Here is a 57,671-nt window from a genome sequence, read left to right on the forward strand (position 1 = left end):
CTGACTTTGGTTTGACTCTAGTTATTGGCATAGAGGATACACAATTTCTGGCTTTTGTCAAACCTTATGTTAAGAAAGATGTGGGTAATGGATAGGATAAATTGGGGGGTTGGGGGGATCGACTCAAAACCTACGCAGTATTGCACTACAATCGCATCCAAAGCGGTAGCGATCGCATAATCTAGTTTTATCAACAAATCTCTTCTGTCCTGGGGAACCGTCTGTAAAAGTTTGAATGCTGTTGTCTCGCCTCTGTTCTTGAAATTTTGATCGTTGTTCACGAGTATCAAAGGCTTGTTAACGGAGTTCAAAGGCTCATTAACGGAGTTCAAAGGCTCGTTAACGGAGTTCAAAGCCTCGTTAACGGAGTTCAAAGCCTCGTTAACGGAGTTCAAAGCCTCATTAACGGAGTTCAAAGCCTCATTAACGGAGTTCAAAGCCTCATTAACGGAGTTCAAAGCCTCATTAATGGAGTTCAAAGCCTCATTCATTGGTATCAACTTAAGCCAAAACCCTTTTAAAACCTCGTTTCCAGCCAGAGGCTGGAAATGCATCTCATTGGGCTGCTGCCGCAAGTCTTGAGGCGGCAGCCCCCTCGGAATGCATTAAGAGTCGGAGACTCTTAACGAGACAATCTCTAAATGCTGCTTCTAAACTAACTTTCACCTGAAGTTGACACGTATGAGGATTGCTGTGCTGACAATTCAGGTCATGTGGAAAAGCCGACGAAAGACCTAACCCCCTAGCGCGTGGTCTATTTAAGACGAAAATAGCTGTAAAATCTTACCAAACGATGTAAAGGTTTCAAACTCAGGGATGATGAATAATTAGCAATTAAATTGACAAAATCACACTATAAAAAGTGATATTAAGCGATAGACAGCGATCGCAAAGGACTGAAGGGCATGATTAAATCTTGGATGGTGATTGGAGGTGTGGCTTTCTTAGTTGCCTTGGCAGCTAACGTAATTACGCCTACCGATCGCCAATGGTTCAACCGCTTACAACGACCCAGATGGCTAACTTTTGAGGGTGCGATTCCAATTATCTGGACTGTAATATTTATTTGCGGTGCTTGGTCGGCTTATATTGTCTGGGAAAAAGACCCAGGAAGCACCTCAACCTGGTTAATCATGGGTTTATACTTGCTTTTAGAAATTATTACCATTGCCTATACGCCTGTAATGTTTAAGCTTCGCAGCCTGAAAGTGGGTACAATTCTTGGTGGCACAGGTTTTTTCATTTGTGCTTTATTGATACTTGCAATCTTAACTATTTCTGGTTGGGCAGCATTGTTACTAGTTCCTTATTTGCTTTGGAGTCCCATTGGTACTTATACCACTTGGCAGATGATCAGTCTCAATCCTCAAGATGCCTAAGATTCGTACCAGCGAATGATTCAACCTAAGCCCTAAATTGTCAAACTTGCAATGTATGACTTGACAAAATACACAAAGCTTGAGTGCATTATGATTCCATCTTGGATAATAATTGGGGCTGTAACTTTTTTGATCGCCCTTGGTAGTTTCTTAATTACACCGCGTGATGTTAAATGGTTCGCACAGTTAAGTCGCCCTCGCTGGCTAGTTTTTGAGCCGCTAATTCCAATCATCTGGACTGTGATTTTTATTAGCGGTGCAGCTTCAGCTTATATTGTCTGGCAAAAAAATCCCGGAAGCCTAATTACTTGGCTACTAATGGCTTTGTACCTCTTGGTGGAAATTATCACCGTCGCCTACATACCTCTAATGCTGAGGTTTCGCAGTCTGAAAACTGGGGAAATTCTTGGCTTAATCGGTTTGATTTTAGCCGTTGTCCTGGGAATCTGCGTTTTACCAATTTCTCTAATGGCGGCGCTGTTACTCCTTCCCTATCTAGTTTGGACTCCCATTGGTACTTACACCACTGACGAGTTAAGGGAGTTAAACCCTCAAGATGCCTAACGCATCTATACAAGACGCCCATAACGTGCAGTGACAGGATTGGCTGGATTGGATCGATTATTCAGCCAAGCCCACATTTGATCGCCAGCAGAAAAATGCCACCACTCTCTAGGATTGCGTTGAAAGCCTGCTTTTAACATGACATCCCGCAATAGCTGACGGTGAGCATGATACTTTTGTGATTTTTGGTAATAACTATTGGCATAATAATCGGGATGCGATCGCTCTGACATTTCATCAATCGGCGAACCCATATTCACTATTTGTCCAGCATCATCTACCAGCGTCACATCCACCGCCGCACCAGTACTGTGAGGAGGGGGAGTTTTTTCATCTAAACTTGGTACAGCCCAAATTTCATAAACCGCTTTCCAAATCTCTTGGCGTTGCTTTGGTAATAATTCCACTTCGGTCAGTCCCCTGTCCTGGACTGCTTGGGCGAAGCTGTAATCTACCATAAACTGTTGGACTGCGATCGGGCGATAGGCATCAAAGATTTGGATACGCCAGTTAGGATGCAAAAGATAAAGGTAATTTTGGGCTTGGAGCAAATTTTCAATCACGCTTTCACGGAGATAATAAGGGGAGTATTCGCCATAAATAGCACCTAATTTTTCATAAGGATGGGGAGATTCCACCGCAAATAGTTCTAAAGGAATCTCTATTAGGGGTTCACCACACTCGAAAATTGGGATTTGATGATAAGCCCTCATTTAGTCAGCAACACAAAAATTACAGATTTTAACGAAAGCATAGCATTCTGTGTAAGGAACTTTCAAATCAAAAAAGACTCAAATTAGAAATAAAGTATATGCCGAGAAATATGAATGCGATCGCATATCATCTATGCTGATTACGGTTTTTACAGTAACTAGACGGCAAATAATCACAAGATGGTTTTCGGTGTGTTACGGCTTCCCCAACGCACCGAAGATAGAAATTATGGTATCTTCAAAGTGGATACGTACAATAGTTCTAAGTATACGTGTCAAGCTCCGAAAGTTTTATGTTTGGGTGTGTAACTATCTAAGAAAGCATTTTGAGGTAACTATGACTACATCTGTTGCTAAGTGGGGAAACAGTTTAGCTATTCGACTTCCGAAAGCGTTAGCTGATGTATTTTCGATTGTATTGAAAGTAAAGCTGAAGTTGATCGTGACCTCATTTTAGTTCGGGAGGTGAAGCATTGGGGCGAATGGGGGGTAGCTTCTGCGATCGCGGCGATAATGTTTTCCTATGCTTTTTCAGTATACAAGCGTTTGCGCCCAGTATTTGCCGATGTTTTGTAGCAAAGTTTCACTAGTCAACTCACCTGAAATTAGCCCAATAATGTAAACTATGTAATACAGATAGCAATATTATGCAATAAAGCTTAAAAATTTCGATGACCTCGTTGATAATTTGTGATCTGATTGATAAAGTTATACCTCTGGGTATGTCCTATTAGCAAAGTGTTCAGTGGTATGGGTGAGGAAATTGCTATTTCGTTGAAGAATGTCTCAAAGTCCTACAAGCGGTATGCTCATCCAGTAGATCGATTAAAAGAAATTTTGCTACCCGGTAAGAGCCAAGCTGAGGAATTTTGGGCATTGCGGGATATTAACCTAGAGGTTTATAAAGGTGAGACTTTAGGAATTATTGGTCAAAATGGCTCTGGCAAAAGTACATTGCTACAAATTATTGCTGGAACCTTAACACCAACTATAGGGGAGATGTGGGTTAAGGGTAGAGTCTCAGCCTTACTCGAACTAGGTAGCGGATTTAATCCCGAATTTACTGGCAGACAAAATGTATTTTTCAATGGGCAAATTTTAGGATTAAGCCGAGCAGAAATAGAAGCAAAGTTTGACAAAATTGCTTCCTTTGCTGAAATTGGTGATTTCATGGAGCAGCCAGTCAAAACATACTCTAGTGGTATGTTTGTTCGTTTAGCATTTTCAGTAGCAATCAACGTTAAACCAGAAGTTTTAATTGTAGATGAATCTTTAGCAGTAGGCGATGGCATCTTTGTCCATCGTTGTATGGCCAAAATTAGAGATTTTCAAGATGCTGGAGGAACAATATTATTTGTATCTCATGATATAGGATCTATTTCACGCCTGTGTTCAAAAGCTATGTGGATTAATCAAGGGATTATTGTAGACACTGGACAACCTGCTGAAGTATGTAAACACTATCAAGCATGGGTGCATGAAGAAGTAAATAAAAGAACTAGTATAAATTTGGATTCAAATAATAATGAGAATATTCCTGCCAATGAAAAAGAAATTGATTTGGCTAAAATCACCATTAAAGAATTAAATCCGTTTACGAAAAAGCCGTATATGGCTTTTTATGGATTTGAGAGATTTGGTACAGGACGTGCAGAAATTGAGCATATCTCTGTGTTAGATAGTGAGGGGCAATCTATTAAGTTGGTTTATCCTGGAGATATATTAAAAATTAGAATCACTACATTCAGACACGATAAAGTTAGAAAACCAAATGTTGGCATAGCACTACTGGATAGATTGAGAACTGTTTTATCAGGATGGAGTACAGAACTCTTAGATAAAAATTTTGCTAGCTACTGGCTATCTAAATCAGAAATAGGAAGAGCAATAGTCGATTTTGAGTTTATTTGGCCTCACTTAGCTGGTGGAAATTATGCTTTAGATATCGCATTTGGAGATGGAACACACGAAGATTTAGAAATGCTGGACTGGATTCAGAATGCCATAGTTATACAAGCAGCAGTAAATGATTTGGTAGAAGGAGTCTTTCAAGTATCTGGCAGAAAGATCAGACTCTACGAGGAATCACTATGTACACAATAGTTAAAAATTATTTTAAATCTAAGCTCGAAAGCTGGATTAGATTATATTTTGATATTTACCTCAAGCAATCTCTCACGCAAGGCTATTTTGATCAGCGTATCAAAGATGTAAGCTTAAAACAATACTTGGTTTTTGGCGAACCTCAAAGACTAAAATTGTCACAAACATGCGTTGTAAATAATGCATTATTTAACTTATCTTCGGGAAATATAGTAATAGGAGAATATGTTTTTTTTGGGCACAATGTTAGTGTAATAACTGGAACTCACGACTATAGAAATTTTGGGCTAGAGAGGATGAACAATTTTCCAACTGAAGGAAATGATATTGTAGTTGAGGAAGGGGCTTGGATAGCAAGTAATGCCACTATAATTGGCCCTTGTAAAATTGGTAAGAATTCTGTAGTAGCGGCAGGCGCAGTTGTGAAATGCGATGTTCCTAGTTATCAGGTTGTAGCAGGGATTCCAGCAAAAATAGTCAAAGAAATAATCCCGTAAAAGTGAAAGTTTTATATATTTTGAAAATATAAATGATGATTGAAGCAAACAATCCAGAAATTAACGTTGAGGAATTAATACAAAAGATTTGTAACGAAGTGGCTAAACGTCAAGTTAAATCTCAGCCACTAGATTCAAAATCTAATTTCGACACATCAAACATGATGTTAAATATTAGCTATATTGAAGCTTTGCTTAGAAATGCAGAGTCTCGATCATGTATTCGGACAAAGTGGCCTGATAAGCTGAATCGCTTTCCTTTTAAATTTAACACTAAGTTACAAAAGTTTATTTTGAGAGCGATTAATTTTATTTTTAAAGATCAACGAGAAGTCAATTTCAATCTAATTAATTCTCTAAAAGAGTCTGTAGCGCTGAATCGCCAGCTAATAGAGCAAATCACCACTTTAAAGGTGCAAATGGATGAGCGCCTGGATACTCTGGATGGAAGCGTCCAAAGAATAGATAACAGCTTTAACACTATTGATACTTTAGTTAATAGTTTATCAACTAATATTCAACAGCGCTTGGATGCTATGAATATTAGAGTACAAGGAATAGGTGAGCATTTGGGTGTTGTAGATACTCAAATGCAAGGAATAGGTGAGCATTTGGGTGTTGTAGATACTCAAATGCAAGAAATAGGTGAGCATTTGGGTGTTGTAGATACTCAAATGCAAGGAATAAATGAGCGTCTTATTACTACAGACACTCGTATCCAAACAAGAGATGAACTTTACATCAGAAACGATAGCTACCTGAAAAATGACCTAATGCAGCAGAAGCGTCTAGTAACAATGTTTCTGGAAGAGGCAAGAAAACGTTTACCGGAACCTTTTAGTCAAGAGCAATTAAAAACTTTTATTAATGAAGATATACATTTTTTAGATGCTTTTTATGTTGCTTTTGAGGATAAATTTAGAGGTAGCCGTGAAGAGATTTTAAGTAGGTTAAAAGTTTATTTGCCATTGATTGAGCAAGCAAAGGTAGGCACACCTGAATCCCCAATTTTAGATGTGGGTTGTGGGCGGGGTGAATGGCTAGAACTTCTCCAAGATTCAGGATACATTACTAGGGGTTTGGATATTAACAGAGTAATGATAGAGCAGTGCCGAATCAGAGGACTAGAGGTTATAGAAGGAGATGTAATTAGCTATTTGCAATCTTTGCCAGATGCTAGCTTGGGTGCAGTAACTGGTTTCCATATCATTGAACATTTAGCATTTGAGGTATTGCTAAAGTTATTTACTGAGACTATGAGAGTGCTTAAGACAGGAGGATTGGTAATTTTTGAAACACCAAATCCAGATAATATCTTAGTAGGTAGTAACACATTCTATTTAGATCCGACACATCGTAATCCACTGCCAAGTTCTATGATCACATTTGTGGCAGAATCATTTGGTCTATCCAAAGTTAGATGTATTAAGCTTCATCCTGATACTACTCAACCTAGATTAACTCAGTCAGAACTGGCTGAACGTTTCAGTGATTACTTTTATGGGCCACAAGATTATGCACTTGTAGGATTTAAACCATGAGAGTATTGATAGTTACGACTCAAGTTCCCTTTGTTAGAGGAGGTGCAGAGATACTAGCAGAAGGTCTTCTAAAAGCTATATCTGCTGCCGGTCATGACGCCGAGATAGTTGCAATTCCCTTTAAATGGTATCCTCCAGAGCGGATTCTGGATCATATGTTGGCTTGTAGATTATTAGACCTCTCAGAATGTTGTGGTCAAGTAGTAGACAAAATTATAGGTTTAAAGTTTCCTGCATACTTAATACCTCACCCTAATAAGGTTATGTGGCTTTTGCATCAGCATCGCACAGCTTATGATTTATGGGATACAAATTATTGTGATTTAATTACATTTCCCAATGGACTACAGGTTCGTGAAGCAATTATTAATGCTGATAATCAAGCATTAAAAGAATATAAGTCTATTTATACTCTTTCTGGAAATGTTTCTCGAAGATTAAAGAGATTTAATCAAGTAGATTCTATCCCGATTTATCACCCTCCTCAAAATTCCGAGCTTTTCTATTGTGGAGATATAAATGATTATCTGTTTTTTCCCAGTAGGCTTACAACTATCAAACGACATGAACTTGTAATCAAAGCCCTTGCAGAAACAAAGAATCCTGTAAAGGTATTGTTTGCAGGTAAACCAGATACAGAAAGTTATGGTGAATACTTAAAGGATTTAGCTAAAAAATTAAATATTGCCAATAGAGTAGTTTTTTTAGGTCAAATTAGTGAAGAAGAAAAAATTAGAACCTATGCAGAAAGTATAGGAGTTATTTACCCACCTTTGGATGAAGACTATGGTTATGTCACTCTGGAAGCAATGCTAGCGTCTAAACCCGTTATTACTTGTACAGATTCAGGAGGTTCCTTAGAATTTATCCGTCACGAAGAAACGGGTTTATTTGCTGAACCTACTTCTACATCTCTAGCCGCAGCGATGGATCAATTATGGGAAAATCGCTCTTGGGCACAAGCTCTTGGTAAGGCAGGACGAGATTATTATGATAGTCTCAGCATTTCATGGTCTACAGTTGTTCAAAAGCTAGTCTCATGAAAATTAACTGGTTTTCCCCACTATCGCCTACAAAGTCCGGCATTGCTGAGTATACATCTCAATTGATTCCTACGTTGCAAAAATATGCTGAAATTGTGCTGTGGACAGATCAACAGCACTGGAGTTCATCTTTGGAGAAGTACGCCATAGTGCGTCATTATGATTTGGCTAATATTCCTTGGGTTGAAATTAACCAAGCGGATTTAAATGTATATCATATAGGCAATAATCCAGACTTTCACTTCGCAATATGGCAGGTTAGTCGTCAATGCCCAGGTTTAGTTGTTTTACATGATGTTAGATTACAGCACTTTTTTGCTAGTATCTATCTACATCGAGAACAAAAGTCGAATCTAGATGCTTATTTATTTCAGATGAAAAAATACTACGGGATTCAGGGTGAGCAAGCGGTCTTGAAATTCTTGAGTGGTAATATTTCAACTGAGTTCATGAGTGAATTCTATCCGCTAACATTTTTAGCTTTAGAGAATGCAGTTGGAGTTGTCACACATACAAAAGTGGATTTCCAAACTATTAAGCAAGAGAAGCGATGGTTTGTCGGCTATGCGCCACTACCGTACATAAGTGAATGGCAAGCAAATCCACAAAGTAAAAATAATAAAGCACCCTATCGCTTAATTGTATTTGGCTATATTGGTGCTAACCGTGGATTAGATTTTTTGTTCAATGCATTATCTAGCTTACCTGAAAAAAATCAGTTTTTCTTAGATATATATGGGCAAGTTTGGAATAAAAATTATATTGAGGAACAAATTAAACTATTAGGACTTACTAATCTAGTAAAACTACATGATTTTGTTGCGGATGCTGAGTTAGACTTGGCTTTGGCAAATGCTAATTTAGCGATTAATCTACGCCATCCGACTATGGGAGAAGCATCACTGAGTCAACTTCGGATTTGGAGTCACGCACTTCCTAGTCTAGTTACAAAGGTTGGTTGGTATGCAGAACAATCGGAAGACACTGTTGCATTTGTGCGTCCAAATTATGAAATTGAGGATATCCAACAGCACCTCAAAAGTTTTTTGGCGAATCCCCAATTCTTTACAAAAATAGGAGAAAATGGTCAGCAGCTTTTACAAAATAAACATAACCCGGAAATTTATGCTCAGGCGATCGTCAGCTTTGGAGAAAAGATTCAAAGGTTTAGATGTAGTGTATTAGCGTATAAGTTGGTAGACAAGATAGGAGAAGAACTAAGTAATTGGATGGATTACAAAACACTGGATATGCAGATAACAAAAGTTGCAGAAGCTATATACTTTATTAGTAATTAATTCCCTGCTGAACTATCAATTAGAGGATGTTTTAAAAGTATTTTTCGTAACATCAAAGCCTCGCAAACCTAAGAGGATGTTTGAAAAGTCTAATTTGTTACTAGCCCTGGCGACTAGAAGTCGCGGCTACACAAACAAAACCCACCTCCGTGGGTTAAAACCCTTGATTTTGTATTAGTCCACCTCCGTGGACTAAGTTTTGTGTAGTAGCGTTCGCGTCAGCGTGCCGGAGGCTCTATTATATTCGCCCAATACTTTTCAAACATCCTCTAAGGCACTGTGACTCCCTTACCTATGAGGGAATGGGGGTTTCAAAGCCCTCTTTGCTTGCCTAACGGCAGGCTGACGCCAACGGGGAGAGGAATGGAAGCGAGGTTTATAGTATACTTTGTGACTTTTCAAACATCCTCAAAAGCTTTAATAAAACTTAAGTTACCCTGATTAAAATTCGTACTACTTTTAGCCGTGTCATGCCACTATAATTACCCCTGTATCTTAGTACTTAGCTTTCCCAAAGGTTGTTACTGTGACTAAAAAAGCTCTCATTACTGGCTTAACTGGGCAAGATGGCTCTTATCTTGCTGAACTACTACTAGCCAAAGGCTACCAAGTCTTTGGTTTAGTCCGCCGCTCCAGTACCAGCAACCTAGAGCGTATTTCCCACTTTTCAGATGACATTCAAATATTATCAGGCGACCTGTTGGATCAGTCCTCCTTGATGGATGTGATTGCTGAGGCTCAACCTGACGAAATTTATAATCTCGCCTCTCAAAGCTATGTTCCCCTTTCTTGGACACAACCTGCTCTCACTGCCGAATACACAGCCCTTGGTGTCTCCCGTCTCTTAGAATCCATTCGTCGCTGCAAACCTGATGCTAAATTTTATCAAGCATCCAGTAGTGAAGTTTTTGGTCAACCCGACGAATCACCCCAAACCGAACGTACCGCTTTCCGTCCCCGTAATCCCTACGGTGTTGCCAAAGCTTATGCTCACTGGATGACTGTCAACTATCGGCAAAAATATAAGCTCTACGCCTGCTGTGGTATCACTTACACTCACGAATCTCCCCGACGCGGTACAGAATTTGTATTTCGCAAAATCACGCACGCAGCAGCCCAGATCAAACTGGGTTTGGCAAATGAACTAAAATTGGGCAACCTAGATGCTCGTCGTGACTGGTGCTACGCTAAGGATGCTGTTTATGCAATGTGGCTGATGTTGCAGCAGGAAGAAAAGCCCAATGATTACATCATCGCTAGTGGTGAAACTCACTCTGTCAGAGAAGTTGTTGAGTGTTCCTTCAACTGTGTTGGTCTAAATTGGCAAGATTATGTCTCTGTTGATCCTGCATTTTACCGCCCTGATGAACCAGTGCAGTTGATTGGTTCTATTGATAAAATTAAGACCGAGTTAGGATGGCAGCCTCAACATTCATTTGAGCAAATGGTTGAGTTAATGGTTGATTATGACCTGAAAAAGTAATTCGTAGCTAAATATCTAATGCTAAAAGTTGTAGTCGATGCCACTCCAGTAGATTCAAAACCAAGTGGAGTTGGCTTTTATATTACTAATTTAATTTATTCACTTGAGGCTTTACAATCTCAAGAGAATTTTCAACTGGCGATCGCTTATCAACCAAGCTTTAAAAAATGGCTTTTAGGCAACTTAGCTTTACCTGATTGTTTAAATCAAAATTCTTCTATTCATATACTGCCTATACCTGTCAAAATTTCTGATTTATTATTGACATTAACTCCAGTTTCAGATTTATTTCTTGATTATTTTCAGAATTATTTTGAACAATCTTTGGACTACCCAAATATATTACATGGGACAAATTATTCAGTTTATCCCTGTAATAACAGCTTAAAGGTGATGAATATATATGATTTAACTTTTATAAAATATCCTAATTATATAGACTCAGTTGTGAAAACATATACAAAAAGAGTTAAGCGTTGCTTAGAATGGACAGACTTAGTATTAACTATTTCCGAAAGCTCTAAAAAAGATATTATTGAGCATTTGCAAGTAGCTCCAGAAAAAGTATATGTTACTCCTCTAGCTAGTCGTTACCATCCTGATTATTTGTCTAGTCAAAATATTCCAACTTTAGAAAAGCAAGTTAGCTATGATTTTTCTAAACCTTATTTACTTTTTGTCAGTACGATAGAACCGAGGAAAAATATTAATACTATAATTACAGCATTTAATTTCTTAAAGGAAAAGTATAAAATTGAGCATCAGCTAATATTAGTTGGTAGGAAAGGATGGAATTATGAACCAATATTCACGGCGATTGAGACATCTCCTTGGAAACATGAAATTCACCATCTTGACTATTTAGCTGATGAATTAGTAGCATTATTTTACTCAAAAGCCGATGTTTTCGTTTATCCGTCTCACTACGAAGGTTTTGGTTTGCCAGTATTAGAAGCTATGACTCTAGGCGCACCTGTTGTCACTGCTAACACTTCGTCACTCCCGGAAGTGACAGGAGATGCTGCTATCCTAATTGACCCGAATGATTTTATCCAACTAGCTGAAGCTATATTAAAAATAATTAGTGATTCTCAGTTCCGCCAAGAATTAATTAAGAAAGGCAAAGAAAGAGCAAAATTATTTTCTTGGGAAAGAACAGCAAAAGAAACGTTAAAGGCTTATAGAAGTTTTATTTAAAACCTCGTTTACAACTTCTGGCTGTAAACGCATCTCATTGCGGCTCTAACGCAAGTCAACTTAACGAGAGAAGTTTCAATACTGCTCGGTTGAGCCTAAAAAATAAAAATGTGTAGGTTGGATTGAGGCTTTGGGAAACCCAACAAACCCCGCAAAAATGTTGGATTGAGGACAATACGGTTCAGTTAAGGCTAAAACTCTTTGTCAAAGTCAATTTTTTTAACGAACCCCAAAGTATAGGAAGCCAAAAAAAGGACTAACCATAATAGATCAGTCCTTTCTTTTTTCAAACAAGAGTGATGATTAGGAGAATGTAAAGTCCCCAGCAGCCAGCGTCGTAGTAACGCCAGCGAGTTTAATCAGTAAATCCCCTTGATTCAAAGTACCTACAGTGGCATCATTACCCAAGATATAGGTATCACTCCCCAATTTGAAAGCACCAAATTTCCCAGCGCCAATTGCCGTAGCAGCATTTGGAAGTGCGGTGCTCAAGGTGGTTGCACTACCGACGGCTGTCTGTACTGCCGACTCACTAATCAAACTAGTGGCATTGAATACGCCTCCGCTGAGTTCGATTTTATCTGTTCCTTCCGCGAAAGTACTAGCGGTATCATAGGTATCGGTAGTACCTCCCGTAAAGCTTCCGGCATTGGAACCTGCGATCGAGAAGACAAAAGTATTAGTAGTACCAGTACCACCACCTGTTAATAGGTCACTACCAAGACCACCTACTAATCTATTAGTAGTACCAGTACCACCACCTGTTAAGGTGTCATTACCATTACCACCTATTAATATGTCATTACCACTAGTACCACCACCAGTAGCGGTTAAAGCCCCTTGGAAACCAGTAGCATCAATGTTTACATTATTAATGGGGGTAGTGGGCTGTAGAATCGTGAGGGCGCTGTCACCCGTCACTTTGATTGGCACAGTAGTACCAGTGCCTAATGTGATCGAATTACTAGCAGTTGTAGCATCCTTCTTGTTAGATTGGATGTTGAGGCTGGTAGCGCCAGTTAAGTTTAAAGCGTCGATTTTGGCAGTATCTTGAAGGGCGATATTAGCAGCACCAGTCCCGGTGAGATCGAATTTATTAGCTGTAGAACCTGCCAAGGTAAAGGTATTGCTTCCAGTCGCGTTAGTAACTGTGATGTCACCTGCTTGCGTTAGTGTGAATATATCGTTAGCTTGAGTAGGAAGCTGACTGGCATCGACTGTTATAGCAGTACCTGATAAGTTCAGTACTTCAAAACCATTGATAGCCTTGATAGCTGCATATTGGGGGGTGGTGAGAGCAGTATTGATACCCGTAAGTATTAGTGTATCCGTTGTGCCAGTACCACCGTCAAGCTTATCGTTGGCATCGAAGTCGGTTAATGCTGAGGTAAAGGTATCATTTCCACTACCGCCCGTGAAGGTAGCATTCACGGCACCAACTGTGACATCAACACCGCCTGTGTTTGCGCTGGCATCAATCGTTGATACTGTCGTCGGGGTAGTACCTAAATCTAGTGTGCCGGCACCGGTAATTTTCAGGGTTGTCGTGGCCGCTGGTAGTTTTAACCCAATCAAATTCTCCCCTAAACCATCAGCCGCAATGTTAAGGGTAGTGAGTGCAGCGTTGCCTGTGCTTAGATCAGCCGTAGTCACTATGGCATCCTTGATGGACAAGTTTGCACTGGTGGCCGTACCAAAATCAGCCGTGAGCGCCGTGACAGTCGTGGTAGGGGTGGCACCGGCGGTAAGGGTGGCACCTTCAACACCAAAGGTAATACCACTAAGTCCTTTGGCGGTAAAAGCAGCTAGGGTACTAGAGAGATCTTCAATGGTGACTTGTTGAAGACCTGTAGTTTTGCCAGTGAAGTCAATTACGGTACCAGTAGTAGGATTTAAAAGTTCTACTTTTTCAACATTTAATAGAGTTGGCACAGCAGCAGCAGTACCATAAGCACCAATGTATTGGAAGGTATCAATGCCTGCACCACCATTTATCTTGTCACCAGTTTGGACTTGATCTTCTGATGCTGTACCAGTGTTAGCGCCTACGATCGTGTCATTATTCGCTGTAGCTACAAGGCTGTCAGTAGAGGAGGTAGTAAGGTAGCTAGTTAGAGCAATAGTTGTGTAATTAGCGATCTGTGCATCAACCGCCGCATTACCTGCTGTAAGCAAATTACCTGCTATAGTTGAGTCTGAGGTCGAGGTAATCGTATCGAGGATACTTGCTGAATCTGCAACTGTCTGCGGGCTGGTGGAGATATTACTATTACCACTATTGAGCAGTCCTAAAGTAAACCGTAGGGCAAGGGCTTCCTTATTTTGCAAAGCTATTATGTCTGGACCCTGAGCACCTTGGATTAATGTGAGGATAAAGGTCGAAACTTGACCGGGTCCTTCAGTCTTCAACTGATTAACCCAACCCGCCAATCCCGTGGCATCTGGCGCCCGACCGAAAGCATTGAAGTAAATTGAGGTGACGAATGCAGTCGGATCGGCGATATTAGGGAAGTCCAAGTAGGGATATTTCGCTGCAGCCTCTAGTGAATTACCAAAAGCATCGGCTATGGTTTCGAGCGATACGCCCGCTTTGGCTTGGCCTAACCAACCATCCAGACCAGCCACATCAGGGGCACGATCAAAGTAAGCTACATAAAGGCCAGTAATTGAATTAATGTCTGCTGTAGTCATGGTTGTATTTCACTCTTTATTAACGTTAAACCTGTTTTCAGTTTTAGCTGGTTCACTTTTTGAATTAGCTAGTGGATAGTTTCGCAAATCAAAGCATAAAATCATCTAGTGCTTACACTGAAGTATTTTGAGAGCTATTTTAGATAATTAAGTAGTTTTACGGTTGATTTTAGATAATTATTCATATTTGTTTTTTTTTTGTTTTCCCAAAGTGAATTGCTATGCCCTTTTTATACCTTAGCTGGAAAGGTGCGCCTCAGATCACAGTGGAAGCATCATCCCCGTAATTAGGCTAATAAAAAAGACCTCTCCCTGGTTTGGCTACGCAAAACCTGTCCCTCTCCGATGCGGAGAGGGACGGAGGTAAACTTTTAGACTTAAATAAAAATCGTTACATGCAGCATTGCAACGCCGACATCCAACATCCAAAATCCAAAGTTGAGTATGGAGTTAGGGGCTTTTTTTTGATAATATTGAGCTTTGGGGCGATCGCTACTAAATCCTTGTGCTAATTCGCTTTTACTCAGCGACTGGACGAGACTCAATCCAAGAGACTTACTAGAAATGCTTTGGGTGTAGGCGGCGTTGAGGTAAGAGACGTATTTTGGTCTTCTTGCGACGTAAGTTTGGAAGAAAGGTAAACTCAAAATATTCATGTAACGACGCGCTTGGGAAGCATCGCCAATCATATCGGCAGGTAATGCTACTTGTTGATTTGCAGGGTTGCCATTGCCAATAGTGGAAAAGTGCGTGCCACCTACAAGCATGACGAGATACTTTTGTGAATTCCTAAACCAGGAGAAAGGTAAAATTTGCTCGGCTAAAGCTGGTGCAACTGTATCATCACTACTGCTGACAATCATCACTGGAGTTTTTGTTTGACTTAAGCCAACTTTGCCGAAAATAGAACTAGTTATAGGATTAACTGCGATCGCGGCTTTCACTCTCTGATCCCGCAGGTTATAATCCTTGTGAGACTTGCTGATGCTCAGTTCCAAAGCACGACACTGGAGCAGTAAAGACATATTCCAGGTATTTTGCAGTGCTGCTGGTTGACAGTCTTGTTTTAGCTGCTGAAAGTTGATTTTAGCACCTGCCAGGGCTAAGGCTGTGTAGCCTCCCAAAGATTGACCAAATACTCCGACTTGTTGCAGATTTAACCGACCTTTAAATCGTGAATCAGATTGATTATCTTTTTCCAATTGATTCAATATATATGTCACATCCAAAGGTCGGTCTTTAAATTCACCTGGTTCTGCTACTTCAATGGCGCGTCTATTCAACAGCGAACGCAATTGTTTAGCATCACTACCAGGATGATTGGGAACGACGACGGCAAATCCGTAGGAAGCTAGATGAGTGGCTAAATATTGAAAGTTGCTGCTGTCTAAACCCAAGCCGTGAGAAATCACAATTATCGGTGCAGTGTTCTGGAGGTTGGGAATGTAAACATCAGTTAATAAAAGCCGATTGCGCGTTGAGTCAAAAAACTTCAGGGTGTATTTTTGTGACTTCAACTTTCCCGGAATCTGCAAATCGGGTAATTGTGAGAAATTTGGTTGTGAAATGGTAGTAGCTTCTATTTTAGACTTTTGGGAAACTGCTGCGATCGCACGATGAGTTTGATTAACAAGTTTCTCCAATTCCGTAGCTATTTCCAAAGTCTCTACGACATCAAGGCGAATGCTGCTGTTGGGATATTTACGCAACACATTCAAAAGTGTCAAGCCGGACGATTCCGCAGAGGCTAAAATTAGCGCCGAACGCAAAGCATCAAATTCTGGTTCTGACTGAGGATATTTGGCTATAATCGCTTGCGCCAACCGATGCAGTAAAAATTCTCCTTGTGGTGTGTAGAGAAGTTGCGAAACTACTACCGGACTAACTTTCACTCGATTAACTAAAATCCGCCGCAATCCCTGAAGCTTTTCAAGAGGCAGATATTGCTGATACGCTGCCAAATCGTTGTCAATTACACCTGTTTTGGCGTAGTTTTCTAAAGCAGTGACTGAAATGGAAAGTTCTAAAGCTGAATAAGATGCATAAATCCGCTCTGCTGCCAAGACAGAATTACTAATTCCAAAGGTTGGCAGCACCATTGAAAGAGCCAGCAATAAAGAATTTTTTCTAAGGGTGCTAGCCCAATTACCAAACAAACTATTCATCGCTCAACTATTTCGGTGGTCTGGTTTTATCAGGTGTTGGCTTTGGTAGTTATTCGGGCGCCCTGCTTGGTTTATTTAAAGTTATCGAAACAGAATAAAGGCATCAGTCGTCAGAATTCAGCATGAATTCTGGATTTAGCTTGCTTCAAATAAGGGGTATGAATAGGTTTAAAATCCCCATGAAATCTAGGATTTGGTAGTCAAAAAAAAGTAGTGATTCCCAATTAACCAGTAATTGATTATGATACCTCAGAGGAGCGTCTCCGGCTCCGCTCCTTAATTTTGATTTATGAATTATTACTCAAGGATTTTTTTATCGGACATAAGGTCAACAATTAAATCCTACAGAGTTACACAGATGGGTAAAGTATCCATATTGCAAGAGGCTGACTAAATAATTACGAATTACGAATTACGAATTATTTTGACTCCAGTAGGTTGCCTTCACTATTAAATCATAGCAAATAAAAAATACCCTGCCTCAGTATTTATGTTGTAGCTTTGAATCTGGCACGAATTTACTAGATGAAAAACATATAGTTTGGCGCATCTTCATGCAGAATTGATATAAGCATTCTGAATTCTGACGAATGTATTCTTCTTCAAGAATCAGCTTTTCCCAAGGCGATCGCTACTGAACCTGTGACTACTAAACCCGCTCCTAATATTGCGATGAAAGTCAAGTGTTCTGGTGATGTCCAATCAGGTGCAATAACTGATACAACTGCGACTGATCTTAATGTCACAATTGGAGCTAAAGCTAATACTGCACTCACTCGTGATGCTTCCCAATGTTCTAATGATTCGGCAAAAGCACCGTAGGCAATTAAAGTATTCAATGCACAAAAAACCAACATTTCTAAATGGAAACTATCAAGTATAAAAAGTGATTTTACTCTGGCTAGAGGAGTGAATAATAAAGCACAGTCTCCATAAATAAACAGCATAATATGAGGGGAAGATAAAGATTGTAATAACTGCTTTTGTGCCAAAGCATATAATAGCCCATGTTGCTGCTCCTAGCACAATCAAAATACTACCTAGTATATATGTGCCATGCGCTGTAACTAAATTTATTAGTTGTTCACGAAAAAATAAAAGATAACCGCAAGTCATTACACTTACACCAATCCATTGATACAGCCGGTAACGTTCTTTAAAAATCACTAACCCTCCTAAACCTAATAAAAGGGTAGATAATTGAACGAGAACTTCAGCGTTAGCAGGCGATGTAAGTGCTAAACCTTGCATAAAGAAAAAGTAATTAATCCCTAAGAAAAGTGTAGCGATCGCTAATAACTTCCAAGCAGCAGAATACAATTCTTCTAACTTTGGCAATTTACGGCGTATTCCTAAATACGCAGCAAGTAGTAAAAAAGATACCAGGAACCGAAACCAAATGATGGTATAAACATCAAGTACTTGCAGAGTTACCGTCAGAGCGATAGGTAAAATTCCCCACAATAAAACCGTCAATAGCGATAACGCTAGTCCTAAGCGCCACCGACCAGAACTTTGATGTAGCGACATTCAAATATCCTACTCAAAGTAGGGCTGATCATCAGTTAAAACATATCTAATTTGCATATCTGAATTTTATCAAACTCTTGTGGAGTAAGTATATTAACAGCCCAGCTAATCCAACTTAAATATAGAATAGCTTACCTACCTACCCAAGTTTTTGTAGTAATATGGCGTTTTTTGTTCACATAAAATTAGTAAATTACGTAATTACTTTACAAGAATAATAAATTTAAGACTTGCTCACAGATGTATAATTTTTTTCGTTGTTATTTTATGACAAAAAACTATGGGGATTATACCCATAATAAGCTTAGTAGTCTTTATTACTGGCTTATCAATTTATTTGCTACTAACCTCAAAAGGTCGATTTTTACTCAAATCTTTGGTGATAAAAATAAAGCGCCAAGGGCGGAGATTCAGAGATGGCAAGCTTAACTACCTCAGATCAAGATTTTCAAAGACTATAACAATTGCTGCCATTATTCTGGTAGCAGTAATAGCTGGAAATAGTGTATCAGCGCAGGTTACGGGGTCGCCTCGAGTTTCGCTCAAGAGCGTATCGGTTCCAGAGCCTAATAATCTTGGAGACTTTGTAAAAGACAAAGTAGCTGCAATCAAGTTAGGAAAAACTCTTTTTTGGGATATGCAGGTTGGGAGCGACGGACAGACCTCCTGTGCTAGTTGTCACTTCCATGCTGGAGCCGATAATAGATCCAAAAATCAGATCAATCCTGGGCTTTTGCGGGTCAACGCCGATGGTACACCGAATCCAGATACAGCTTTTAATGTCGGTGGCGCACCAAACTACCAGCTCAAGCCGGAAGATTTCCCCTTCCACAAGCTGTCGAACTCCAATGATTCTAAAACTGTTGTCTCTGACCGTAACGATGTCAGTTCCTCTCAGGGGGTCTTCAATACAAAGTTTGTTGATGTCAAACCTGGTAGTGCGGAAGACCAAGTAACAAATGAACGCGATCCCGTATTTAATGTGGGAGGTACGAATGTGCGCCGCGTCCAGGCGCGCAACACGCCAACCGTAATTAATGCAGCATTCAACTTCCGCAACTTCTGGGATGGAAAGGCGCAAAACATCTTTAATGGGGTGAACCCTTTCGGTTTAAGAGATGTTAACGCCTCTGTCGTCAAAGCACAAAACCCAAATCAGCTCCAATTTGTCAAAGTCAGCCTGAATAATTCGTCTTTAGCTTCTCAGGCGCTGGGTCCGCCACTCAGTTCCACCGAGTTGTCTGCTGATGGTCGCACTTTTCAAGAAATTGGTAATAAATTCGGACAAGTTAACAACGGAAAATCTGTCAGCAATCTGATGCCAGATATTTCGCTCGGACCACTACTCAGTTCCATTCAACAAATTGATAATAATCTCTCGCAAATTGGCAACACAAATTCTCTGAGCGAACTGTTGCAAAATGTTCTGTCAATTAGCGGTACAAAGCTCCCCCGAGTACTGGCGCAAAAGTTATCTACCCTCAGACCACTAGGCAAACAAGTTGTGCATCCACAAGACAGCGTTTTAGGTGCAAACAGTAGATGGCCTCAACCCGGACTGAAGGATAAAACCTACGAACAGCTGGTTAAAGATGCCTTTAAGCCGGAGTGGTGGAACTCTAATCGACTCATCCAAGTTGATGCTCAAGGTAGACGGACTTTTGTCAACACGCCTGATAACTCTTCCCAAACCAATGAGTACTCGGTGTTGGAGTATAACTTCTCGCTATTCTTTGGGCTGGCGATTCAGTTATACGAGTCTACACTCATTGCCAATGATACGCCATACGATCGCTTCTTGGAAGGAAACACCAACGCCCTCACTGTGCAGCAGCAACAAGGCAAGAAACTATTCGAGGGCAAGGGGTGCATCGGTTGCCATAGTGGGTTGGAATTAACCGGTGCTTCAGTCAGCAACGTGGCTAAAAGCGGACGAATCATACGTTCGCCGTTTGGTGCAAAATCCCCTGAAGACACTGGCTTCTTCAATATTGGTGTCAGACCTGCCACGGACGATCGCGGTTTGGGTGGTAATGACGGTTTCTCTGCTAACGGCCAAGGTAATCCCTTCTCTGAGGCACGGTTGGCTCAACTGGGGACATTTAATAATCTCCTGGGTCAAAACCCCCCGATTCTGACTCCACCGTTGAATTCAAGTGAGAGCGTAGTTGCAGACGGAGCTTTCAAAGCACCTGGGCTTCGCAATGTGGAACTCACTGCCCCTTACTTTCACAACGGAGGTCAGGGGACTCTAGAGCAAGTGGTTGATTTTTACAGTCGGGGTGGTGACTTTGGAGCTCTTCCCCCTCTGAATCTGTCACCAACGGAAAAACAGCAATTGGTCGCCTTTTTAAAAGGACTCACCGATGAGCGAGTTGTCCATGAGAAAGCACCTTTTGACCACCCGCAACTGTTTGTTCCTAATGGACATCCGGGTAACTCTACCTCTGTTACCAATAATGGCACTGGTAACGCTACAGATAGCTTACTGGAAATTCCTGCTGTTGGTAGAAACGGTGGTAGTGGCACTCGAAATTTCCTGAATTAATCCCATTTCAGGAAATACCTGATACAGATAGATATGTAGGGGTGTACAGCTAGCTGTACGCCCCTACATTTTCGGTAGTTACGATCGCATTGGCTAAGGAGTGCGATCGCCACCAATTATGATATTGCGGTAGTAAGCTGCTGGCTGGTGATAAAATTCATAAGGGCGATCGCAAATGCTCACCTGGTCAACTAGGATTGCCGATTGGACAGTGCCAGGTATGGTCACACCCCGAATTAGCAGAAGTGGTACAGAAATTCGGAAGAAGCAAATCGAGGTTGTAGGTTTGATGTGCGGGTGTGAGGTCTTATGTACTCACCTTTTCCGCCCCCCATTGCTTTACTCTCGGTCATTGTCCAGCTAAGTCAAGTTGTTAAAACCTACCCCCGCCCCCACATATAAGCCACTTATTGGCGGCCCCTCGGTAGCCGAGCCTACCGGAACAGCCCTAAATGCAATATCAAGACCTCCGACTACTTTTGATGCTTGGGAGTCATCTAGTTCCTCGAAAACTAAAGCTTGCAGATTTTCTTCGTTGGCTGTTAAAGCAAAGATTTCATTAGTCATAAATCACCTCCTTCATGTGTAGTTAGTCGATTGATATTAGTTAGCTAGTGACTGTATGCTTAATGTAGCAAACCGGAAATTGAGAAATCAAGGGTTTATACAAAAGATCCTACTAAACCCACTTTTCCTACCTTTTTTACGAAGCGTGACAAAATGGGATCGAGATAAATACGTAGGGGTTGTGAGCTAAAAGTTAATATGACTACGCATTATGGGAGATGGACATCCCTCTCCGTGGTTTGACTACGCAAAACCGTCCCTCTCCAACTAAGATAGGACTTACGCAAAGGGAACGGAAAACGAACCACAGAGGACGCAGAGGTCACGGAGGAATGAGAGTTTGAGAGGGTTTTTGCGTAAGTCCTATAAGAGAGGAACAGACTTGAACTAAAGTTCAACGCAGAGAGAGATTCGTTGACATCTCAGGTTAAAAGAAATCAGCCATCCAAGGAGAGCTACCTGCAAATATTTGCGTAGCTGCTGAAATAGCGGTTTCTGTCCCATGCAGTTTTCCCACTTGTTGCAAATGGTAGGGGGTGAACAAACTTGTATATAGTGGTGCTAGTTCTCGGATATCTAACTGCAACTCACCTTTTCCACCTTTTGTAACTTCACCGCGTCCGTTGGCGACAGAAAGAATAAATTTACCATTATTTCCAGTTAGCAAATTATCTTGAATATCTAAATGCAGTTCAGCTTGAATTCCCGAAGGATAACCCCGCATCTCCAGCGCCTTGACTACATCTACTACCCGCAGTAGCCAACGCATCGTATGCCTGAGCTTGGCAGTTTGCTCTGGTAGCAGTAATGTCAGGGAATCAATCACAGAACTTCTCCATCGCACCCGTTCAATTTGAGAGCGATGAGTGGCTAGAAAAGACCAAAAACTTTGTGCAGCCGCAACTGTAAGAATTACCCAATCTTTGATCCGCAGAATTGCGCCATCCTCTTTTGAATGTTGGCTAAAGAGGATATAGCCTTGGGGTTTCTCTTTGCTACCGATAAAATATGCGTAAAATGTTTCCTTCTCATCTGGCTGGATTAAGCGCTCCCAGATTGCGGGATGTCGGTCTAAATATCCAGGCGTTTGTCTCGCCTGCTGCTGATATAGTTCATAAAAGACTTGATGATTGATACTCACTATTGGTTGCAAAGGTAGGGGTTGCTCCCGCACTTGGATAGTGTTAGTAGCAACTTCCCAATTACACCAGCTACCCCCCTGCTCATACCCGACTTTTCGATACAAAGTTTGCACTGCTGGATAAAGAGCAGAGAGCGGTATACCCCTAGCATAAAGTTCTTTGAGGGTGTGCTGCATGAGTGCGATCGCAGCTCCCGAACCGCGATACTCTGGAGCAATGCCCACTACCGCGATTCCTGTCATTGGTACACGCACACCACCCCACCACTGACCCATATCCAGAGTTGCCAATCCACCAACTAATTGTTCTGACTCACGAATAATGCGGAAATTTTCTACGCCAAGGAGATTGATGTAAGCTTCCTCGCCACCAAGCCCACTGATGAAACATTGCTCAAAAATATACCCCAGATGCTGAATATCCTGGGGATGGGCAAGAGTGCTGTATTCAAATTTAGGTGTCATCTCTTATACGATTAATAATACAAAACCACAATCATACTATCCCAGCCCTTTTCGAGCCAGGACAGACATGATAACTCAGCCCTGCTGCGCCATCCAAGCGAGAAAACCCAAAATTTGCTCAACTGGAGGGAGGGGGTAATCTGTAAGGTCAATGGACGCGCATTGCTCTTCCAGCTTCAGAAACCGCCAAACCGTGCCACTACTCACTGTTCCGTAAATCGTCGAAATCGGCTGTTGCTTTTGTTGGTTAAAGCGTTGAGCTGCAACCATTTCGGCGAGGCATTGACCTAGCGCTGGTTTCAGGTCTTCCTTTTTTGCTTCCACTAGAATCACCGCAGGAGCTTTGATAAATAGCTGTTCTGGGGAACGACTAATGAGAAAGTCAACATAGCCAGTGAGTTCAGCCTCCGGTTCTACATTGAATTCCTCGCCAGAGAAAACGCTAATCTGTCCTTTGAGTTGGCGTTTCACTTCCAGTAAGACAGGATTGATGATGCCCTCAGAACGGGCTTTCTCACTACTCACTGCGATCGCCCAGGGAATTGTTTCTTTAAGAATATCCACTAGCAAAGCGGTAGGGGTGAGTGAGGGAATTTCTGGCAGGAAACGACCCCCTTCAACGATTGTGAGTTGGAAATCCTCTACAGCTTTTTGAAGAGTGAATTTATTATAAGGCATAGATTTATAATTATTAGAAAGTATGAAGATTAACTAAACATTTTACAGGCTTGTCTTCGCAATCGCTCGCTTGTAGAATGACCGTAGAAAGTAGCGAAGGTTAAAGGGCATAGCTGCGGGGGTTGTCTCTTTCATGGGGTGTTACTTCGACGTGAAAGCTATGCTGGTAAAGTATTATACTCTATTTTTTTCAGTCCCGATAACAGCTTTATAGCCCTGAAGTTGGACTTTAAAATCCAAAATTTTGACCTTCTGAGGCTCAACTTTGACCTTCCGAGGCTCAACTTTGACCTTCCGAGGCTCGACTTTGACCTTCTGAGGCTCAACTTTGACCTTCTGAGGCTCAACTTTGACCTTCTGAAGCTCGACGTTGACCTTCTGAGGCTCGACGTTGACCTTCTGAGGCTCGACGTTGACCTTCTGAGGCTCAAAACTTGGACTTCAAAACTGGCTGATATTAAAACAGCATTTACGCAAAACATTTGAGAATAAGTTGCACATTGCGTAAAGTACTTCTCAACGAAAATCGGCGGGAATCCCATCCCTTCAAGGGGTGGGAGGGATAGCCGCCCGCCGATTTAGTCATTAGTTATTAGTCATTGGTCATTGGTACTAATGACTTCGATTTGCCCCCGTCTTCAAGCCGGGGGATGAGTTAAAAACGATTAACTTTATTTAATATTCTAGCGAGACAATTTTGATGGCAATGTCTCAATTAAGTTGTACGATGGGAACAAACTTATCCAAAACATTTCTTCCCGGACTGCTAACGATAGAGTTTATGAATAGACGACACCACGTATTCCCTTAAAATAAGGCTATTTTGTTCCCATTTCTAGCTGGAAAGACCAAAATATTTTCGGGCAGTTGCAATTATAGCAGAATGGGAAAATGAAATGGATAACTGGCTAAACGCAAACCTCTCAACAAGGTTGATAGTGTGGCAGTGGTTGGAATTGTCATCGTTTCTCACAGTAAACAACTAGCTCTGGGTGTGCGGGAACTCGCCGCGCAAATGGTTCAAGGCCAAGTTTCCATCGCTGTTGCAGCAGGTATTGAAGATCCTGAAAATCCACTGGGTACAGATCCTATTCAGGTTTATGAAGCGATCGCTTCTGTTTTTTCTGATGATGGTGTCTTGGTATTAATGGATTTGGGTAGTGCTTTGCTGAGTGCAGAAATGGCAATAGAGTTTCTGTCACAAGCACAGCAGCAAAAAGTGCATTTGTGTGAAGCACCTCTAGTAGAAGGCGCGATCGCTGCTGTAGTAGCGGCGGCGGCTGGTAGAAACATTCACCAAGTCATGGCGGAAGCACGCGGCGCACTCGTAGCAAAAGCAACTCAATTGGGTGTAGTTAGTAGGGCATTGTCAATTGTCACCCCAACAACCCATGTAGAATCAGAATCACCAACGCGAGAAATCCGGCTGATTGTGAGCAATCGCTTAGGATTACACGCCCGTCCCGCAGCGCAGTTTGTGGCCACCGCAGCCCAATTTAAATCCCAAATTCGGGTGCAGAATTTAACGAGAAATACTGAGCTAGTCAGGGGTGACAGTATTAACCAAGTTACAACTTTAGGAGTGCGTCAAGGACACGAACTGGTAATTACTGCTACCGGTTCTGATGCAGATGAGGCACTGGCGTCATTACAGGCATTATTTGCAAATAATTTTGGTGAAGATAATGCTGCCTTGAATTATCCACCAGCATTTCACCATGCAGTTACCCCAGCAACTCCCGGCGAACTTTTGGGAATAGCAGCTTCTGGTGGAATAGCGATCGCACCTGTTGTTCATTATCTGCCTACCCACATTCAGATTACGGAATATCACGTAGATGATGTTGAGGCAGAGTGGCAACGAGTACAAGCAGCAATTCACATCGCCAGACAAGAAATCCAAGCAGTTTTCTCACAAGTATCTCTGCAAATTGGTGACGCTGAAGCCGCCATCTTCGATGCCCAACTACTATTTTTAGAAGATCCAGTACTGCTGGAAGGGGCTAAAGAGCGCATCTTAGAACACCATCTAAATGCTGAAGCAGCTTGGCAAGCTGTTGTAGATGAAGTAATTACTTCCTACCACACACTTGAAGATTCTTACCTGCAAGAGCGAGTTAACGATGTTGTGGATGTCGGCCAAAGAGTGCTGCGATTACTAGCTGGGAATGCCCCCGCTAAACTGCATCTTCAGGAAGCTGCAATTTTAGTGGCGACTGATTTAACCCCCTCTGATACGGCTGGACTAGATCCGACAAAGGTGTTGGGTATTTGTACTACTTCTGGTAGTGCTACTTCCCACAGCGCAATTATCGCCCGAACATTGGGTATTCCCGCAGTTTTGGGAGTGGATGCTCAGGTGTTGCACTTGGCAAATGGTACACTTATGGCACTTGATGGTGAAAGTGGTAAAGCTTGGATAGAACCAGAATCACATATCCTGGATTTGCTGGCAGCAAAGCAGTCAGCTTGGCAAACTACCCAACAACAAGCACGAGCTACAGCCCACCAGCCAGCAATTACTCGTGATGGTCAGCAAGTTAGCGTCTTCGCCAATATCGGTAGTATAAGTGATGTCCAAGTTGCTGTGGCTAACGGTGCAGAAGGTGTGGGGCTACTCCGCACTGAGTTTCTCTATCTAGATCGGACAAGCACCCCCACTGAAGAAGAACAACTAGCAGTGTATCAGGCGATCGCCCAAGTTTTAGATCATCGTCCGTTGATTATTCGTACCTTGGATGTCGGTGGTGATAAGCCACTTCCCTATCTGAGAGTAAGGTTTCCAGAAGCTAACCCTTTTTTAGGCTGGCGGGGAATTCGTTTCTGTTTAGATCATCCAGAACTCTTCAAAACTCAGTTGCGGGCAATTTTGAGAGCTAGTATAGGACACCAAATTAAGATCATGTTGCCAATGATTGCTACTGTCAGCGAGGTACGTGCAGCTAAGGTAATTTTGGGTGAAGTGCAGGCGGAACTAAATCAAGCTGGTATCGCATTTGATGCCGCGATCAAAGTAGGAATTATGGTGGAGGTACCGTCAGCAGTAGCGATCGCTGATCAGTTAGCGGCGGAAGTAGACTTCTTTAGTATCGGCACCAATGACCTGAGTCAGTATATCATGGCTAGCGATCGCACTAATCCCCGCGTGGCAAATTTGGTTGATGCGCTACATCCAGCAGTGTTGCGAATGGTGCAGCAAACTGTCCAAGCTGCCCATGCGGGGGGCATTTCGGTGGGATTATGTGGAGAATTGGCAGCAGATATTTTAGCAACACCAATTTTATTAGGTTTAGGACTGGATGAATTGAGCGTGAATCCCCAAAGTATACCTGCAATCAAACAGGCGATCGCTCGGTTAAGTATAGTTGAAAGTGAAGCGATCGTGGCATCAGCATTACAACAAGATTCCGCAGTTCATGTCAGAGAGCTAATCTCGACTTCAGTTACTCCCCCTGTGTAAATTCGTTGTCCTGAGCAAATATCTTCTCGATATCCCGCGCCCCATGCAAGACACTCATAATTTGAATTTCCGGTTGCAAGCTTTCTAGTTTCAATTGGTTAAACTCCTCTTCAAGCTGTTGCGATCGTTACAATTTGAAGCATTAAATTTTCTGACTGCCTTCTCGTGCTAAATTACTAAAACTTCGAGTTGGGAAACTCCGGTGAAATTCCGGGACTGTGCCGCAGCTGTGATGGGATCACCCAAGTCAGAATGCCAACTCTCAGGACACACTCACCATCTACTCTCCGCGTTGCACGGGGAAGGAGTTCTAAGTTTGGTTTCTGGATTTGCCACTTGTCCTGGCCTGTTTTATGCTACACCCGCCGCAGATGGGATCTTATCTCGCATTAGAATACCAGGTGGGATTATTAGTAGTCAGCAGTGCCGTGCGATCGCAGATATAGCAGAACAGCACGGTGGCGGCTATGTGGATGTGACTAATCGAGCTAACCTACAAATCCGCGAAATTCGCACGGGGATAAATGCTGAGGTTTTGAAGCACCTACAAGATATAGGATTGGGTTCTGGCAATCCTGTTATAGACCACATCCGCAATATTATGACCAGTCCAACTGCTGGTATCGACCCCCAGGAATTAATCGACACTCGCCTTTTCGTCCAAAGTTGGGATGATTATATTGCTGCACATCCGGCGCTTTCGGGACTGTCGGCAAAATTTAGCGTTTGCTTTGATGGTGGTGGGATAATTCGGGTGTGCGATCGCTTGAATGATATCGCCTTTGCTGCTGTCTTAGTTGACGGTAATGTTTACTTTCGTCTCCATCTCAGTGTAGGCGCAAAGGGTCAACCGCCTAGCGATATGGGAATTTTGTTACCACCAGATGAATGTTTGCCCGTCTTGGCAGCTTTGGCGGATGTCTATCTAGTTCATAGTAATACTACGAGTCAGGGTCGGCTACGTCTGTTAGATTTATTAAATACTTTGGGTTGTGAAAATTATCTCCAAGAAGTTCAGCAGCGTCTACCTTTTCCTGTTTTGTGCAGTGAAACAAGAAAAGACCTAACCCCCCAACCCCCTTCCCTTGCAGGGAAGGGGGAGGAAAAATATCAGCATATTGGCATCCATCCACAACGTCAGCAAGGCTTATTTTACCTTGGTGTCGTCTTGACCCTTGGGCGATTGGAGAGTAAACAGATGCGGGGTTTGGCAGATTTAGCAGCAAAATACGGCAGTGGAACTCTTAGGTTAACTCCTTGGCAAAATTTACTCCTTACAGATATTCCTCAGCAATGGGTTGTTGATGTTCAAAGAGAAATTGCTTTCTTAGGATTAGATACCTCTGCAAGCAATATCAAGAGTGCATTAGTTGCCTGTTCTGGGAAAAAAGGTTGTGCTGCTTCTGCAACGGATACCAAGAATCATGCGTTGGCATTAGCAGAGTATCTTGAAACTCGCCTTACTTTGGATTGCCCAGTGAATATCCACTTTAGCGGCTGCGAAAAATCCTGCGCCCAGCATAGCAAGAGTGATATTACTCTCCTCGGTGTCAGCATTGAGGCTGACAATGAAACTGTTGAAGGCTATCACGTTTATGTTGGTGACAGCAAGCACAAATTCGGACGTGAAATATATCAATATGTGATTTTTGCCGAACTACCTGCATTAATAGAGCGGATGCTATATGTATATAAAATTCAACGGATAAATTCTAATGAGTCCTTTGGAGAATTTGCTAATCGATATGCGATCGCCCAATTACAGAAGTTAATAAATACAGATGATTGATTACTCCCTTCACGGTGCAAGATTACCCAATTCCTCTGTTTGTCTTCCTCTGTGTTCTCTGTGCCTCTGCGGTTAATTAAATTAGGTCTTCTTCTAATGAAAAGTGAGTATCTATATTACAGCAGTTTTCATGTATTTGAACCACATCCGTCGTAGGGGCACAGCAGTGCTGTGCCCCTACCCGCGTGGTCTATTTACCTGAAAATAGCTGTAATTAACAAATCAATCCAAAATCCAAAATCCAAAATCCAAAATTGAATGCCCGACTACATCCGAGACGCCAACGAAATTTACCGTAATTCCTTTGCAATCATCCGGTCAGAAGCCAACCTAGATGCGCTGCCACCAGATGTAGCAAAAGTTGCTGTGCGTCTCATTCATGCCTGTGGGATGACGGATATTGTCACTGACTTGGGATATTCACCAACAGCAGTGCAATCTGCAAGGGCAGCACTGGCAGCAGGAGCGCCAATTCTCTGTGATTGCCGGATGGTTGCCGAAGGCGTTACCAGACGGCGGTTGTCTGCAAACAATCAAGTAATCTGTACCTTAAACTATCCAGAAGTGCCAGAAATTGCCCAGCATCTAAATACTACAAGGTCGGCGGCAGCTTTAGAATTATGGCGATCGCATCTTGAAGGAGCAGTGATTGCAATTGGTAATGCGCCCACAGCACTATTCCGGCTGTTAGAAATGCTCGATGAAGTAGCTGACAAACCTGCTATAATCTTAGGCTTTCCAGTGGGGTTTGTCGGTGCAGCCGAATCGAAAGCAGCACTGGCAGCAGACAGCAGAGATGTACCATTTTTGACATTACACGGTCGGCGCGGTGGAAGTGCGATCGCGGCAGCAGCAGTTAACGCCCTGGCAACGGAGGAAGAATGAATATGAAAACCAAAGGTCGTCTCTATGGAATTGGTGTCGGGCCAGGCGATCCCGAACTATTGACTCTGAAGGCGCTGCGGCTATTGCGTGCGGCTCCCGTGGTAGCATATCAATCAGCCACAGATAAAGCAAGTATTGCGAGAGCGATCGTGGCACAGTATCTTCCTGGCAATCAAATCGAAGTGCTATTTCACCTCCCCCGCGCTTTGGAGCCAGAAAAGGCAAAGTCTATTTATGACCAGGAAATTCAACCAATTGCCGACCATTTAGCGGCGGGTCGAGATGTCGTGGTGCTGTGCGAGGGTGATCCATTTTTCTATGGCTCATTCATGTACCTGTTCACACGGTTATCTGACAAGTACGAAACAGAAGTTGTCCCCGGAGTTTCCTCACTGATGGCTTGTCCGGTAGCCTTGGGTGTACCTTTCACCTATTATACTGATATCCTCACCGTCCTACCCGCCCCATTGCCAGCAGAAGAACTGACTACACATTTGCTGATCACCGACGCAGCCGCAATTATGAAGCTCGGTCGTCACTTTACCAAAGTGCGGGATATCCTGCATAAATTAGGGCTAGCATCACGGGCAAGATATATTGAGCGGGCATCAACGTCACAGCAACGCATCGTACCCCTAGATGAAGTTGATCCAGCCGAAGTACCCTATTTCTCGATGATTGTGATTCCAACTAAGAATCGACTATAAGTAGAGAACTATTGGCGCACTTCAGAGAAATTCTTCTGAGTTTCCATTAATTCCACTTCTCCGAAGAGAAGCGACAAAAAATAGCGAAATAGCTGCTTTTAATACTAGTATTCAAAGCAAAGTATCCAATGCTTTGGCAATATCTCCAGATGGGAGTAGAGAATGGAATTAGCGATCGCTATTTGTGCATGGAAAGAAGGCGAGTCTTTTAATTTATTGACAAAAGGCGCTTTATCTTAAACTTTCAGAGATAGGTTAGGGAGTTTAAGATCAAGCGCCATACTCTTATAGACAAAGAATTCAATCCCATTAAAGCTAGCGAAGTCCACCCGCGATGTACAGTGTTTCGCCAGTGATCCAGGCGGAATCGGAGGACGCGAGGAAAACGACAGCAGGTGCAATGTCCTGCGGCTGTCCAATGCGACCAAGTGGGGTTTGCGCTTCAGTCTGTTGGCGGCCTTGACTGTCGGCTGCGGATAGTCCTGCTGTTTGCGTACCCTCCGTTTCCACCATGCCAGGATTGATGGAATTGACGCGGATGTGGTGCGAACCCAATTCCTTAGCCAGGGACTTCGTTACAGCATCGACAGCAGCTTTAGTAGCGCTGTAGACCGAGGCATTTGCAGGCGTGAGGGTACTAACAAGCGAACTGATGTTGATAATGCTGCCACCCTCTGAACCGAAGTGCTTGACGGCTTGTTGTGAGGTGAGAATTAATCCCAGCACATTGAGATCAAACTGCTTGTGGAAGTGTTCTTCGGTGATGCTTTCGAGCGGGGAAAACTCGTAAATGCCAGCGTTATTGACCAAGATATCAAGCCTGCCGAATGTCTCCTGCGTCTTTGCAAACAGACGTTCGATTTCTGTCTTTTGGCTAACATTTGCTTGCACTGCGATCGCTTTGCCGCCATCACTGAGAATCTTGTCAACCAAGCGATCTGCTCCCTCTTTGCTAGAGGCGTAGTTGACAACAACAGCTGCACCTTCATCTGCCAGATCCAAGGCGATCGCAGCACCAATTCCTTTGGAGGCACCTGTGACAACTGCGACTTTTCCTTCTAGTTTTTTCATGGTTATGAGTCTCTTGAGGTTGTTGAGCTTGAAAAGCCGTCGGCGCGAATCATGTCGAATCAGCAAAGATGTTGATGCGATCGTAACAACATCTTCAATCAAGTCAGAGGGGATATTGCCAAGACGCTTGATGTCCCACCCGGCCACCCCGTGCCAGAAATAATCTCGCAGGGGCTGTAAAGGCTCGCAATAGAGCCACGAAACCAAGTGTAAAAGCAGCTGTTAGAGACATGAACATCAGAATGTGTAGTTTAGACGGCTAAATTGAGGATGGAACGAAGCGCTGGACGAAGGCAAGGGATATGTCGGCGACTTCTCGCCAGCCGCTATCGATTGTCAGCGCGTGTCCTCGGTTAGGGATCTCGACAATCTCAGTCACGCCACGATTGTGCTGTTGTTGCTGGAACGATGCGTTTGCGATCTCCCACGGAACCGTATTGTCCTTCTCGCCGGAGACGATCAGCAATGGCCCGCGCTCTGGGTTCTCGGTGTCTACCTTAGCCTCAGTCCACGGGTTGAGGTTGGCGGTTGCCGCCTGAAAGAGTGGCACACCTGATGCTGGCACAGAGAAGGTTTCGTAAAGCTCTTTAGCCTCCTCCTCGCTCACAGCATTGGCGAAACTGAAGCGAAACTGCTCATAGGTGAGCGGGATCGCCCGGTTACGATTCGCTGGATTGCCAAGAACTGGCCATGCGGACTTCAGCGCCGAGAACGGCAGAGGCAGCACACCTCGAAACGGAGCCGGATCGATCGCTACTGTTGCTGAGGACAGCCCCCGTCCGGCGAGGATCTGCACGAGCAGTCCGCCGAAGGAATGACCGATGATAGCAGGTTTTTTGTTCAGCCTACGGATAATCTCATCGAAGTGGTCTGCAACCTGCCCAACGGTCTTGTGTGCGAAAATTTCGGGGTTTGCATTTGCCTCGGCAACAGTCTCCGGGTCGTCGGGCCAACCGGGCGTGAGTACGGTGTAGCCAGCCTCCTCAAACACTACTGCCCACCGATCCCAACTGCTTGGCAGCAGCCAGAGTCCGTGGACAAAGACGATCGGTTGCTTTTTCGTTGCGTTAGCACGCTCAACCTGCTGTGCCTCATGTTCTGCGATCGTCCCCGTGTGGGTTGGCGGGGTTTGGAATGGTAGGCTAGTCATGGTTATCCTCCTCTCCTTGCGACTACGCGTCGCTAATAGTCAGTTTGGCAATCAAATTTTCGGCGGATACTTGCACATTTTTCAGCGAGGGTGCAGTCCAAGGGGGCAAATTTAGCTTGGAGACTGGCAATCGCTTGATAATTGAATTTACCTAAAAATGAAGACCACTTTTTACAAAGTTATTCTGTCGTTACAATACTTTTTCATCTCCTAGCTGTTAAAGGCTTTAAAAATTATCATTATCTTTAAAATTATTTTGAGTATTTTAACTGATTGATAAAAAATACTCCATCTTAAATTTATTGAAAGCGGCGGGAAACTCAATTCCCTTGAGTGGGTGGAGAGGGATAGCCGCCCCGCCTCTTGGCAGAGGAAGCAGCACTGGCAGCAGACAGCAGAGATGTACCATATTTAAGTACAAGAAAGAAAAACGAACCGCAAAGGACACAAAGGACACAAAGAAAGAAAGAAAGAAAGAAGTTAAAAGGGTTTGGCGCAGCTTCACAAAGAAATGGTATGGGGAGCATCTCAGTGAAAGCAAATACACTACACCATAGGAGAAAGAAGATTCCTGCTCCCTCTCCTTAGTAAGGAGAGGGCTGGGGTGAGGTTTAGGCTTTCTACGAAAGTGAGATGCTCCCAATGGTATGAGCTATTTCGATGAAAGTTAGACCTACCTTTCTTTTTGGTAAAGGTATTGTTTAGCATAAAGAAATACTTCAAGAAAATTTGATGGCTCCTAATAGCACCTTCACTCCTGAAACGATCACTGCTGGCTTTCATGCCCTATCTGACCCCCTACGGATTCAGGTATTAGAACTGCTGCGCTCTCAAGAACTATGCGTGTGTGACCTGTGCGACCTCCTGGGAACCACTCAGTCTAAACTGTCTTTTCACCTCAAAACCCTGAAACAAGCTGGTTTAGTTCGCGCTCGTCAAGAAGGGCGCTGGATTTACTACAGTCTCAATCTGCCGCAGTTTGTTGCCCTAGAGCAGTATCTAGCAGAATTCCGCCGCTTTAGCCCAATATTACCTATTCGTTCTCGCTGCGAGACATAAAAATCAATCAATTTTTTTTGTAATGTTTTGTTTCCTTCTACCTCTATAATTATTGACAAATCAATTTTTTTTGAAATGATAGAGATATACTCTTGATATAACTCACAGGGGTGTGTCTATGAAGACAACAGCAAAGGAATTGGCGATGCCTGCGGCACTGGGAATGTTGGTTTTGACGACAAGTTGCACAGCAACATCCAACCCATCCGTTCAAACTCAGCAGTCAGAGAATGTGACTCAGGTAAGAGATTCTGCTAAGGCTGCAACAACAATAATTGAAATTGATGGTTCTAGCACGGTATATCCAATTTCACAGGCGATCGCTAAAAACTATCAAGCTGACTCAAAGAATCAGGTGCAGGTTGCAGTTAATATTTCTGGTACTACTGGCGGGTTTGAAAAATTCTGTGCTGGAAAAACCGATATTAGCAACGCTTCCCGACCGATTTTGAGGGCGGAGATGGAAACTTGCAAGAAAAATGGTGTGGCGTATATGGAATTTCCCATTGCTTTTGATGCGCTTACCGTCGCTGTTAATCCCCAAAACGATTGGGCAAAAGACATCACAATAGCAGAATTGAAAAAGATTTGGGAACCGTCAGCCCAAGGGAAAATCACTCGCTGGAACCAAGTACGCGCATCTTGGCCAGATCGCCCACTTAATTTGTATGGTGCTGGGAAAAAGTCTGGTACTTTTGACTACTTTACAGAAGCGACTGTAGGTAAAACTAGAGCCAGCCGTAATGACTACACAGCGAGTGAGGATGATCAAGTATTGGTGGATGGCATCAGCAAAGATCCAAATGCTTTAGGTTACTTTGGCTATGCCTATTACGAAAAATCCCAAAATAAATTAAAAGCGCTGGCAATAGACAACGGCAAAGGTGCAGTCCTGCCATCACGTCAAACTGTAGAAAAAGTTCAGTATCAGCCCCTTGCTCGACCTTTGTTTATCTACGTTAATTTTCGGGATAACCAAAACAAAAAATTAGTAAACAAATTTGTAGAATTTTACATTTATAAAGCACCAACAATAGCAAGTGCTGTGGGCTATATACCTTTACCAAATGATAGCAAACACCTCAATTATGTTCACTTGTATGAAGGCAAAGTGGGAACAGTATTTGGAGGAAAAACAGAGATGAACTTGACAATTGGGGAGTTGTTACGGAAGGAAGGACAGTTTTAGGTATGGACAATCATCCAAACCAAGAAACTTGTTCATGATCAAACTTTGAATAATGTAATAGGTTGTTTGAAAAGTCTAATTTATTACTCACCGGGCGACTGGAAGTCGCGGCTACACGAGACTTTACCCACACAACGACCGCGCTCAGTGACCGCCGACCTGGGTTAAAAAGCCTTGATTTTGTATTAGTCCAAGTCGGTGGACTTTGCTTGTGTAGTAGCAAATTCTATTCGCCCAATAGTTTCAAACATCCTCTAAGCTGTATGAACTCCGTAATGAACAAAAAGACTTCAAAACGCCTCTCCTTTATTGACCGCTTCCTGACCTTGTGGATTTTTTTAGCAATGGCTATCGGTGTTAGTCTGGGCTATTTCTTTCCGGGAGTAGAAACGTTTATCAATCAGTTCCAGGTGGGAGCAACCAATATACCGATCGCCATCGGGTTAATTCTAATGATGTATCCGCCCCTAGCTAAAGTGCGATATGAAGAATTAGGGGATGTATTTCGCAACGGAAAAATTCTTGGTGTGTCACTAATTCAGAATTGGATCATTGGGCCAATTTTGATGTTTGCTTTAGCGACTATCTTCTTACACGGTTATCCAGAATACATGACGGGATTGATTCTGATTGGATTAGCTCGATGTATTGCAATGGTAGTTGTGTGGAGTGACTTGGCACGAGGCAATACGGAGTACACAGCTGGATTGGTTGCCTTCAACAGTATCTTTCAGGTCATCTTTTATAGTCCTTATGCCTGGTTCTTCATCACTGTACTGCCGCCACTATTTGGGTTACAAGGCAGTGTTGTTAATGTCAGCATTGCCGAGATTGCCAAAAGTGTGTTTATCTATCTTGGTATTCCCTTTTTAGCTGGATTTTTCACTCGTTACTTCTTAGTAAAAGTGAAAAGTAAGCAGTGGTATCACGATGAATTTGTGCCTAAAATCAGCCCGATCACGCTGATTGCTTTGTTATTTACAATTGTGGTTATGTTCAGCTTGAAAGGGAATTTGATTGTTCAAATTCCCTTAGATGTGGTGAAGATTGCAATTCCGATGATCATCTACTTCGTCACCATGTTTCTGGTCAGCTTTTACATGGCTTGGCGGATTAAGACAGACTATTCTAGAGCCGCAAGTGTAGCGTTTACATCGGCCGGAAATAATTTTGAACTAGCGATCGCAGTTGCGATCGCAGTGTTTGGCATTAATTCGGGTGTTGCTTTTGCCGCCGTTGTCGGTCCTCTGGTGGAAGTCCCTGTACTGATTGGTCTTGTTAATGTTGCTTTCTGGTTTGAAAAACGTTATTTTTTGCCATCTGAATCGAGGTCTTAAACCCTTGAATTTACGATAAATTTAGTCAGATTATTTGGAGAAGTTGAACCATGAAACGTGTCATGTTTGTCTGCAAAAAGAATTCTGCGCGTTCCCAAATGGCAGAAGGTTTTGCTAAAACTCTTGGTAAGGGAAAGATTGAAGTGATAAGCTCTGGGTTAGAAGCAAGTATTATCAGACCAGAAGCGATCGCTACCATGAAAGAAATTGGTATCGACATTACCGATCAACACTCCAAACCCCTGAGTGATTTCCAAGCGCAAGACTTTGATGTAGTGATTTCTTTGTGTGGCTGTGGCGTGAATTTGCCGCCGCAGTGGGTGACACAGGAAGTATTTGAAGACTGGCAGTTAGATGATCCAGCAGAACAACCGGAAATTTTTCCGAGAGTCCGCGATGAAATCAAAGAACGGGTGACTCAATTGATCGAGTCTGTCAATAAAGAAATTATACCTGTTCAATAAAGATTACAACGTTAAACCAATGGAGCAAGAAACAATTCAACCAATTTCAGAGAACCTGTGGTGGGTGATTCCAGGGAAACTAGGAGGGGTTCGCAAACCCACGGCTGATGAACTCCCAGCATTGCAAGCGAGTGGAATTGGTGCGATCGTCTCCGTTATGGATGATCCTTCTAACCTAGATTTGTATCAAAAGGCAAATATTCCTCATCTCTGGTTGCCAATCAAAGGTGGCACTGCACCCAGCTTAGAGCAGCTTCAGGAATTACAAAACTTCATTGACAGTCAAAAAGACATTGGTAACGCTGTTGCAGTTCATTGCACCAGTGGGAGGCGGCGGACGGGAACAATGCTGGCTTCTTACCTGATTTATACTGGCTCGTCTTATAACGATGCAATAGAGAAAATCCAACACGCAAATCCTGATGTCGAATTACGAGAAGCCGAAAGCACCTTTTTGCGAGAGTTGGAGGAGAATAAGCAATTACCATGACGACATTTGACCATCCCCCCAGAATTTTATTTTTGTATGGCTCCCTGCGTGAGCGTTCCTATAGCCGCCTCTTGGCAGAGGAAGCAGCACGCATCATTGAAGAATTTGGAGCAGAGGTGAAGTTTTTCGACTCGCGTGAACTGCCAATCTACGGCAGCGTACCTGACACTCACCCAAAGGTGCAGGAGTTGCGCGAATTAAGTCTGTGGTCAGAAGGGCAAGTCTGGTCTAGCCCAGAGCTGCACGGCCAGATTTCTGGCATGATGAAAAACCAGATTGATTGGATTCCCCTGACTATGGGAGCCATGCGTCCGACTCAAGGCAGGACTTTGGCACTCATGCAAGTGAGCGGTGGATCGCAGTCTTTCAACGCCCTCAACACATTAAGAATTCTTGGGCGCTGGATGCGAATGTTCACTATCCCCAATCAATCTTCAGTGGCTAAAGCATATCAGGAGTTTAACGAAGACGGCACTATGAAGGATTCGCCCTACCGCGATCGCGTCGTCGATGTTATGGAAGAACTTTACAAGTTTACTTTGCTATTGCGTGACAAAGTTGATTATCTCACAGACCGCTATAGTGAACGTAAGGAAAAAGCTGCCAAAGAGAAAACCTAATCAGTAATGATTAGAATCCCCGTACCTTTAGGTTAGGGAGAACGTCAAAACACCATAATAGCGATGTCTACGATGGTCCCTGAGCTTTGTCGAAGTGCGGGCTGTTCGGTGACGCACTCATAGGCAGCCCTTTGGTTCAACTCACTGTAATAACTGTTCCCACACTCTCATTCGCCAATCTATCTACTGCACACACGGCATAGGTTCCCGCTAGTTGGACAGTAGCGAAGGTTGTGCCAGCAGATAAAATTCGCCCAATTGTCCAAGTATCGGCACTCAGCCGATAAAGTGTCCAAGAACGAACTGGCTGATTATCTCCGGGCTGCCAACTCAGTTTGCGGTTATTAACTTGTAGTCCAATGGGTGGAGGGAGTGGTGTTGTATCCTGCCAAGACAAAGTTGGCGGTAATGCAGGTTTGTTATAAAGCAGACTTTGGAATTTATCAGCAATGCCTTGACTATTTTCCCTCAAAACACTGAGATTAAAGAAGATATTCCCCAGTGACAACTGTCCAGCTTGGCTACGACTAATTTTTACCTGCTTTTCAATCTCATCACTCTCCCGACTCTTGTTGCTTGGTTCTGTCAGATTGTTCCCAGCGTAAACGTGTCTTTGCTTTGTATTTACCTCTGTCCACCACTTTAGCAACGCCGAATAACTTTGTTGGGTTTGATCTGTGCGCCAGTAAAGTTGAGGAGCAATATAATCAATCCAGCCTTGTTCTAACCATTTCTTCGAGTCAGCATACAGCACATTGTAAGCATCCAACCCAGTAATCCCAGCAGGTTGTCCGGGGCGATAAATCCCAAAAGGACTAATACCAAATTTTACGTCGGGTTTGGTTGTTTTAATCCCCTGCCAGAGGCGCTGTACCATTTTGTTAACGTTGTCCCGTCGCCAGTCGCCAAGGCTGAGTGTACCACCGGTTGCTTTATATGCAGCGTAGGTTTTATCATCGGGGAAAGACTGTCCCTCGATGGGATATGGATAGAAATAATCATCTAAGTGAATCCCATCAACATCGTAGCGCTTCACTACGTCGATAATTACGTTGTAAGCTCTGTCCTGAACTATTTTCAGTCCTGGGTCCATCCAGCGTTGAGTTTTCCACAAATAAACGCTTTCTGGATTGGTAACTGCTATGTGGGGACGGACAGTTTTGGCTGGGTCGGTGGAAGTGCTGGCGCGGTAGGGGTTAAACCAAGCATGAAGTTCAATATTGCGCTTGTGACATTCTGCGATCGCAAACGCTAAAGGATCATAAAATGGTTCTGGTGCTTCACCCTGAGTTCCTGTAATCCAAGCACTCCAAGGCTCTAATTTGGATTCATATAAAGCGTCTCCCTCCGGTCGCACCTGAAAGATCAGGGCATTGAAGTTGAGCGCTTGTAATTTAGTAATAATCTCGCTGAGTTCAGCTTTTTGTTGGGCAACAGAAAGTCCCGGTTTGGAAGGCCAATCACCATTCCACACAGATACTACCCATGCCCCCCGAAACTCCCGGCTATGATTTACCCTAACACTACCGACAGGTGTGGGCGTGGGTGTTGGTATGGGCGTGGGTGTTGGTATCGGTGTTAGTATGGGCGTGGGCGTTGGTGTTGGTGTCGGTATTGGCGGCTGCACTAGGTAACTAGAAGCAATTTTTTCTGCCTGACCTAAAAACACCAAAGCTTGATAAATAATCACTGCCACATCTGCACGCGTGGCTGCGAGATTGGGATTAAGTAATTTCAGATTTGGGAAACTAACCACCAATCCAGCCCTAGTCGCAATAGCTATGTGATTTCTACCATACCCAGGAATCTGAATAGAATCTTCATAAATTTGTGGCAGTGCTGAGAGAAGGTCAGGTTTCACTTTGGTGGCAATTTCTAAGCCTGCTACCAAGGAAACGAAAACTTCTACTCTAGTAATTCGGTTAGCGGAACGGAAGGTATTATCAGGAAACCCGCTAATAAATGCTTTTTCGTAAGCTGCTTGAATGGCCGCTGCTGCCCAATAATTAGTGGGTACATCAACAAAGGGGACATACTGCCGCTTCTTGGCAACTGTGGGAAATGCCTTAGCAATTATGGCGGCAAACTCAGCGCGGGTGAGTGAGTTATCGGGGCGATAAGTCTGATTCGGCAATCCACTGACAATACCACGTTGGGCTAAGGCTGTAATAAATAAGCGTGCCCAATGGTTTTGAACATCCGAGAAGGGAGGAGTAATAGATACCATTGATGAAAAGCAGCTAGCTGGCCTTGATTTTGATTTCCTTAGTTAATTTAGCAATATTCACAGCGATCGCTGCTGCAATGTCTTTTGAAGTTTGGGCATGGGGCATTGGGCATGGGGCATTGGGCATGGGGCATTGGGCATGGGGCATTGGGCATGGGGCATTAGGCATTGGTTATTCTCCTTGTCTCCCTCATCTCCCTCATCCCCACCTCCCCACTCCTATCTACTAAGCAGTTTGGTCAGAAGCATTCGAGGTAGAACGCGCATTCAACGACAGCATCACCCGTGAAATGCCAGTGAAAATAATGCTGACACCAACTAGTGTCCCAAGCAGCCAGGGCGCATTGAAAGGCCACTGGAACCAAATCATTGCACCTAAGACCAGCGTAATAATGCCATCACCTAGTATCCACGTCCAATTCTGTTGCGGACGTAACTGGAATGCCAGAATTAACTCAAATGTGCCTTCAGTTAGCAAAAAAGTGCCAAGCAATAGAGTCAGTGTCAAAACACCCGTATAAGGGTAAACAAACAGCATTATACCGGTTGCAATATAGAGTCCGCTCAAGAGAAGCTTCCAAATAAAACCGCCTCGATCGCGGGTTTGAGTGGCATAAACTAGTTTTGTAAATCCGGCGAAAATCAAAATCGCTGCAATCCAAGTTTCGGCGAATATGGTGCTGAAATTAGGGACTGCGATCGCAGTAATCCCCAAAATACTCAGGAGAACACCAGTTATCAGTGACCCATTAATATTCTTGTTAGGATCTCTAGAAATGTCGGTTGTCATAAAAATCTTTTCCCTATTCTTAAACTCAACTCTACATTTAGGTTAGGGAATTTCTGAGTAACAGGGTATGAACCCTAAGATAGACTCATCAGTATTAACTTAATCCTGATCATAAGAGTTCTGCAAGATTGCTTAGGCGTTCATAAACAGCAATGAGACGATCGCCTTCAAGTTCAACAGAAGTATTTGGATAATTCTGAATGGCTCCAAGCAGTGTAACTTCACCCTTTTGTTTAATAGATGCACTTAAAGCGCTTCGCAACGCCTGCTGATCTAGTTGTCCTGCGGGAGGGTGAACTACTTCACCAATTTGGTTAACTAAAATTGGCCCAGCCCAACTAGACAGTAAGCTATTTAAAAAGGCAGGATCGGCTTTGATTGGGGCTTTCAGTGCCTTACGAGCTAATGCGGGGTCTTGTTGAGCCGCCTGCAAATAAGCCGTTAACGTCGGGGTAGTCTTGCCCGTTTCTGTAAACTGACTTAATTCTTCAACAGATATTTGCCCCTGAAAAGTACCATACTTTAAAACAACTTGCTCGGCAGCATTAGCATTAGTACTTGAGAATAGAACAATAGCGCCTATGCCTAAAGCTACTGTTTGAGTGAGTAACTTAGTGAAGTTCCTATTGTTTAATCGATTGAAAAGTTGATAAATCTGCATTTTGTCTAAGTTGATAATGGTGCGGAGTGTACATAGGCAAAAAACGCCTATGTTTTAGTATTAAGCGCTTTCATTAGGCGAAACAGCATGAGGTAGTATTGATTTATCTTCGTCTAAAGTTGGCGCAGGTAGTCCCAAATGCTTCCTTGCAGATTCTTCAGCTAGCTTTCGATCTTGCTCGTTCTCGAACTGACTCTCATCTAACAAATGAGGGTTTTTTGCCGCTTCATCTCGGCTTGGTCGATAGCCATTTTTCCATCTGTACTTCCAGTCCATAATTTGAAAAGCAGATATACTGCAATTTTATTTCCTAGTTCTTCATCGTAGGCGTTTCATAGAAAATGATACTCCTGCTATAGGTTGAAGAGGCTGATTCAGAGGGTACAAATTTAACATAATCTTAGAGTAAGAATACTCTAGTGGGCAGGATTTGCTAGATTAGCACCCTGAGAACAAGTTATGAGTGGCTCGCAAATATAAAATCCAGCAATACTGTAATTCCCCTTTTCTGGTGAAAAAGCGGGGCTATATCCCCTATTCCTGAGAGTACTTGGGAGGATATTGTCACTAATCTACAAGTATTAATTAATTATTTATAGCGTTTCCTAATCATATAAGGTAGATCATAATCCCCTCCTCGCTTGCGGGGAGGGGGGTGGGGTTCTTGGCCGAGAACCGCTATATTCAATTTAAACGCACCTACTAAAAGTTAGTTGTTGATTAAACCAACAGGTAGAGAGACATTTCCCACAGAGGAATTATTTAGGATAGGCTGGCGAGTGTTCAAGTCAAATTTGAAGCCATGTGGCAAAATATGAAGCTTTGCTCCGCAAATCGCCAAAGGCTCATCCTTCAAAATTTCGCCCATATTGTTATATGTAGCATCTGATTCATCAACAATCGTAACCGCACCTTCACCAATCACTTCAATTTGGTTATTTGTCACTACCATAGCGGTATTTTCGTCAATACCGAATCCCAAAACAGCAGGCTGTAGTATCAAAGCTGATATTAAGCGTCCCAAGCGTCCGCGCTGGGAAAAATGCTGGTCAATTACCACCCCTGGTAGGAAGCCTAGACCGGGGCCCATTTCGACAGCTTCAATCCGCGGATGTGTTTCTGAGTCGCCTTCCACAATCATTACGTCTGGCATCACGGCAGCTCCGGCGCTTGTGCCTGCGATAACTATACCTTCAGAAAACCGTTTGTGCATCGCCGTATCTATTTCGGTGTCTTTGAGGATACTGGTAATGCGAGCCTGGTTTCCCCCAGTAAAAAATGCCCCAGTTGCTTTATTAATTGCTTCCAATGCGGTAGATGAAGATGCATCTTCGCGGGTTTCTGTATCAATAATGCGAACATTCTCGGCTCCCAGCCGTTCAAATACTCTAATATAATTTTCTCCCACTTCTCTTGGTAATTCTGTCGCCGCCGTGATAATTACAATGTGCGCCTTCGTACCCCCAGCGCGTCGCACAAAGTCCCGCAGAATTAGGCAATCTCCATCCTTGTCTTCAGCTCCCCCAATAATTATCAACTGCCCTTTGGTATTACTTTCCACCATGATGCCTCCTGATTTGAGTTAATAAATTTCACTAAACCATGACAATTAAAAGTATCAAACCATCCCTTTGGTAGATTACTTGATAGAAGTAGGATTAAAATTTGCGTAGACGCAAAGCGGCTTGTCGTTAGACATCGCAATCAAACCAAGAGATTTTTCCGAGAAAGTTTACTTCATAAAATTCACAGTGCCAACTGCCTCTAGAGAGATTTTCTTTTCTAGAGGCATTGTTGACTATCTTGCTAATTGATTGGAAATTTATGGTGCGATCGTGAGTGATTGCGATTAACTCTAGCTGAGTGCAATTAGATAATCTGATGGCAAGTCCTAATGAATGCGACTTCTGTAAAGCAAGTTAGTTAAGAAAAAACGTGCTTGTTCTAGTGGGAGATGCCTGGGTTTGCCTTGGTAGACAATTTGATACTCATTTATGTCTGGGCCATCACCATGCCCAGAGATCAGCTTTTGGTGAAAAGCTTCCTCAGCAAGTTCTCGAATTTCATCTCTTAGAGCAGCTTGTGTGCTATTCATAACTTTGCTGTCTTTTTAATACCCCACATTTATTTATACAGATTTTTGGGTTGGTGTTGCACCTTTCAAAGGTTATATATTTGACTAATCATGAGGATGAATTGACTGTTCTTTATTATTTACTGAAGAAAGGGGGTTTAATTATGCCTTGAGATAGTTGAAAATGCTTACTAATAGAGTTACGGTGGATTCTGAATTAGAGCAATGGCTTTGCCATCACTCTCCAAAATTAATCTGAATCAATCTACAATCAATAAGTCTGAGTAACCATAATTCAGCATCTCAATTTCAGGGTGTTTAGCCAAAGGTTCGTAATCAATGGTTCTACAAAAAAGCAGTGATTTAGTCCGCATTAATGCTAGAAGAACGGACGTGTTTGATATTTTCAACTTCAAGCATTATATTGGGCCCAACCCCTATTTAGATACAGGGGCGCTAGTATTTGACTTTGCTTTAGTTGAGTCTAGAGAGCCATTGCCCATTGAAGATTATATTGCCAGAATTGGCACAGACGCAGAACGGCTTGTCGAGAGACATCACTATCGACACTTGTCCAGCCAAAGCTACGAATCTTATGCCCATCTATTTGCCCAAGTTGTGTCCGAAGTCGGAAAGCTGGACATGGATTTGCACCTTAACCGTTGGAGTGTCAAGCCATATCCAAATTGCGCGCGGATTAGTGTGCAATCGCTACATGAACGCACAACTAGGGAGATAGTTTATTTTGTTTGGGATTGGTTTGAAGCCATTACCCAAGACGAAGACTTTAGCTTTGATGAGCAGCTAGTGAAGCTGCAAAATAGATTCCGCGCATCGGTCTATGGTGGCCCCACGGTTTACGCCCTATTGCGAACAGCCTACGAAAAAGGTATTCCCGCCTTTTATTTGCGGGAAGAAGGATTGATGCAATACGGCTTGGGAAAAAAACACGTCCGGGGGGTAGCAACAACATTTAACTGTGATAGCCATCTAGATTCGGAGTTCACCACCCGCAAAGATGACTGCAAGGCATTTTTAAAGACTTTGGGTTTCCCAGTACCTGAAGGTGATATCGTCTTTTCCGAGAAGGAAGCTGTAGTGGCAGCCAGACAAATTGGCTACCCAGTGGCAGTTAAGCCGGTGGTGGGTCACAAAGGAATTGGTGTCACGGCTGACGTGCAGGACTCAAAAGAACTGGAATCTGCTTATAATAGGGCACTGGCAGCGATTCCCGAAGATCAGCTAACCCGGATAATTGTTGAGAAAAGTATCTCAGGATCAGATTTTCGCTTGTTGTGTGTGAATGGTAGATTTGTTGCTGCCACAGAACGCCGTCCAGCATCGGTTGTTGGTGATGGGTATTTAACACTTGCAGAGTTAATCCGCCAAGAGAACCGCAAACCTGCACGTTTAGACACGCCAACCTCGCCGATGAGTAAAATTCAGATAGATGAAGCGATGGAACTCTACCTAGAGGAACAGCGCTTATCATTAGACAGCGTGATTGAGAAGGGACGCACTGTTTACTTGCGTAAAGTCGCCAATCTTTCAGCCGGAGGTATAAGCATCGATGCAACCCAGACAGTTCATGATGACAATATTATTTTGGCGCAAGATATTGCTCAACATTTCCAGCTAACTTGCCTGGGGATTGATGTCATGGCCAAAAGTCTCTCAGAATCTTGGAAGTCCAGTAACTTGGCCATTTTGGAAATCAATGCTGCACCAGGCGTTTTAATGCATCTTAAACCTTCTGTTGGTGAAAGCGTTGATGTGCCTTCTCATATCTTAGAAACCTTTTTTGAGTCGGGTACAGATGCGAGGATACCAATTATTACCTTTAATAAAATCTCAGTTGAAGAACTGCAAGCAACGATTGACCATATCCTTTTGCAACATCCCAACTGGACAATAGGCGCTATTTGTCGTGATGCAGTTTTTGTGAATCGCTCGAAAAAAGTATTAAGCAAAAATTACAACAGCAATGTCCAAACTTTGCTGCGTCATCCCAAACTTGATTTGCTGATTGCTGAGTATGGGGAAGACATCCTCAATGAAGAGGGTATGTTTTACCAGAGTAGTAATATCGTAGTTTTGGATAATCCCACCGAAACTGAGATGATGCTAGTGCGGGATGTTTCCGATGGTTCTACTGTGGTGATTAGAAAAGGCAATGGCATTTCTGTGCGTCGCAAAGGGTTGATTGAAGATTATACTTTGGGTGAAGAAGAACCATTTACACGGGTTTATTTGAAAGAAACTGGAGCGATTTTGTAAGCTATAGTGGTTCTCGCTTGAGTGAGGTACAAGAACCCCACCCCCAACCCCTCCCCGCAAGCGAGGAGGGGAGTATGATGTATCTTGTATGATTAGGAAACGCTATAAGTAAATAAACGCTCAACCAAATATTTCTGAATCCAAGGGTTAGTCAAAGAATCTGGTAATGTGATAGAGATGGCTTTTGATGATCGATAACATTGATTGCTATTTTCAACCAATCAATATAAGTCTGTTCTCTTCGGATCACTAACTCCAGCACGAGCCTTTGCATCATCTGCTCACGGTTGGCAGACTCATCATTGAGTGATGGCAAATCGATGGTTTCACATTCAGCAAGCTTTTTGCTTCGAGCCGCCACTTGTTGCTCCAGTAGTTGAATTATGGTTTCATTCGACAACTGATCTGCAAAATGTAACTGGAGGAGCAAAGGTTCTCGGATAGTCGGTAAGGGCTGATGAGTCCCAAGCCATCGGGCAAATTCGGCTTTCCCTGGCTCCGTCACACTGTAGACTTTGCGGTTGGGGCGATCGCGCCCAATCTCAATCGTACAGGTAATCCAGCCTTGCTCAACTAGCTTATCAAGAGTTCTGTAAATTTGTGCCTGGTCTGCTGGCCACAAATGGGCAATGCATTGATCAAAGCAGCTCGTTTTCAGGTCGTAGCCTGTCATTTCTTGCTGCTGAAGAAGACCTAGAATTACATACGCTAGCGACATGAAGACTGTTTTCCCATAATTGACATTTTCTCGATCGGTTCTACACTATGTACTTCTTATAAGTTTATGCTAATATATGATTAATCCAATATAAGATATAACGGTTATAAAAAGATATGTTGATTATAATGCTTCTTAGCAAGGAAACCAAATACATCAACTGAGGTTGGGCAGATGGCTAATGGTGCTATTTGTACAAGACAGTCAGGAAGTGCCGCTCCTGTACCCCTACGGGGAAGCAAGCTATTTGAAAAGAAGGGAAGGAGGAAGTTCTCACAAGAGCGGCAAGCCTTCTAGCGAGCCTCTATGCCACCATTGGTTATGCTATTCATCGCTAGCGGATCACTCAACAAACTAGTTGTTCGCTACGGTCTATCGTGATGAATACCGAGGCGGAATTTATTTAAGGTATCGAAGATTATTGTAACGAGAGGATGGGTAACATTGACTTCTAACATACTTTCACAAAGAATACGTCAACATCAATATCTGCGTGATTTACGAAACAAATTACTCCACCTTCACAAGATGTTGCTGGAAACAGAACGCATTGCCTACGAACAGGTTAGTGGACGAGTATCAAGCGGAGAACTTCTTCAGCTGGTTATCGCTCATGAACAATTTGCTTGGCTACATCGCATTTCTGAGGTGGTTGTGCAAGTTGATGAAATGCTCGAAGCAGATGAACCGATAGCACTGGACGATTTCCAAAAGTTGATTGCTGATGTCCGCACGCTGATTGTACCGTTAGAAACGGGTAATACCTTCGAGAGAAAGTATTACAATGCTCTCCAGCGCGAACCTGGTGCTGTGTTGGCACATGCGGAGATATCAAGGTTTCTCACGTCTGAGGTTTAACAAACAGAATTCAGTAGTCAGGAGCCAGAATTCAGAATTTAATGGTGTATGAGTGGCGGATGAATAAAGAGGTTTTAATCCCCCACTGATTGATTCCGGCCGGAGGCGGAGCAATCCAAAGCTCCGCTCGTGAATTCTGACGCCTCGGCGGAGCAATCCAAAGCTCCGCTCCTGAATTCTTCTTCAATATGTCAATCTGCGTTTAAAAATTCCAAATACCCATTGCTAAGTTCTTTCACCGCCAAGTCATAAAATTGCTTACCGTGTTCAGGCGTTGCTAAAGCTGGATTTGATCCCATGCGTCCATCTGGATAACGCACTCGAAAGTCTACTGCACTATAAATCCTGTGTCCGCTTGCAACTTCTGGTGAAAGGGGTGCTTGCTTAATCGCCTCTGGATAAACATACTGCGTTAGCGCAACTTCACTTGGGGTTGCATGAGAACCTTCTTGATCCCCATATAATTCTTTGGCTAGTTTATATACAGAACCGCACATAAACCAGTTTGCCACTTGACATTGCACCTGTTGAGCATTAGCAATCTGTAAATCTTCTAAGTGCGCGTAAGTTTCTGAGAAAGCCGCTTTGAGAGTGGCGATGTTACCGCCGTGTCCGTTAAGAAAGTAGAACTTACTAAAACCAGCTTTGGCTAAACAAGTTACATAATCTCGCACTACTTGAATCAAAGTGCTGGGACGCAGACTGATTGTGCCAGGAAAGGAAGTATGATGTAGTGCCATCCCCACATTGATTGTAGGCCCAACGATCGCTTGGGTTGCATCACCTACACCAGATGCGATCGCTTCTGCACAAATAGCATCAGTACCAATTAACCCCGTTGGCCCATGTTGTTCTGTGGAACCAATAGGAAAAATAATACCCTTTGACTGCTGTAAATAAGCTTCGACTTCTTGCCAAGTACTTAAATGCAGTAACATTTTTGATGATTTTCCTCAATAAAATTGCGGTGGGACGAAACCTTTTTCTGCTAAACAGCATCTTCTATAATTAAACTCCCACTAACATGATTATGAACTCTCTGGATTTTCTCTGGCGGGGATCGTTATGAAATCCCATCATCTCTGCCAAACTTTTATCGGTTTAACTGTAGGCTTTTTGTTGATCAATAGTATTTATAGTCCTTCTGCTGTGGCGGGACGCTATGTTTTAAATCAAACGCCTCAAACAATCGAGCGCTATTTTGGTCGTTATATTACCAACAAACCAATAGCGATACCGTTACCTATACCTATGCTCCACAAGGCTTTAGACGGCTATTTCCTCAGTTTACTAAAAGCAATTTCTCTATCATCTTTGTGAACAATCAGGTCAAGTATATCAAATTAAATTTCAACAGTGATTTTTATCAATACTCAGGAAATTATAATTACGATCAAGCTGAATCAGTAAAATTTTACAACTATATTTTTAGTTATCAACCACCAATCTGGCAAGAACTTTCTGCCAAATTTGGGGGAAATGAGACTATCTATTTCGATGAATACTGTTTAGGGGATGGAGTTGCAACGAGTTTCGACAGATATGGATATAAGCAATTTACCGATTCTGCCACTTTATCCTATGACACTCGCTGCGAACCCCCCGATAGTAGAAATCCAAATTAAGTTATGAGATGTTGGTCTTCTGGATCATCAAGAAAACAAAGGGGATCAATGTTGAATCTTGACTAATCAAAGTAATAATGCTTTTTGACGTTAATTGTAATTTCCCATATACAAGACATACCAGCGGGAAAAATCACTAAATCGCCTTCACCCATTTGCACTGGTTGTCCACCATCAGGAGTAACAACTACATCACCTGCCAAAAAGTAGCAAGTTTCTTGAGAATCATAAGTCCAAGGGAATTTGGAAACTTCCTTTTTCCAAATTTCCCATTTATAAACACCCAATTCATTGAGATATTCAAGCCTTAAGTTGATGCTCAATTTTAATTTCCATATTGTGTTTTTTCTAGTTATGTTTAGCAGTAGGATTGAATATCCTCTCCACACTGATCTACTAGATAACACAAAGCGCGAAAACGCAAGTAGACAAGTTCGTTATAAAGCGGATTGAGTTTGCACATTGGTGGAATGTGGCCTATTTTGCGACCAAAAACCGTGATATCACGCTCGAATGGACACTGGGCGGGAATCAGTTTAGCAATAAATTTGGCTAATTTCCGATTCTGAATCTCAATTTTGTCGAGCCGTTGACGTAATGGTTGCAATAAATCTAGCTTATGTTGAGCAAATTGCTTTTTACTACCTGTTTGATTCCTTTCTTCAAAAGGTTTAATAAAAGCAGGCAGAAAAATACGCTGATTATTTATTTTAAGCATAGTTGTAGGCAAGGTTTTCCTTGTGTAGATGAACTATTTGCCGATTAGGAATCTTACCATGTAATATGTCTGGTCAATTTGCATTGTGCTTGTAAACTCAGAAGCAAAGTAAGCAGAATGCAAATAATTTACATGGATCTTTGGGGGGAGAAATGGTTTAACTAATTGTTATTTAAACCCACCAAATGATCAAGAACTGTCCCGTTAAATACAAAATAACAAAGAAAATATAAAAATGGCATTTCTTTAACTTATGAATTTCTAATCTGGAAGATAGTAATCTTATATATTAGATATAAATCCCTGGTTGGGAAACTGCCTAGTATCTAGAGATGTAGTTTATGGCAGATAAACACAGTTTTGTTCTGACCCCATATACATTTTGCTAGGATTAGCTGCTAATATCTCTCCATTTTAGGGTATTGAATATCCATAAATTTGTCTGATATACTACGCAAATTAACCGTGGCAGATTGAGGGTTTAAATTTAAACGTATAGCCGCTTCGCGTGACCGCAGGGTAGGGGCGTAGAGGTACGCAGAGTTTTTTAAGAGTATTCGCTACGAACTTGCAAAATTCTGCACTTAGTCCCTTTGAAGATCGGAATATTTGGCTGGTGAAATCTACAGGTGCAGTTAACTAACGTTTTGTTCTTTTGCCAGAAGTGGTATATTGGCACTTGACCCGACCGAGTATAAACTATGCATAAGCCCACAGAACAGCGAAGTCGAGGTGTTGTACTCAGTACTAGAGGACACTCAGGGGTAGCAGGGAGAGTGGGCAGATGAACAAAAATACTGGGCAAGATGGTCTTTTTTCCCTGTTTAAAGGCGTACCCCTAAGTTGCATCCTCGTAGGATTGTTCGTGCTGCAAATCATCCTAGCTGTGGGATTGACTGCATATTTATCAATCAGCAACGGGCAAAAAGCAGTCAATGAGGTGGCTAGCGAATTGCGCCGTGAAGTTGCCAATGGAGTCGAGCAGAATTTACAAACTTATCTGTCAACCCCGCGTCAGGTACTACGTAGTAATCAAAATATCATTGATATGGGGTTGCTGAAGATAGAGAATCTTGCAACCTGGGAACCATATTTAATCGAGCAGTTAAAGATTTTTCCAGATGCGTTGGCCTTAACGGCAAGCAATGAACAGCAAGAATACTTAGCGGTCCAGAAGCTCAACGATCGCCAATTTTTGCTCAGAAAAGCCTCTAAGTCAACTGGGTACGATCTCTACACTTATAGAATTGACTCTCAAGGTCAACGTACCCAACTACCAGAGGTGATCAAAAACTATGATCCGCGATCGCGTCCTGATTATCAAACGGCAGTTACCGCTAAAAAATTCAGCTTTAGTCAGATTTTTACACCCCTGACTGAACCAACACTCTTCATTAGTGCATCTCAACCCATTTATAACTCGCAAGGTGAGTTACTGGGAGTCAACAGCACTCTAACTCACTTATCACAAATTGGGGATTTGCTGCAAAATATCAAAGTTGGTAAGTCTGGGCAAATTTTTATTATCGAGCGATCGGGGCTATTAGTAGCAAGTTCTACAACGGAAGAACCATTCCGCTTACAAAATGGTAAACCAATTAGGTTCACAGCTTCCCAGAGCGGGAATTCTTTTACTCAAGCAACTGCTAAATATTTAGCAACTAAATTTAGTAACTTTGACCAGATTCAAAGTTTACAGCAACTAGATTTCTCCTTTGAGGGCAAACGACAATTTTTAGAGGTTAGACCGTTACAGGGCGAACCAAATGTCAACTGGTTGATTGTGGTAGCTGTTCCAGAAGCAGACTTTATGGGGCAGATTGATCGCAACATTCAAACGACAATTTTTGTCTGTCTGGGAGCATTGGGACTAGCTACTTTATTGGGGATTCTCATCGCCCGTTGGATAACTCAGCCAATTTTGGACTTCAGCACGGCGACAAAAGATTTAGCTGATTTTACTAATGGCGAAGATTCGGTGGTGAAAGTACAGGGCATTAAAGAACTAGAGGTGCTGGGTGAATCTTTCAACGAGATGGCGCAGCAGTTACGCAAAATTCTTACTACACTGACTACCAAAAATCAAGAGTTAGAATTGCAAGTTAAGCAGCGAACTCAAGAATTACAGCAAGAGATTCAAGAACGCATTAACAGTGAGCGAAGACTAGGACAACATAATCGAGTACTGGCAGAACTGGCAAATCACAAAGCGGTTTTTGAAGGAAATCTGGAAACAGCATTTAAAGTGATCACCGAAAAAGCAGCGAATGCCTTAGAAGTAGAGCGAGTGGGTGTATGGTTATTTAATAGCGATGCCTACGGCGGGCTGCGCCAACGCACCAAACTACAATGTATAAGTCTCTATGAACGTAGTAAACAGAGACATTCGACAGGTCTAGAACGCAACCTTGCAGATTATCCAATCTACTTTAAAGCTCTGGCGGCTGCCCATACCATCACCATCACCGACACTCGCACCGATCCCCGCGTACAAGAATTATGGAATGAACTACTAGAACCAAATAATATTGTATCCCTAATTGATACCGAGCTTTGGGTTGACGGCGAAGTAGTGGGAACAGTATTGTATGAGCAGATTGGTATTAAGAGGACATGGGAACTGAGTGAGCAAAACTTCGTTAGCTCAATCGCGGAATTTGTCGCCCTGACTTTAGAAATATGCGATCGCATACGGGCAGAATCCGCTCTGCGTGAGGCTAAAGAGGTGGCCGAAATGGCAAATCGTGCCAAAAGTACCTTTTTAAAAAACATCAGCGATGAATTGAGAACTCCCTTAAAGTCAATTCTAGAAATCACAGAGTCACTCCAAAATCAAGTGTACGGTCTTGTGAGTGAAGAACAGCGCCAGTCCTTAAATATCCTCGAATCCAGTGGTAAGAACCTACTAGAATTGATTAACCAGATCCTTGACCTTACCGACATCGAATCCAGCAAAATAGAACTGCAACTAGCTACTACTTCGATTCGGGGATTATGTGACTCCAGCCTAAGTTTTGTCAAACATCTGGCGTTCCAGAAAAATATCCACCTGAGTCTACAAATACCGGAAGAACTCGAACCCATCCAAGTTGATGAACGGCGCATCCGCCAAGTATTTATCAACTTGTTGACTAACGCTATCAAGTTTACTAAAGAAGGAGGCAAAGTCTGGATTGAAGTCCAGCCAAATTTCACAAATCAATATATCTTTTTCAGCGTGGTAGATACAGGTATTGGGATGCTTTCCGATGACCTTTTCAAATTATTTCAACCTTTTATGCAAGTTGAAAATGCCTCTACCCGACGTTCAACAGGCAGTGGTTTAGGATTAGTGATGGTGCAAAAAATTGTCGAGTTGCACGGTGGGACTGTCCATGCCGAAAGTCAGTTAGGGAAAGGCAGTCGATTTACAATCAAACTTCCTTGGAAAAAGGTGGGGGAGTAGGGAGTGGGGAGTAGGGAGTGGGGAGTTAGAATTAATTATTAATTTCACATCAAAAAAATGGCAGCAGAATGTTGTTTCTGTTGCCAGTTTTTAAGCGTCCATAATTCAATACGGTTTAGTTAAAAAAAATTTCCTTCTCTCTCTTCTCTCTCTTCTCTCTCTGTGTCCTCTGCGCCTCTGCGGTTCGTAAAAAAATAACTTTGACAAAGAGTGCTAGCCTTAATACCATTTCACACAAACCCTGATACATATAGATTTCTCGTAGGGGCACAGCATTGCTGTGCCCCTACCAACGTATTTGTATCATTATTAAAGTAAAACGGTATAACTGAAGCATATTAGCCTATAACTCTAAATTGTTATCTAGTTTCAGGCAAGTTTACTTGCGGCTGCAAACCGCTTATTAATCTCCTCCCAATTAACCACATTCCACCAAGCATCTAAATAATCGGTGCGGCGATTCTGGTAATTGAGATAATACGCATGTTCCCATACGTCATTACCCAAGATGGGATATTTGCCTTCACTTAAGGGACTATCTTGATTAGCTGTAGTTGCTACTTCCAACTTGCCAACTTTGTTACGCACTAGCCAAACCCAACCACTACCAAAACGACCCGCACCAGCTTCGTTAAACTGTTTTTTGAAAGCTGCAAAAGAGCCAAAATTTTGATTAATCGCGGCGGCTATATCTCCTGTTGGTTCTCCCCCACCTTTCGGCTTCATAATTGTCCAGAACATTGAGTGGTTGACATGACCACCGCCATTATTGCGTACTACTTTGCGAATATCTTCTGGTACATTGTCAAGTTTTTGCAACAGTTCTTCAACAGTTTTGCCTTTGAGTTCTGGATGTTTGTTTAAGGCCGCATTCAGGTTTTTGACATAAGTTGCATGGTGTTTATCGTGGTGAAACTGCATCGTTTTAGCATCGATGTGTGGTTCCAGTGCTTCGTAGGCGTAAGGTAAAGGCGGTAGTTGGATAGCCCCTGTTGTATTTGGTGTTGTGTCGGGAGTTGCAATGTTTGCCTTAGGAGATTTCTCTGCCAATGCACAAGCATCTAATGCAAAAGTACCCGCACCTGCTGTAAGTAAGAACAAGAAATGGCGTCGATTAATAGTCATATAAGTTTTTGCAGCGAATCCATTAACTCTCTATTGCAGTTTTTATTTTCTTAGATTATGGCGACAAAAAATTGGGAATTGGCGATTATTTCACACATCTTCTAAAGTCACACTCACTCATGAGGTAAGATTCTGTCGCCAGTTTTGGGATCAAAGACAAACAAATGATTTAAATCGAGTTGTAGAGAAAGGCGATCGCCTGAACGCAAACGCACATCCCCGCCCACCTGAATATTCAACACTACCGCCGAACCAGGTAAACCAGCCCGAATCAAAGTTTCCCTTCCCAAAGGTTCCACGACTTTAACTTGAACTGATAACAATCCTGAGTTTTGAGTACTAAGTTCTGAATCAGTGTTGATTTTTATATGCTCTGGACGAATCCCCAAATCAAAATTGTGTCCCTGACGCAACTGGAATTTTTCTTTCACAACTGCTGGAATTGCTAATAACTGTTCACTGATATCAAAACCGTTATTTTCATAGATTGCAGGCAAAATATTCATTGGCGGACTGCCTAAAAAACTTGCCACCATCTGATTAGCAGGACTTGCATAAATAGTTTGAGGATCGCCGATTTGTTGAATCCGCCCGCGATTTAGCACGACAATTTTATCAGCCAAAGTCATCGCTTCAACTTGATCGTGGGTGACGTAAATAGTTGTAATACCTAATTCTTGATGTAGCTGTTTCAATTCTGCCCTGGTATCATCGCGCAATTGGGCATCTAAATTAGATAAAGGTTCATCAAGTAAAAACACTTGTGGTTCACGAGCGATCGCTCTCCCTAATGCTACCCGTTGTTGCTGTCCCCCAGAGAGTTGTTTGGGTTTACGATCCAGCAGGTGATCCAGAGAAAGCGATCGCGCCACATTCATCACCCGTTCTTGAATGATTTTCCGGTCAACCTGACGCATTTGCAAGCCAAAGCCGATGTTTTGCGCCACACTCATATGAGGATAGAGAGCGTAGTTTTGGAAGACCATCGCCACATCCCGTTGTCTGGCTGGGATATTATTCACCAAGCGATCGCCAATAAATAGTTTACCAGATGTGGCAGTTTCTAAACCCGCGATCGTTCGCAAAATTGTCGACTTACCACAACCCGATGGCCCGACTAAAACCCAAAACTCGCCATCAGGAATTTCAAAGGTAATGTCCTCAATAGCGGTGACGTTATTGAATCTACGCTTAATGTCTTCTAAACGAACGTTTGCCATTATCCAATTTGATATTTTCAGTTTGGGATCTGCGCCAAGTAACCTCCAACTCAGCACTAGGGGCTTTTATCCGCCCCCTCTGAGGAACTGTGAGGCTGCTTTGTAAGTGTAGAAACTTGTTTGTCCTGCACAACTCTAATTAGAAATCTTAGAGCCTCATTGACGGCATCGGCATTAGGAAAAACCTCTGCAACATCAGGTTCTAAACGAATTGTTGTCTTACCAAAGCTCTTTCGTTCAGGGCCGAACTTTCTCACCCTTAAACTCTTTAAGTCATACTCTGATCGCAGATCATCTTCCATTTCTGGCTTACCCTTCTTCATAGGCTTCTCGCTCGGATCGCGTTACTTCTCTTGCGCTAATGAGACGAATCGAATTTCCTCTCTCCGTATATGACGTGATGATTAACCGTCCCCGACTTGACTCTCCAATAATCAGGTAACGCTCCTCATTATCAGAGTGGTCTGGATCATATAAGTCAACATAGAGCGGATCATCGAAAACAGTTTTGGCTTCTTCAAATGAAACCTGATGTTTTAAAAGATTTATTGTCGCTTTGTTTTCGTCCCACTCAAACTTCATGCAATTATCAAATCACTACCTTTTGAATACCTCCAAATTCTGGTATTTTTTCATTTTGTTTCTAAACAAAGTTCAATTACTTCTTTCATATTAGCCATCAACTCATCAATTGTTTCTCCCTGACTGTAACAGGCTTTTAGCTGAGGGACTTCTCCGACATAGTAGCCATCTTCATCCCGTTCAATGATCACGTAGAATTCTCGGTTGTTGGGATTGATCATAATCTATTTGTACGTAGGCTCAAAATCATTTTTCTGAATCCTTCAACCAAGCTGGGTGAGAGAGTAAAGAAGCAAAGACTCGTACCCCGCGAAGTTGATTAGAGAGGGGTAAGTGACCTCTCGGCGCACTCAAATCCCAGGTAAACTCGTTAGGGTATCGCGTCCAGGTATTACCTGCTTTCCAGCCAATTTTCGGCCAGAAATTCTCCCAATTTTTACCCAAACTTAACCAGATTTCTCGCTGGACTGAAAAGCCAAATTTACCTTCGGAGTGGACTAACCAGAGGTTGTTAATGGTTTGTAAGTCAATAGCCGAGGTATTTTCCACCTCAGTAAAATACAACCATTTTCGTTGTACAGCCGTTGTCCCTGATAGTTCACACATTTTTTCTATGGTGACGCGATCGGCTGCTTGGAAGTCTTGAACAGCCAGTAGTTGTTGCAAAGAATTGTAGTTAATGCCGCAGTCTGATTTTAGAGGTACAATTCCCTCAGGAAAACAGGAGCGCAGAAATTCTTTGACTTGAGGTGCATCAGAGTTATAAAGGACTTGGTAAGCTTTGCCATCAACCCAAGTCGCTGGGTTCTCACGTCGTTTCAGTAAAAATTCCATCAACACGTCTAATCCCTCATTACCCAATTCAGCTAACTGTGGGATTATCTGTTGTTGGACTTTTTCAGACCCAGCGATTAACGGTCGTCGGAGGGAGTCGATGTCATTTGCAGGGTCTGATAAAATCATTGGGTCTGTCATGCCATTCTCGTGTTAGCGGTCAGTGAAAGAGTGGTAAGCTATCGGGCATTCTCCAAGGCGAATCACTGATAGCGAAAAGTAGTTTACTATTTTTGATCGTACAAAATTGCGATCGCTTCACTCAATCCCACACTTAATCCCCAAATAAGGTACAAGGAGAATAGGGGGAAAATCTGCGCTTCATGCTTTGGTAAACAAAAGACACAGCAACATATACAAGCCTGCTAGATAAGGATTTTTTGACTAGCAGCGTATCGATTAGGAGTGTGTGAACTATGTACGACAAGATTACCCCCCCCGCAGCCGGAGCAAAAATCACCTTCAAAAATGGTGAGCCAATCGTACCGGACAATCCAATTATCCCCTTTATTCGTGGCGATGGTACAGGTATAGACATCTGGCCTGCTACCCAAAAGGTGCTAGATGCTGCTGTAGCCAAAGCATATAAGGGTCAGCGTCAAATTAGCTGGTTCAAGGTTTACGCTGGGGACGAAGCGTGCGATTTATACGGTACTTATCAGTATTTACCTCAAGATACTCTCACGGCAATTG

The 57,671-nt window shown here is 42.8% G+C and carries 51 protein-coding genes, 4 pseudogenes and 1 riboswitch (1 of these 56 running past the window's edge); of the genes and pseudogenes, 28 read left to right on the forward strand and 27 right to left on the reverse strand.

Annotated elements, in window-relative coordinates; translation table 11 throughout:
• Positions 1-905: 905 nt before the first annotated feature.
• Both V7L05_RS10975 and V7L05_RS10980 read left to right on the forward strand, forming a co-directional pair.
• Entirely contained in the window at positions 906-1,379 is a 474-nt protein-coding gene (locus V7L05_RS10975; RefSeq protein WP_335164184.1) for a TspO/MBR family protein, read from the forward strand.
• Between the two features lie 90 nt (positions 1,380-1,469).
• A complete protein-coding gene (locus V7L05_RS10980; RefSeq protein WP_335164185.1) occupies positions 1,470-1,943 on the forward strand; it encodes a TspO/MBR family protein in 474 nt (157 codons plus the stop codon).
• Positions 1,944-1,948: 5 nt separating this feature from the next.
• Here the strand turns inward: V7L05_RS10980 and V7L05_RS10985 are convergent, their stop codons facing one another.
• Entirely contained in the window at positions 1,949-2,656 is a 708-nt protein-coding gene (locus V7L05_RS10985) for a M15 family metallopeptidase (RefSeq protein WP_335164186.1), read from the reverse strand.
• Between the two features lie 429 nt (positions 2,657-3,085).
• Here V7L05_RS10985 and V7L05_RS10990 point away from each other — a divergent pair.
• The 8 genes and pseudogenes from V7L05_RS10990 to V7L05_RS11025 form a co-directional block, all read left to right on the forward strand.
• Positions 3,086-3,232, forward strand: a pseudogene (locus tag V7L05_RS10990) (ABC transporter permease); the annotation flags it as partial.
• 174 nt (positions 3,233-3,406) lie between these two features.
• Positions 3,407-4,759: an ABC transporter ATP-binding protein gene (locus tag V7L05_RS10995; protein ID WP_335164187.1), complete on the forward strand. Its 1,353-nt coding sequence runs from the start codon at positions 3,407-3,409 to the stop codon at positions 4,757-4,759.
• Positions 4,747-5,256: an acyltransferase gene (locus tag V7L05_RS11000; protein WP_335164188.1), complete on the forward strand. Its 510-nt coding sequence runs from the start codon at positions 4,747-4,749 to the stop codon at positions 5,254-5,256. The genes V7L05_RS10995 and V7L05_RS11000 overlap by 13 nt, the downstream gene beginning before the upstream one ends.
• Before the next feature lie 32 nt (positions 5,257-5,288).
• Positions 5,289-6,797, forward strand: a complete 1,509-nt coding sequence (locus V7L05_RS11005) for a class I SAM-dependent methyltransferase (RefSeq protein WP_335164189.1) — start codon at positions 5,289-5,291, stop codon at positions 6,795-6,797.
• Positions 6,794-7,840 carry a glycosyltransferase family 4 protein gene (locus V7L05_RS11010; protein WP_335164190.1) on the forward strand — a complete coding sequence of 349 codons (1,047 nt, stop codon included), beginning with the start codon at positions 6,794-6,796 and terminating at the stop codon, positions 7,838-7,840. Before V7L05_RS11005 ends, V7L05_RS11010 begins: the two co-directional genes overlap by 4 nt.
• Positions 7,837-9,138 carry a glycosyltransferase gene (locus tag V7L05_RS11015; RefSeq protein WP_335164191.1) on the forward strand — a complete coding sequence of 434 codons (1,302 nt, stop codon included), beginning with the start codon at positions 7,837-7,839 and terminating at the stop codon, positions 9,136-9,138. The genes V7L05_RS11010 and V7L05_RS11015 overlap by 4 nt, the downstream gene beginning before the upstream one ends.
• A gap of 526 nt (positions 9,139-9,664) precedes the next feature.
• A complete protein-coding gene (locus V7L05_RS11020; protein WP_335164192.1) occupies positions 9,665-10,621 on the forward strand; it encodes a GDP-mannose 4,6-dehydratase in 957 nt (318 codons plus the stop codon).
• Between the two features lie 18 nt (positions 10,622-10,639).
• On the forward strand, positions 10,640-11,818 hold the full coding sequence (locus V7L05_RS11025) for a glycosyltransferase family 4 protein (RefSeq protein WP_335164193.1): 1,179 nt from the start codon (positions 10,640-10,642) through the stop codon (positions 11,816-11,818).
• Between the two features lie 303 nt (positions 11,819-12,121).
• On the opposite strand, the gene V7L05_RS11030 is transcribed toward V7L05_RS11025, so the two are convergent.
• From V7L05_RS11030 to V7L05_RS11040, 3 genes and pseudogenes are all read right to left on the reverse strand, one after another.
• The gene (locus V7L05_RS11030) at positions 12,122-14,509 is read right to left on the reverse strand and encodes a DUF4214 domain-containing protein (RefSeq protein ID WP_335164194.1); all 2,388 of its coding nucleotides are present in this window, start codon (positions 14,507-14,509) and stop codon (positions 12,122-12,124) included.
• A 377-nt stretch (positions 14,510-14,886) separates the two neighbouring features.
• Positions 14,887-16,674: an alpha/beta hydrolase gene (locus V7L05_RS11035; protein ID WP_335164195.1), complete on the reverse strand. Its 1,788-nt coding sequence runs from the start codon at positions 16,672-16,674 to the stop codon at positions 14,887-14,889.
• A gap of 602 nt (positions 16,675-17,276) precedes the next feature.
• Positions 17,277-18,204, reverse strand: a pseudogene (locus tag V7L05_RS11040) (DMT family transporter).
• A 280-nt stretch (positions 18,205-18,484) separates the two neighbouring features.
• Between V7L05_RS11040 and V7L05_RS11045 the strand changes: the two are divergent.
• A complete protein-coding gene (locus V7L05_RS11045) occupies positions 18,485-20,752 on the forward strand; it encodes a cytochrome-c peroxidase (RefSeq protein ID WP_335164196.1) in 2,268 nt (755 codons plus the stop codon).
• Positions 20,753-20,845: 93 nt separating this feature from the next.
• Here V7L05_RS11045 and V7L05_RS11050 read toward each other — a convergent pair whose 3' ends face one another.
• The 4 genes from V7L05_RS11050 to V7L05_RS11065 all read right to left on the reverse strand — a co-directional run bounded on the left by V7L05_RS11050 (position 20,846) and on the right by V7L05_RS11065 (position 23,603).
• Positions 20,846-20,980: a hypothetical protein gene (locus V7L05_RS11050; RefSeq protein WP_335164197.1), complete on the reverse strand. Its 135-nt coding sequence runs from the start codon at positions 20,978-20,980 to the stop codon at positions 20,846-20,848.
• A 132-nt stretch (positions 20,981-21,112) separates the two neighbouring features.
• Positions 21,113-21,319, reverse strand: coding sequence for a hypothetical protein (locus V7L05_RS11055; protein ID WP_335164198.1), 207 nt, complete (start codon positions 21,317-21,319; stop codon positions 21,113-21,115).
• 427 nt (positions 21,320-21,746) lie between these two features.
• Positions 21,747-22,925: a GNAT family N-acetyltransferase gene (locus tag V7L05_RS11060; protein WP_335164199.1), complete on the reverse strand. Its 1,179-nt coding sequence runs from the start codon at positions 22,923-22,925 to the stop codon at positions 21,747-21,749.
• A 75-nt stretch (positions 22,926-23,000) separates the two neighbouring features.
• The gene (locus tag V7L05_RS11065; protein ID WP_335164200.1) at positions 23,001-23,603 is read right to left on the reverse strand and encodes a hypothetical protein; all 603 of its coding nucleotides are present in this window, start codon (positions 23,601-23,603) and stop codon (positions 23,001-23,003) included.
• A gap of 138 nt (positions 23,604-23,741) precedes the next feature.
• Between V7L05_RS11065 and V7L05_RS11070 the strand changes: the two genes are divergently transcribed.
• The 5 genes from V7L05_RS11070 to V7L05_RS11090 all read left to right on the forward strand — a co-directional run bounded on the left by V7L05_RS11070 (position 23,742) and on the right by V7L05_RS11090 (position 30,444).
• Entirely contained in the window at positions 23,742-24,089 is a 348-nt protein-coding gene (locus V7L05_RS11070) for a hypothetical protein (protein WP_335164201.1), read from the forward strand.
• A gap of 460 nt (positions 24,090-24,549) precedes the next feature.
• A complete protein-coding gene (ptsP, locus tag V7L05_RS11075; RefSeq protein ID WP_335164259.1) occupies positions 24,550-27,063 on the forward strand; it encodes a phosphoenolpyruvate--protein phosphotransferase in 2,514 nt (837 codons plus the stop codon).
• Positions 27,064-27,239: 176 nt separating this feature from the next.
• Positions 27,240-27,329, forward strand: a riboswitch (adenosylcobalamin-variant (AdoCbl-variant) riboswitch).
• 50 nt (positions 27,330-27,379) lie between these two features.
• Positions 27,380-28,852 (forward strand): precorrin-3B synthase, encoded by a 1,473-nt coding sequence (gene cobG / locus V7L05_RS11080; protein ID WP_335164202.1) that lies wholly within the window; start codon positions 27,380-27,382, stop codon positions 28,850-28,852.
• A gap of 258 nt (positions 28,853-29,110) precedes the next feature.
• Complete coding sequence (locus tag V7L05_RS11085; RefSeq protein ID WP_335164203.1) at positions 29,111-29,737, forward strand: precorrin-8X methylmutase; 627 nt, start codon at positions 29,111-29,113, stop codon at positions 29,735-29,737.
• A 2-nt stretch (positions 29,738-29,739) separates the two neighbouring features.
• Positions 29,740-30,444 (forward strand): precorrin-2 C(20)-methyltransferase, encoded by a 705-nt coding sequence (locus V7L05_RS11090; protein WP_335164204.1) that lies wholly within the window; start codon positions 29,740-29,742, stop codon positions 30,442-30,444.
• A gap of 315 nt (positions 30,445-30,759) precedes the next feature.
• Here the strand turns inward: V7L05_RS11090 and V7L05_RS11095 are convergent, their stop codons facing one another.
• Both V7L05_RS11095 and V7L05_RS11100 read right to left on the reverse strand, forming a co-directional pair.
• Positions 30,760-31,662 carry an SDR family NAD(P)-dependent oxidoreductase gene (locus tag V7L05_RS11095; RefSeq protein ID WP_335164205.1) on the reverse strand — a complete coding sequence of 301 codons (903 nt, stop codon included), beginning with the start codon at positions 31,660-31,662 and terminating at the stop codon, positions 30,760-30,762.
• Positions 31,663-31,774: 112 nt separating this feature from the next.
• Positions 31,775-32,665 carry an alpha/beta hydrolase gene (locus V7L05_RS11100; RefSeq protein WP_292793773.1) on the reverse strand — a complete coding sequence of 297 codons (891 nt, stop codon included), beginning with the start codon at positions 32,663-32,665 and terminating at the stop codon, positions 31,775-31,777.
• A gap of 363 nt (positions 32,666-33,028) precedes the next feature.
• Here V7L05_RS11100 and V7L05_RS11105 point away from each other — a divergent pair, with 363 nt between their 5' ends.
• The 7 genes from V7L05_RS11105 (at position 33,029) to arsH (ending at position 37,824) form a co-directional block, all read left to right on the forward strand.
• Positions 33,029-33,253, forward strand: a complete 225-nt coding sequence (locus V7L05_RS11105) for a hypothetical protein (RefSeq protein WP_335164206.1) — start codon at positions 33,029-33,031, stop codon at positions 33,251-33,253.
• A 144-nt stretch (positions 33,254-33,397) separates the two neighbouring features.
• Positions 33,398-33,724 (forward strand): ArsR/SmtB family transcription factor, encoded by a 327-nt coding sequence (locus V7L05_RS11110; RefSeq protein WP_335164207.1) that lies wholly within the window; start codon positions 33,398-33,400, stop codon positions 33,722-33,724.
• Between the two features lie 118 nt (positions 33,725-33,842).
• A complete protein-coding gene (locus V7L05_RS11115; RefSeq protein WP_335164208.1) occupies positions 33,843-34,913 on the forward strand; it encodes a PstS family phosphate ABC transporter substrate-binding protein in 1,071 nt (356 codons plus the stop codon).
• 275 nt (positions 34,914-35,188) lie between these two features.
• The gene (gene arsB / locus V7L05_RS11120) at positions 35,189-36,250 is read left to right on the forward strand and encodes an ACR3 family arsenite efflux transporter (RefSeq protein WP_335164209.1); all 1,062 of its coding nucleotides are present in this window, start codon (positions 35,189-35,191) and stop codon (positions 36,248-36,250) included.
• 50 nt (positions 36,251-36,300) lie between these two features.
• The gene (gene arsC, locus V7L05_RS11125) at positions 36,301-36,714 is read left to right on the forward strand and encodes an arsenate reductase, glutathione/glutaredoxin type (protein ID WP_335164210.1); all 414 of its coding nucleotides are present in this window, start codon (positions 36,301-36,303) and stop codon (positions 36,712-36,714) included.
• 19 nt (positions 36,715-36,733) lie between these two features.
• On the forward strand, positions 36,734-37,204 hold the full coding sequence (locus V7L05_RS11130) for a phosphatase domain-containing putative toxin (RefSeq protein ID WP_335164211.1): 471 nt from the start codon (positions 36,734-36,736) through the stop codon (positions 37,202-37,204).
• Entirely contained in the window at positions 37,201-37,824 is a 624-nt protein-coding gene (arsH, locus tag V7L05_RS11135; RefSeq protein WP_335164212.1) for an arsenical resistance protein ArsH, read from the forward strand. Before V7L05_RS11130 ends, arsH begins: the two co-directional genes overlap by 4 nt.
• Positions 37,825-37,960: 136 nt before the next feature.
• On the opposite strand, the gene V7L05_RS11140 is transcribed toward arsH, so the two are convergent.
• The 7 genes from V7L05_RS11140 to V7L05_RS11170 all read right to left on the reverse strand — a co-directional run bounded on the left by V7L05_RS11140 (position 37,961) and on the right by V7L05_RS11170 (position 43,597).
• The gene (locus tag V7L05_RS11140; protein WP_335164213.1) at positions 37,961-40,051 is read right to left on the reverse strand and encodes a glycoside hydrolase family 10 protein; all 2,091 of its coding nucleotides are present in this window, start codon (positions 40,049-40,051) and stop codon (positions 37,961-37,963) included.
• Between the two features lie 13 nt (positions 40,052-40,064).
• Entirely contained in the window at positions 40,065-40,220 is a 156-nt protein-coding gene (locus V7L05_RS11145) for a hypothetical protein (protein WP_335164214.1), read from the reverse strand.
• Positions 40,221-40,277: 57 nt separating this feature from the next.
• Entirely contained in the window at positions 40,278-40,841 is a 564-nt protein-coding gene (locus V7L05_RS11150; protein ID WP_335164215.1) for an HdeD family acid-resistance protein, read from the reverse strand.
• A 109-nt stretch (positions 40,842-40,950) separates the two neighbouring features.
• Positions 40,951-41,502, reverse strand: coding sequence for an alpha/beta hydrolase (locus V7L05_RS11155; RefSeq protein ID WP_335164216.1), 552 nt, complete (start codon positions 41,500-41,502; stop codon positions 40,951-40,953).
• Positions 41,503-41,562: 60 nt separating this feature from the next.
• Positions 41,563-41,778, reverse strand: a complete 216-nt coding sequence (locus tag V7L05_RS11160) for a bromodomain-containing protein (RefSeq protein WP_334948363.1) — start codon at positions 41,776-41,778, stop codon at positions 41,563-41,565.
• 433 nt (positions 41,779-42,211) lie between these two features.
• Positions 42,212-43,066 carry a cyanophycinase gene (locus tag V7L05_RS11165; RefSeq protein WP_335164217.1) on the reverse strand — a complete coding sequence of 285 codons (855 nt, stop codon included), beginning with the start codon at positions 43,064-43,066 and terminating at the stop codon, positions 42,212-42,214.
• A 327-nt stretch (positions 43,067-43,393) separates the two neighbouring features.
• Entirely contained in the window at positions 43,394-43,597 is a 204-nt protein-coding gene (locus V7L05_RS11170) for a hypothetical protein (RefSeq protein ID WP_100900450.1), read from the reverse strand.
• A gap of 318 nt (positions 43,598-43,915) precedes the next feature.
• Here V7L05_RS11170 and V7L05_RS11175 point away from each other — a divergent pair, with 318 nt between their 5' ends.
• Entirely contained in the window at positions 43,916-45,853 is a 1,938-nt protein-coding gene (locus V7L05_RS11175; protein WP_335164218.1) for an acetate--CoA ligase family protein, read from the forward strand.
• Between the two features lie 151 nt (positions 45,854-46,004).
• On the opposite strand, the gene V7L05_RS11180 is transcribed toward V7L05_RS11175, so the two are convergent.
• Entirely contained in the window at positions 46,005-46,571 is a 567-nt protein-coding gene (locus tag V7L05_RS11180; RefSeq protein ID WP_335164219.1) for a PadR family transcriptional regulator, read from the reverse strand.
• A gap of 444 nt (positions 46,572-47,015) precedes the next feature.
• Here V7L05_RS11180 and V7L05_RS11185 point away from each other — a divergent pair, with 444 nt between their 5' ends.
• Positions 47,016-47,429, forward strand: coding sequence for a hypothetical protein (locus V7L05_RS11185; RefSeq protein WP_334948355.1), 414 nt, complete (start codon positions 47,016-47,018; stop codon positions 47,427-47,429).
• 191 nt (positions 47,430-47,620) lie between these two features.
• On the opposite strand, the gene V7L05_RS11190 is transcribed toward V7L05_RS11185, so the two are convergent.
• Positions 47,621-48,367 (reverse strand): creatininase family protein, encoded by a 747-nt coding sequence (locus tag V7L05_RS11190; protein ID WP_335164220.1) that lies wholly within the window; start codon positions 48,365-48,367, stop codon positions 47,621-47,623.
• A 127-nt stretch (positions 48,368-48,494) separates the two neighbouring features.
• On the opposite strand from V7L05_RS11190, the gene V7L05_RS11195 reads away from it, so the two are divergent.
• Positions 48,495-48,749: a hypothetical protein gene (locus tag V7L05_RS11195; RefSeq protein ID WP_335164221.1), complete on the forward strand. Its 255-nt coding sequence runs from the start codon at positions 48,495-48,497 to the stop codon at positions 48,747-48,749.
• 367 nt (positions 48,750-49,116) lie between these two features.
• On the opposite strand, the pseudogene V7L05_RS11200 reads toward V7L05_RS11195, so the two are convergent.
• Together V7L05_RS11200 and V7L05_RS11205 are read right to left on the reverse strand one after the other, a co-directional pair.
• Positions 49,117-49,390, reverse strand: a pseudogene (locus V7L05_RS11200) (cupin domain-containing protein).
• A 22-nt stretch (positions 49,391-49,412) separates the two neighbouring features.
• Entirely contained in the window at positions 49,413-49,772 is a 360-nt protein-coding gene (locus V7L05_RS11205; RefSeq protein ID WP_335164222.1) for a Mo-dependent nitrogenase C-terminal domain-containing protein, read from the reverse strand.
• Between the two features lie 784 nt (positions 49,773-50,556).
• On the opposite strand from V7L05_RS11205, the gene V7L05_RS11210 reads away from it, so the two are divergent.
• The gene (locus V7L05_RS11210; protein WP_335164223.1) at positions 50,557-53,217 is read left to right on the forward strand and encodes a sensor histidine kinase; all 2,661 of its coding nucleotides are present in this window, start codon (positions 50,557-50,559) and stop codon (positions 53,215-53,217) included.
• 369 nt (positions 53,218-53,586) lie between these two features.
• Here the strand turns inward: V7L05_RS11210 and V7L05_RS11215 are convergent, their stop codons facing one another.
• From V7L05_RS11215 to V7L05_RS11240, 6 genes and pseudogenes are all read right to left on the reverse strand, one after another.
• Positions 53,587-54,342 carry a superoxide dismutase gene (locus tag V7L05_RS11215; RefSeq protein ID WP_335164224.1) on the reverse strand — a complete coding sequence of 252 codons (756 nt, stop codon included), beginning with the start codon at positions 54,340-54,342 and terminating at the stop codon, positions 53,587-53,589.
• A 113-nt stretch (positions 54,343-54,455) separates the two neighbouring features.
• Positions 54,456-55,562 (reverse strand): ABC transporter ATP-binding protein, encoded by a 1,107-nt coding sequence (locus V7L05_RS11220; protein WP_335164225.1) that lies wholly within the window; start codon positions 55,560-55,562, stop codon positions 54,456-54,458.
• Positions 55,563-55,618: 56 nt separating this feature from the next.
• Complete coding sequence (locus tag V7L05_RS11225) at positions 55,619-55,885, reverse strand: hypothetical protein (RefSeq protein ID WP_335164226.1); 267 nt, start codon at positions 55,883-55,885, stop codon at positions 55,619-55,621.
• Positions 55,872-56,144, reverse strand: coding sequence for a BrnT family toxin (locus tag V7L05_RS11230; protein WP_335164227.1), 273 nt, complete (start codon positions 56,142-56,144; stop codon positions 55,872-55,874). Before V7L05_RS11230 ends, V7L05_RS11225 begins: the two co-directional genes overlap by 14 nt.
• 7 nt (positions 56,145-56,151) lie before the next feature.
• A pseudogene (locus tag V7L05_RS11235) lies at positions 56,152-56,365 on the reverse strand (type II toxin-antitoxin system HicB family antitoxin).
• A 25-nt stretch (positions 56,366-56,390) separates the two neighbouring features.
• Positions 56,391-57,119 (reverse strand): GUN4 domain-containing protein, encoded by a 729-nt coding sequence (locus tag V7L05_RS11240; RefSeq protein ID WP_335164228.1) that lies wholly within the window; start codon positions 57,117-57,119, stop codon positions 56,391-56,393.
• Between the two features lie 275 nt (positions 57,120-57,394).
• On the opposite strand from V7L05_RS11240, the gene V7L05_RS11245 reads away from it, so the two are divergent.
• Positions 57,395-57,671 carry the beginning of an NADP-dependent isocitrate dehydrogenase gene (locus V7L05_RS11245; RefSeq protein WP_335164229.1) on the forward strand. 1,145 nt of this gene lie beyond the right edge of the window, so only the first 277 of its 1,422 coding nucleotides appear in the window; its start codon is at positions 57,395-57,397; the stop codon falls past the right edge of the window.

The organism is Nostoc sp. (assembly GCF_036917755.1).
Classification (GTDB): Bacteria; Cyanobacteriota; Cyanobacteriia; order Cyanobacteriales; family Nostocaceae; genus Nostoc.

Bases quoted from the DNA above. Each gene is read 5' to 3' on its own strand.
- V7L05_RS11035 (WP_335164195.1), bottom strand. From the start codon at position 16,674: ATGAATAGTTTGTTTGGTAATTGGGCTAGCACCCTTAGAAAAAATTCT.
- V7L05_RS11165 (WP_335164217.1), bottom strand. From the start codon at position 43,066: ATGGTGGAAAGTAATACCAAAGGGCAGTTGATAATTATTGGGGGAGCT.
- V7L05_RS11045 (WP_335164196.1), top strand. From the start codon at position 18,485: ATGGGGATTATACCCATAATAAGCTTAGTAGTCTTTATTACTGGCTTA.
- arsH (WP_335164212.1), top strand. From the start codon at position 37,201: ATGACGACATTTGACCATCCCCCCAGAATTTTATTTTTGTATGGCTCC.
- V7L05_RS11115 (WP_335164208.1), top strand. From the start codon at position 33,843: ATGAAGACAACAGCAAAGGAATTGGCGATGCCTGCGGCACTGGGAATG.
- V7L05_RS11145 (WP_335164214.1), bottom strand. From the start codon at position 40,220: ATGCCTAATGCCCCATGCCCAATGCCCCATGCCCAATGCCCCATGCCC.
- V7L05_RS11180 (WP_335164219.1), bottom strand. From the start codon at position 46,571: ATGTCGCTAGCGTATGTAATTCTAGGTCTTCTTCAGCAGCAAGAAATG.
- V7L05_RS11175 (WP_335164218.1), top strand. From the start codon at position 43,916: ATGGTTCTACAAAAAAGCAGTGATTTAGTCCGCATTAATGCTAGAAGA.
- V7L05_RS11225 (WP_335164226.1), bottom strand. From the start codon at position 55,885: ATGAAGAAGGGTAAGCCAGAAATGGAAGATGATCTGCGATCAGAGTAT.
- V7L05_RS11155 (WP_335164216.1), bottom strand. From the start codon at position 41,502: ATGCAGATTTATCAACTTTTCAATCGATTAAACAATAGGAACTTCACT.
- V7L05_RS11210 (WP_335164223.1), top strand. From the start codon at position 50,557: ATGAACAAAAATACTGGGCAAGATGGTCTTTTTTCCCTGTTTAAAGGC.
- V7L05_RS11130 (WP_335164211.1), top strand. From the start codon at position 36,734: ATGGAGCAAGAAACAATTCAACCAATTTCAGAGAACCTGTGGTGGGTG.
- arsC (WP_335164210.1), top strand. From the start codon at position 36,301: ATGAAACGTGTCATGTTTGTCTGCAAAAAGAATTCTGCGCGTTCCCAA.
- V7L05_RS11220 (WP_335164225.1), bottom strand. From the start codon at position 55,562: ATGGCAAACGTTCGTTTAGAAGACATTAAGCGTAGATTCAATAACGTC.
- V7L05_RS11140 (WP_335164213.1), bottom strand. From the start codon at position 40,051: ATGGTATCTATTACTCCTCCCTTCTCGGATGTTCAAAACCATTGGGCA.
- V7L05_RS11195 (WP_335164221.1), top strand. From the start codon at position 48,495: ATGAAATCCCATCATCTCTGCCAAACTTTTATCGGTTTAACTGTAGGC.
- V7L05_RS10985 (WP_335164186.1), bottom strand. From the start codon at position 2,656: ATGAGGGCTTATCATCAAATCCCAATTTTCGAGTGTGGTGAACCCCTA.
- V7L05_RS11205 (WP_335164222.1), bottom strand. From the start codon at position 49,772: ATGCTTAAAATAAATAATCAGCGTATTTTTCTGCCTGCTTTTATTAAA.
- V7L05_RS11005 (WP_335164189.1), top strand. From the start codon at position 5,289: ATGATGATTGAAGCAAACAATCCAGAAATTAACGTTGAGGAATTAATA.
- V7L05_RS11240 (WP_335164228.1), bottom strand. From the start codon at position 57,119: ATGACAGACCCAATGATTTTATCAGACCCTGCAAATGACATCGACTCC.
- V7L05_RS10980 (WP_335164185.1), top strand. From the start codon at position 1,470: ATGATTCCATCTTGGATAATAATTGGGGCTGTAACTTTTTTGATCGCC.
- V7L05_RS11055 (WP_335164198.1), bottom strand. From the start codon at position 21,319: ATGACTAATGAAATCTTTGCTTTAACAGCCAACGAAGAAAATCTGCAA.
- V7L05_RS10995 (WP_335164187.1), top strand. From the start codon at position 3,407: ATGGGTGAGGAAATTGCTATTTCGTTGAAGAATGTCTCAAAGTCCTAC.
- V7L05_RS11190 (WP_335164220.1), bottom strand. From the start codon at position 48,367: ATGTTACTGCATTTAAGTACTTGGCAAGAAGTCGAAGCTTATTTACAG.
- V7L05_RS11150 (WP_335164215.1), bottom strand. From the start codon at position 40,841: ATGACAACCGACATTTCTAGAGATCCTAACAAGAATATTAATGGGTCA.
- V7L05_RS11060 (WP_335164199.1), bottom strand. From the start codon at position 22,925: ATGACACCTAAATTTGAATACAGCACTCTTGCCCATCCCCAGGATATT.
- arsB (WP_335164209.1), top strand. From the start codon at position 35,189: ATGAACAAAAAGACTTCAAAACGCCTCTCCTTTATTGACCGCTTCCTG.
- V7L05_RS11065 (WP_335164200.1), bottom strand. From the start codon at position 23,603: ATGCCTTATAATAAATTCACTCTTCAAAAAGCTGTAGAGGATTTCCAA.
- V7L05_RS11100 (WP_292793773.1), bottom strand. From the start codon at position 32,665: ATGACTAGCCTACCATTCCAAACCCCGCCAACCCACACGGGGACGATC.
- V7L05_RS11090 (WP_335164204.1), top strand. From the start codon at position 29,740: ATGAAAACCAAAGGTCGTCTCTATGGAATTGGTGTCGGGCCAGGCGAT.
- V7L05_RS11170 (WP_100900450.1), bottom strand. From the start codon at position 43,597: ATGAATAGCACACAAGCTGCTCTAAGAGATGAAATTCGAGAACTTGCT.
- V7L05_RS10975 (WP_335164184.1), top strand. From the start codon at position 906: ATGATTAAATCTTGGATGGTGATTGGAGGTGTGGCTTTCTTAGTTGCC.
- V7L05_RS11110 (WP_335164207.1), top strand. From the start codon at position 33,398: ATGGCTCCTAATAGCACCTTCACTCCTGAAACGATCACTGCTGGCTTT.
- V7L05_RS11015 (WP_335164191.1), top strand. From the start codon at position 7,837: ATGAAAATTAACTGGTTTTCCCCACTATCGCCTACAAAGTCCGGCATT.
- V7L05_RS11160 (WP_334948363.1), bottom strand. From the start codon at position 41,778: ATGGACTGGAAGTACAGATGGAAAAATGGCTATCGACCAAGCCGAGAT.
- V7L05_RS11025 (WP_335164193.1), top strand. From the start codon at position 10,640: ATGCTAAAAGTTGTAGTCGATGCCACTCCAGTAGATTCAAAACCAAGT.
- V7L05_RS11085 (WP_335164203.1), top strand. From the start codon at position 29,111: ATGCCCGACTACATCCGAGACGCCAACGAAATTTACCGTAATTCCTTT.
- V7L05_RS11030 (WP_335164194.1), bottom strand. From the start codon at position 14,509: ATGACTACAGCAGACATTAATTCAATTACTGGCCTTTATGTAGCTTAC.
- V7L05_RS11215 (WP_335164224.1), bottom strand. From the start codon at position 54,342: ATGACTATTAATCGACGCCATTTCTTGTTCTTACTTACAGCAGGTGCG.
- V7L05_RS11000 (WP_335164188.1), top strand. From the start codon at position 4,747: ATGTACACAATAGTTAAAAATTATTTTAAATCTAAGCTCGAAAGCTGG.
- V7L05_RS11010 (WP_335164190.1), top strand. From the start codon at position 6,794: ATGAGAGTATTGATAGTTACGACTCAAGTTCCCTTTGTTAGAGGAGGT.
- V7L05_RS11230 (WP_335164227.1), bottom strand. From the start codon at position 56,144: ATGAAGTTTGAGTGGGACGAAAACAAAGCGACAATAAATCTTTTAAAA.